Genomic DNA, 57,671 nt, shown 5'->3' on the forward strand with positions numbered 1-57,671 from the left:
TTCCTGCCTTCGCAGGAGCACCGTGCGCCTGACATCCGCTGCCGCCCGTTGCCGGATTGCATCCGCCTTCCCGCAAAAGAAGCGCTTGCCTGAACGAAACGGCGGCGTAACCGTTAGCCGGTCATGAAGATGCTCGCTCCGCCCCGGCCCGCCGTCGCCAGCCCAGTCCATCCGGCGCGGCGGATGCGGATGGTGGCGACGGGCATGTTGCTGGCGATGGCGGCGCTGTTTCTGGCGGCGCGGGCGACTGCTCATCTTCATCCTGCGATCGGATTCGTCCAGGCCTTTGCCGAGGCGGCGATGGTTGGCGGCCTGGCGGACTGGTTCGCCGTCACGGCGCTTTTCCGCCATCCGCTGGGCCTGCCGATCCCGCATACCGCGATCATCCCGCGCAACAAGGATCGGATCGGTGATACGCTCGCCCTGTTCCTGCGCGACAATTTCCTGACCCCCGCCGTGGTGGCGCGACGAATGCAGCGGCTGGACATGGCGGGGGCAGCCGGGCGCTTCCTGTCGAGCCCCGCCAGCGGCGACGGGCGCCTGCGGGAGGGCGCGTCCCGGCTCGCCGCGGACATATTGGAGGCGCTGGACCAGGAACGGCTGGGCGGCATGGTGAAGGGCGCCATCGCCCAGCGGCTGCGCGCCATGAACCTGGCCCCGCTGATCGGCCAGGCGCTGGAAGCGGCGATGCGCGACGGGCGCCATGCCCCGGTGATGGACGGCATCATCCTGTGGGCGGACCGGACGCTGGCGGCGAACGACCATCTGGTCCGGCAGATGGTGCATGACCGGTCGGGCAAGATCCTGCGCTGGACCGGCCTGGACGAAAATCTGTCCAATGCGATCATTGACGGGCTGCGCAAGCTGCTGACCGACATGGCGCAGGATCCCGGCCACAGCCTTCGCCTGAAGGCGGAGGAAGGACTGACGAAGCTGGCCGCCGACCTGCAGTTCGACCCGGAGATGCAGGCCCGCGTCGCCCGTATCCGCGACGAGATCGTCGACAATCCGGCGATGCAGCGCTGGATCGACGGCCTGTGGGAACAGGCGCGGGGCGGGCTGCTGCGGGCGGTGCGCGATCCCGGCAAGGCGATGGCGGGACGGTTGGGCGAGGCGCTCCACCAGCTTGGCGCGACCCTGCAGCAGGACGACCGGCTGCGCTTCCTCATCAATCGTTTCGTGCGCCGCGCGGCGGTGGGAGCGACGGCGACCTATGGCGATGCCATCGTCAAGCTGGTCAGCGAAACGGTGCGCGGTTGGGACGCGGGGACCGTCACCAGCCGGCTGGAACATGCGGTCGGGCGCGACCTGCAATATATCCGGGTCAACGGCACGCTGATGGGCGGGCTGGTGGGGCTGGCCATACACAGCGTCGACACACTGCTTTAGGACAGCAAAGAATCCAGAGCAGCGATCTGATTCAATCAGATCGAAACCCGCTCTAGGATCGGGGAGACCATTCCGGGAGGATAATATACGCGCTGCGCCTTCAAAATTAATGTTGCAACATATCATAGAAGTATGTTGTAACGTCACATATCGATTCCCGAAGAGGAAGCGACGACAGGAGGGTAATATGCAGCGTATCAGCATGGGTGCGGCAGGCAGCGAAACCATTTCCGGCTATAGCGGCGGCAAGCGCTCTCCCATCGGCATAGGAGGCGCGGTCGCCGTCCATGCGCTGGTGGTGGGTGCCTATCTGCTGATGCCCAAGGAGATGATCGATGTCTTCCGCGATCCGCCGCCCCTGATCACCTATCCGGTGGCCGACACGCCGCCCCCTCCGGAACAGGCGCAGCCGGAGACCGACTCCAAACCCTTGCCCCAGCCCAAATCGCATCCGACGATAGTGGAAAAGCCGATCATACCGCCGCCGCCCACGGGCTTCACCATGAAGGGCGAAGATCGCACCGTTACAGGTGGAACTGGCACGGGTACGGGCACGGGCACGCCGCCCGACATACTGCCGCCCCAGCCCGTGCTGACGGAGGCCAGCATCGATCCCCGCGCGCTGGCCATGTTCCAGCCCGATTATCCCGGTGCGATGATCCGGCAGGGGATGGAGGGCAAGGTGGTGGTCCGCGTCACCATCGGCACCGACGGACGCGTCATCGACATAGAGCGGCTGTCGGCGGCGGACGAGGCGTTCTGGATCGCCACCCAGCGTCAGGCGCTGCGCAAATGGCGCTTCCGCCCGGCGACTCGGGATGGGGTGCCGGTCAGTTCGACCAAGGTGCTGACAGTCCATTTCCGGCTGGCAGACGCCTGAAATCCAACAATAAGGGGCCGGAAATCATGGCAGCCGACAACAGCGCTTTTGCATCCGGCCCCGCCTTACCCTATATCGGCGCCATGGCGATCTTCCCCCGTCCGGTGTCTCCCAAGAGCGCGATGAGCGACATGTGGAGCTATTTTCGCGAGAACCGGCCTCATAAATGGCCGCTGCTCGGCGTGTCCGTCGCAATAACCTGGGTCATCATCTGGGCCTTCATCGTCGACGCGAACACCAACACCATGCCGACGCGCAACCAGATCTTCTATGTGCAGAGCTGGGACGCCAATCGGTCGGACGCCGCCATCATCCTCCAGCAGAAGATCGATCTCGCCAAGCGGGAGGCGGCGATCGAGAAGAAGCAGAAGGAGATGCAGGGCGTCGCGGATATTTTCGGCATCGACTGGAAGGCGGACGAAGCCCGCAACACGGCGCGTCGCAAGGAGGCGTTGAAGCAGATCAACGCCCAGCTCGACCAGCGTCTGGCCAAGGCCGAGGGAGCCGAGAAATCCGCACCCGCGCAGGGCGGGGCGGCCCGGCCCTGAGCGCCCGATCCAAAACCGGCCTGCCGCCGGCCGATCCCGCGCAGGACCGGCGCTTCATGGCCGCCGCCATTGCGCTTTCCGAACGCGGGCGCGGCCTGTCCACCCCCAATCCCAATGTCGGTTGCCTGATCGTGCGCGACGGCCATGTCGTGGGCCGGGGCTGGACGCAGAAAGGCGGCCGTCCCCATGCCGAGGCGCAGGCGCTGGAGGAGGCGATGGACCGCGCGCGCGGCGCCACCGCCTATGTGACGCTGGAGCCCTGCTTTCACCTTTCGCCGCGCGGTCCGCGCTGCGCCGACCTGATGGCGCGTGCCGAGGTGCGGCGCGTCGTCATCGCCCTGCGGGATCCCGATCCGCGCACCGACGGGCAGGGTGCCGCCTGGCTGCGCAAGCGCGGCATTGCCGTTGAAATGGGCCTGATGGCGCGGGAAGCCGCCGCCGCGATGCGCGGTTTCGTGCTGCGCCAGACGCTGGGCCGGCCTGCGGTGACGCTGAAGCTGGGCCTCTCTCTCGACGGTCGGATCGCGCTGCCCGACGGGTCCAGCCGCTGGATCACCGGGCCGGAAGCCCGCGCCCATGCCCATATGGAACGGGCGCGGCATGACGCGATATTGGTGGGGGGCGGCACGCTGCGCGCCGATGCGCCGCGGCTGGACGTGCGTCTGCCGGGGCTGGAGGATCGCTCGCCCCGGCGCATATTGCTGAGCCATGGGCGCGCGCCCGATGGCTGGGAAAGCATCACCGAGCCGGAGGAGATCGCCGCCCTGCCGCAGGTCGACCATCTGCTGGTCGAGGGCGGGGCGCAGGCTGCCGCTGCCTTCCTGCGTGCCGATCTGGTCGACCGGCTGCTGCTCTATCGCGCGCCGATCCTGATCGGTGCGGGGCTGGCGGGAATAGGCGATCTGGGGCTTGCCGAGCTGGCGGATGCGCATGGCCGCTGGCGGATCGACGACGAACGGCGGCTGGGCGATGACCGGCTGGAGGTTTACGTGCGGACGCGGAACGCCTAGATCACCGCAAACGCCCTCCCCCGGTCCGGGCGCGGGCGAATGGACAACAAGGCAACGGACTTTTCTCATGTTCACCGGCATCATCACCGACATCGGCACCATCCGCACTCATGAGCAACGCGGCGACCTGCGGTTGGTGATCGGTTGCGCCTATGACATGGACTCGGTCGCCATCGGTGCGTCCATTGCTTGTTCGGGCGCCTGCCTGACCGTCGTGGAAAAGGGCGCCGACTGGTTCGCGGTCGACCTGTCGGCCGAAACCGTCGCTCGCACCGCGCCCGGCCTGTGGGTGCAGGGCGGCCGCCTCAACCTGGAACGCGCGCTCAAGGTCGGGGACGAGCTGGGCGGCCATATCGTCACCGGCCATGTCGACGGCATCGGCACGCTGCTGTCGGCGACGCATGAGGGCGATTCGACCCGACTGGTCATCGCCGCGCCCGCCGCGCTGGCGCCTGCACTGGCGGCGAAGGGTTCGATCACGGTGGACGGCATCTCCCTGACCGTCAACACGGTCGAGGATCAGGCCGATGGATCGGTTCATTTCGGCCTGAACATCATTCCGCATACCGCCGCCGCGACGACGCTCGACAGCCTGCTGCCCGGCCGCGCCTTCAACCTGGAGATCGACGTGCTGGCGCGCTATCTGGACCGGATGCAGAGTCTTCATTCTCGCCCAGTGTGATTATCGCTTGCCATCATCACATCTTGGTGTGATATGACGCCTCATCCCACGGGGAAGGAGTCGTCTGCATGTCATCAGCCCTTATCGATACCGTCCGTTCGCTGGTCACTGATGGCGGCATGTCGCGCTCCGGCCTTGCCCGGGCCGCGGGCCTTCACGCCAATTCCCTGCGCAGGCTGGGCGAGGCCGACTGGAACCCGACGGCCGAGACCCTGGGCAAGCTGGAAAGCTATCTTGCCAAGCGCGAGGGCGGCACCGCGCTCGCTTCGCCCGAAGAGATCATCAATGAGGCCCGCAATGGCCGCATGTTCATCCTGGTCGATGACGAGGATCGGGAAAATGAGGGCGACCTGGTCATCCCCGCGCAGATGGCGACGCCCGACGCGATCAATTTCATGGCGACCCATGGCCGTGGCCTCGTCTGCCTGGCGCTGAGCAAGGACCGGGTCGATCATCTGGGCCTGGGCCTGATGAGCCGCAACAACGGCACCCGCCACGAAACTGCCTTCACCGTTTCGATCGAAGCGCGTGAGGGCGTCACCACCGGCATCAGCGCCGCCGACCGCGCCCGCACCATCTCCGTCGCGATCGACGGGTCGAAGGGGCCTGACGACATCGTGACGCCCGGCCACGTCTTCCCGCTGGTGGCCAAGGATGGCGGCGTGCTGGTGCGCACCGGCCATACCGAGGCGGCAGTGGATGTCGCCCGCCTGGCCGGGCTCAATCCATCCGGCGTCATCTGCGAGGTGATGAAGGATGACGGCACCATGGCGCGCCTGGACGACCTGATCCCCTTTGCCCAGAAGCACAAGATGAAGATCGGCACGATCCGCGACCTCATCGCCTATCGCCGCCGGCACGATCATATGGTGGAACGCCGCGCCGAAACCGTCTTCACCAGCCAGTGGGGCGGCGACTGGAAGGCGATCAGCTTCTACAACAAGGCGACGCAGACCGAGCAGCTCGTGCTGCAAAAGGGCCATGTCGTGCCCGACGAGCCGACGCTCGTCCGCATGCATCAGCTTTCCCTGCTGGACGACGTCTATGGTTCGGCCGGGCCGCGCAACGGTCTGCTCGCCAGGTCGATGGAGATCATCGCCCGACAAGGGGCGGGGATCATCGTCGTGCTCACCGCGACGGTGGCGGGCGATTTCCTGAGCCGCAGCCTGCGCCATCATGCCGGGCAGCCGGGATCGGGCATGGACGAATTGCGCGACTATGGCGTTGGCGCGCAGATCCTGGCCGAACTGGGCGTGCATGACATGATCCTGCTCAGCAACACGCATCATAGCCTGATCGCGCTTGACGGTTATGACCTGGCCGTGGTTGGGCAACATCCGATCGAGCTTTGAGGACCACTGTCATGGCAAAATTCCTGATCGTCGAAGCGCGCTTCTACGAACATCTCAATGACCTGCTGATCGAGGGCGCGGTCGCCGCGCTGGAGGATGAGGGCCATAAATATGAGGTGGTGACGGTGCCCGGCGCGCTGGAAATTCCCGGTGCCGTGGCGCTGGCGGCGGAAACCGGCCGATATGACGGCTTCATCGCCATCGGCGTGGTGATCCGGGGTGAAACCTATCATTTCGAAGTCGTGTCGAACGAAAGCGCGCGCGGCCTGATGGCGCTCAGCATGGATGGCATTCCGATCGGCAACGGCATTTTGACGGTCGAGAATGAAGCGCAGGCGCTGACCCGCGCCAAACGGGACGAGAAGGACAAGGGTGGCGAGGCGGCGAAGGCGGCCATGGCCATGCTCTCCCTTCGGGAAAGATTCGGCGCCTGACGGCTGCGAACAGGGGCGGATGGGAAAGGGGCGGCCCTTGACGAGCGGCCGCTTTTTCCCGGAGGCCTCCGGTTTGCGACCCCTGTGCCCGGGCGCGCTTGTACGCATGGCCGGTCGGGCGTAGTAACGGGCCATGACCCCGACGCATCAAGACATGACGCTCGATGAAGTGCGCGCCGCGCTGGCGCCGATCCTGCCGCGCCATGCCGCCTTTGACGGCTGGCGCAGGGAAGCGGTGACGATGGCGGCGGCGCAGTGCGGCATCGATGCCGGCATAGCGGCCCTGGCCTTTCCGGGCGGTGCGATGGAGATGATCGACGCCTGGTTCGAGAGCATCGATTCGCGGATGCGGGAAGCGTTGCCGCAGGAGAATCTGGCGACCCTTTCCATCCGGATGCGCATAACGACCCTGGTCGAAACGCGCCTGACGCTGCTGGCGCGGGATCGCGAAGCGCTGCGCCGGGCGCAGGCGGTCATGGCCATGCCGCGCAATGCGGCGGCGGCCGCCAGACTGGGTTGGCGGGCAGCGGACGTCATGTGGCGCGCGGCCGGGGACGAATCGACGGACCTCAATCATTATACGAAGCGGCTGACCCTGGCCGGGGTCTATGCCGCGACCCTGCTCGTGTTCGTCGATGATGAAAGCGAAGACTGGGCGGAGACTCGCGCCTTCCTGGCCCGGCGGATCGAGGGCGTGATGCGGTTCGAACGCGCCAAGGCCCAGTGGAAGGGCATAGGTGCCGGTGAAAGGTTGAGCTTTGCCCGCTTCATCGGGCGGTTGCGATACCCTGCCATATAACCCTCGCGTCGCGGCGCGGATTCACGCTGGTCTTTTCCAATCGGTATTGATAGTCACTCGCAGGAATATATGACGAGTGCCTTACCCTTGCGCCTGACCGACCTGCCGCTGCGCCAGCCTGCCTATGTGGACCTGATCGACTGGGACGCCCTTTCCGCGTCCGACGGGCAAAGGCTTCGCGAATTCGGCCTGTGCGAAGGCGCCAGCGTGGAGGCGCTGCATCATGGCGGCCTGATGGGCCGTGGCCCCATTGCCTGCAAGGTCGGCCGCATGACGATCGCCATGCGCCGCAACCATGCCGCGGCGATCACCGTCCGCACCGGGCCGCAGGACGCCGCCGCGGACGAAGAAGCGTGACCGGCCTGCCGCTGGTCGCGCTGGTCGGCAATCCCAATGCCGGCAAGAGCGCGCTGTTCAACGCCCTGACCGGAGCGCGGCAGAAGCTGGGCAATTATCCCGGCGTGACGGTGGAGCGCAAGGCGGGCCGCCTGTCGCTGTCCGACGGCCGGCCGGTCGAACTGGTCGACCTGCCCGGCACCTACAGCCTCAATCCGACCAGCCCCGACGAACAGGTGACGCGCGACGTCATATTGGGCAGGCAGGCGGGCGAACGCCTTCCCGACGCGCTGGTGGTGGTGGTCGATGCCTCCAACCTCGACAATCACCTGCGCTTCGCGCTGGAACTGATCGCGCTCGGTCGTCCGACCATCGTCGCGCTCAACATGGTCGACCTTGCGACCCGCGACGGGCTGGAACTGGACGCGCAGATTCTTTCGCGCGAACTGGGCGTGCCGGTGATCTCCACCGTGGCGGTGCGCAAACGTGGTCTGGATCATCTGCGCGGCGAACTGGAATCCATGCTCGACGGCGGGGTCGGTGACGTCGCTCCTGCGGGCGAACGGCGCGATTTCGAGGTGTTGCGCAGGGAAGCGCGCCGGATCGCCCGCACCGCCATCGTGCGCGAAACCCCCTCCCGCCGCCTGACCGCCGCGGTCGACCGGGTGGCGCTGCATCCCGTGGCGGGGCTGTTCCTGCTGCTCGCCTTGCTCTTCATCATGTTCCAGGCGGTCTATGCCTGGTCAGAGGCGCCGATCGCGATGATCGAGGGCTTTGTCGCCAGTGCCGGGGATGCCGTGACGGCGGCGCTGCCCGATGGGCTGCTGCGGTCCTTCCTGGTCGATGGCGTGCTGAACGGCGTGGGTTCCGTCATCGTGTTCCTGCCGCAGATCCTCATCCTCTTCTTCTTCATCCTGATGCTGGAGGCGACCGGCTACATGGTTCGCGCCGCCTTTCTGATGGACGGGCTGATGGCGCGGGTGGGCCTGTCGGGGCGCGCCTTCATCCCGCTGCTTTCCTCCTTCGCCTGCGCGGTGCCGGGGATCATGGCGACCCGCACCATCGCTGATCCGAAAGACAGGCTGACCACCATATTGATCGCGCCGCTGATGACCTGTTCGGCGCGACTGCCGGTCTATGCCGTGATCATCGGCGCCTTCATTCCGGCCCGGACCGTGGCGCTGGGCATCGGTCTTCAAGGGCTGGTGCTGTTCTGCCTCTACATTTCGGGCATTGTCGGCGCGATGCTGGCCGCTCTGGTTCTGCGCCGCACCGTCACCAAGGGGGCAAGCGGCGGTTTCCTGATGGAGATGCCCAAATATCAATGGCCGCGCCCGCAGGACATCGTGCTTGGCCTGTGGCAGCGCGCGGTGATCTTCCTCAAGCGGGCGGGCACGATCATCTTCACCTCGACCGTGATCCTCTGGATATTGCTGAGCTTTCCCAAGGCGCCGGAGAATGGCGGGGTCAGCCAGGTCAACTATTCCATCGCAGGACGGGTCGCCAACGGGCTTAACGTCGTGCTGCAGCCGATCGGCTTCAACCGCGACATATCGCTGGCGCTGATCCCGGCCATGGCCGCGCGCGAAGTGGCGGTATCCGCGCTCGCCACCGTCTATTCGCTCGACGCCGACGAGGATGAGGCGAAGCTGGAACGCAGCCTGGGCGACCGGCTGAAGGACAGTTGGCCGCTGCCGACCGCGCTCGCCTTCCTTGCCTGGTTCGTCTTCGCGCCCCAGTGCATCTCTACCATCGCGGTGACCAGGCGGGAGACCAATGGCTGGAAATGGCCGCTGTTCATGATCGGCTATCTGTTCGCGCTCGCCTATGTCGCGGCCGGACTTACTTACTGGACCGCCACCGCAGCAGGGCTATAAGGACCAGCTAAACTATCGGAGGAAACATGGCGGGTTCGGTCAACAAGGTCATTCTGGTGGGCAATCTGGGCGCCGACCCGGAGGTGAAGAGCTTTCAGAATGGCGGGAAGGTGTGCAACCTGCGGATCGCGACCTCCGAAAGCTGGAAGGATCGCATGTCGGGCGAGCGCAAGGAGCGCACCGAATGGCACAGCGTCTCCATCTTCTCCGAAGGGCTGGCGGGCGTAGCGGAACGCTTTCTGCGCAAGGGGTCGAAGGTCTATCTGGAGGGCCAGCTGCGCACCCGCAAATGGCAGGACCAGTCCGGCAATGACCGCTACACCACCGAAGTGGTGCTGCAGGGGCCGGGCGCGGTGTTGACCATGCTGGATGGCGCGCCCGGAGGCGGTGGTCAGGGCGGCGGCGGACGCTCGCAGGGCGGCGGTGACTGGGGCGCCAGTTCGGGCAGCTTTGGCGGCGGCAATGATTATGATGATTTCGGCGGCGGCGGCGGTGGCTTTGCTGGCGGTTCGGGCCGATCTTCAGGCGGCGGACGCGGCAGTGCGGGCGGGCCGAATTTCGACAATGACCTGGACGATGAAGTGCCGTTCTGAGGGATATTCAGCGGTAAATGACAGGAAGCGTTTTGCGATCCCTCACTCAACGGGATCGCAGACGCCTTACATCAGGATGCAGTGAAGCGGACGCATCGGCATCCTGCCAATGCTCAGGCTGCCAGGCGCAGGCAGTTCCTTCCACTATGCTTGGCGTTGTACAGCGCCTTGTCGGCGGCTTCGAGCACGGCCTGACTGTCGCTCTGTCCACTCAGGGCGACCAGTCCCGCGCTGAACGTCACCGGGATCAGGTCGCCCGAATCGATCTGAACGGGATGGGCCGTGACCATTTCACGCAGCCGTTCGCAGATCATGCTCGCCCGGACGACATCCGTGCCGCCGAGCAGGATGGCGAATTCCTCGCCGCCAAGGCGACCGATACTGTCGCCGCCGCGCAACCCCGGGCGCAGCCGATCGACAAAGCCCGCCAGCACGCGGTCGCCCGCGCCATGACCGTGGCAGTCGTTGACCGCCTTGAAATGGTCGATGTCGATCAGCAGCAGGCAGGCCCGTCCGCCATGACGGGCACGCAGCATTTCCTCTTCCAGCTTTTCCAGGAAAGCCCGCCGGCTGTCCGCGCCGGTCAGTGAATCGAGCGCCGCCACCTGCTGCAGCGCGCGTTGCCGCGCCTTGTGCCGGGACATGTCGCGAATCGTGCAGACAAGGCCGGTGGGCATGCCGCGCTCGTCAACGACGGCGCGCGCCACCATCTCGCACCATTCGCTGCCCTGCGCCGATATGAAGGGGCGGAATTCGACCGTCTGCACTTCGCCGGGCTGGTGGAGCGCCCGGTCCAGCGTCGCGGTCACCTGTTCGCGGTCCACCGGGTCGACCAGATTGGCGGCGTCCTGCCCGATCAGCAGTTCGGGCGCGCAGCCGATCTGTTCTGCCGCCGAGGGGGAGGCATATTCGATCACGCCATCAACGCGGATGTTGAGCACGACATCGCCGCTGTTTTCCGCGATCGCGCGATAGCGCGCCTCGCTTTCCTGCAACATCTGGAACAGGCGCCGGCGGCTGTTGAGTTCCGCCGCGATCGGCATGGAAAGCAGGAAGCTGAAGGCCAGGAAGAGCTGGAAATACTGCATCCTTTCGCCCAGCGTGCCGGGGATCATGTGCAGCGGTCCATGGCCCGTCATGGTCGCCATGCCGCCGATCATCGCCAGGATGATGACCGACGCCGCAGCGCCCAGATTGCCCAGGCGGAAGACGATGGCGACCATCGGCAGCAGCAGCGCGAAGAGCATGGGAAAGCGGGCCACGTAGAAGACGAAGCCGGTCGCCAGGGCGAAGAGCAGGAGCAATCCGAGCGCTTCACACTTCGCCCAGCGCCTGGTCTGGCCGAACCAGCGCCGCAATTCGCCCTTCATCAGCATGATCAGGATCGGCGTGCAGGTCAGCCCGCCCAGCACATGCCCGGTATACCATTGCAGCAGCGACGCACCGAACGGCACTGTCGTCAGTGCCGATGCCACGGAGGCGGCGGCCAGGCCCGCGACCAGATTGGCCGGGCCGCAGAGCGCGAGAATGAAGACGAACAGCGGCTGCATCGATCCCGCGAATTTCCCGCCTGGCGCAAAGCGGCGGCAGATCAGCGCGACGATAAGCGCTTCCAGCAGGTTGATGCCGGCCATCGGTATGGCGGCGGCGGTCCCCATGCCCCACAGGGCGGTCGACAGCGCACTTGCCATGCCGCAGGCGATCAGGGCCCGCGGCCAGACGCTGGCCCGCGATGTCAGCAGATAGGCCATCAGCAGCGCGTTGGCGCCCCAGATGAAGGCGAGGCCCCCTTCAAAGCGCGAACTGGCAAGCGCGATCGACGCCATGAAGAAATAAGCGCCTGCCAGGACGACAGGCTCAATGCGGGACGAAGTATGGCGAAGTGACGTCTGCATGTTCGGTCCCGCATTAGACGCTTATCGTTAAAATATACTCACGATCATGATTTTACAGTGGAGAAAAATCATGTGGACGCCAGCAAGGCGTGCCAGCGGCGTAGCCTTTCGTCCCTGGTATCGTCCGGCAGGGCAGGGGTGAACCGTCGCCGCGCCGCCCCCATCCCGCCGGCCGCGGCGGCAAGGGAAGGAAACAGGCCCGCGCCTACCGCCGCGAGCATCGCCGCGCCCCGGGCCGTCGTCTCCACATCGGCCGGGCGATCCACGGGCACGCCCAGAATGTCGGCCAGGTCCTGCGCGATCCAGTCATTGGCGCTCATTCCCCCGTCGATGCATAGGCCTTGCCAGGGCATGCCGTCGGAGCCGAACGCTCCGGCCAGGTCGTGAAGCTGGTGCGAGAGGGATTCGAGCGCCGCGCGCACGATATGCCCCCGCCGGGTCCCCAGCGTCAGCCCGCGGATCATGCCCGTGGCGTCCGGGCGCCAATGGGGGGCGCCCAGCCCCGCCAGCGCGGGCAGCATCGCGATGCCGCCGCTGTCCGGCACGGAACGGGCCAGGGTTTCGCTTTCCTCCGCCGTCGCGATCAGGCGCAGTTCGTCGCGCAGCCACTGGATCAGGCTGCCGGCGACGAACACCGACCCTTCCAGCGCATAATTCGTCTCTCCCGGCAGACGGCAGAGCAGCGTGCCGAGCAGACGATGCCGCGATACGGGCACGGTGCTGCCCATGGGAGCGAGGACGAAGGCGCCCGTGCCCAATGTCGCCTTGGCGCTGCCCGGCGTCAGGCAGCCCTGGCCAATGGTCGCCGCCTGCTGATCCCCCATCAATCCCCGGATCGCGATCGGCTGGCCGAACCATTCGGCCCGGGTTTCGGCAAAGGCGCCCACATTGTCGACGATCTGTGGCAGGGCGTGCGGCGGCACGCCGAACAGGTCGCATAGCCCCTGGTCCCAATCCGTACCGTCCAGCGCCATCAACTGGGTGCGGCTGGCATTGCTGGCGTCGCTGACATGCAGCCCGCCGGTCAGCTTCCACATCAGCCAGCTTTCTATGGTGCCGAAGGCGAGGGCGCTTCCCGCTTCCGCGACGGCGGGGGCATGGTCCAGCAGCCAGCGCATCTTCGTTGCGGAGAAATAGGGATCGAGCACCAGCCCTGTCCGCCGCTGGATCGCTTCCTCCTCGCCCGCGTCGCGCAGGGCGGCGCAATGTCCGGCCGTGCGCCGGTCCTGCCAGACGATTGCGGGAGCCAGAGGCTGGCCGGTCCGCCGGTCCCACGCGACGACGGTCTCGCGCTGGTTGGTGATGCCGATGGCGGCGATGCGATCCGCGCCGCCCGCCCGCATCACCATGTCGCGCGCGCAGGCGAGCGTCTTGTCCCAGATTTCCGCCGCATCATGTTCGACCCAGCCGGGTTGCGGATAATATTGGCTGAGGTCCGCCTGCGCCATGCCCAGCCGTCGTCCGTCGGGCGCGAAGAGCATCGCGCGCGTCGATGTCGTGCCCTCGTCCAGCACCAGTATCAGACGCTCGTTCATCCCCTCTCCCCCAGCCAGTCCCGCACATGCGCCTTCTGTCCCGCATCGAGGCGCAGTCCCAACTTCGTGCGGCGCCACAATATGTCGTCGGCCGTGACCGCCCATTCCCGCGCGACCAGATAGCGCAGCTCCGCCTCGGTCAGGCCATGGCCGAAATGCGTGCCCAGAGCCTCCATGTCCCGCGCACCGTCCAGCCACTCCCATGCACGGGTGCCATAGGCGCAGGCGATCCGCTGCGTCGAGGCATAGTCGAGAAAGGGATAGTCGCAGCCCAGATCGGCGATCAGCCGGTCGCGCTCCTGCATCGGGAAGTCGCCGCCCGGCAGCGCCGCCTTCGCCGTCCAGTCGCCCGCGGGCAGGCTGGGGAAAAAGGGTCTGAGCATCGCCACCGCCTCGGCCGCGAGGTGGCGATAGGTGGTGATCTTGCCGCCGAACAGGCTGAGCAGCGGCGCTTCCCCCCGTGGCGCGTCAAGCTCCAGCCGATAGCCGCGCGTCGCGGCTTCCGGTTTTCCCGAACCATCGTCGACCAGCGGCCGGACGCCGGCATAGGACCACAGCACGTCCTGCGGCGTGATGATCCTTCGGAAATAGCGGTTCGCGCCGTCGCAGAGATAGGCGATCTCGTCGGGCGCAGGTTGGACATCGTCGATCGGCCCCTGATGATCGCGGTCGGTCGTGCCGATCAGGGTGAAGTCGCGCTCATAGGGCAACGCAAAGAAGATGCGTCCATCGGGCAGCTGGAAGAAATAGGCAAAGCCATGGTCGAACAGGCGCGGCACGACGATATGCGATCCGCGCACCAGCCGCATGTGGCGCGCCGTTTCACCATGGGCGCGATGGAGAAGGTCGAGCACGAGCGGCCCGGCGGCATTGACCACGGCGCGGGCGCGGAAGCGCGGCATCGATCCGTCGTTCGCCTGCGCATGGATCGTCCAGCCGCCTTTTTCCCGTTCCAGCCGCTGCACGTCCGTCCGGGTGCGCACCTCCGCACCCCTTTCCGCCGCATCGCGGGCGTTGAGGATGACGAGGCGGGCATCGTCGACCCAGCCGTCGGAATAGAGGAAGGCCTTGCCGAAGCCGGGTTGCAGCGGCCGTCCGGCCGGATGGCGGCGCAGGTCGATGCCCTGCGTCGGCGGCAGGGCGTGCCGGCCGCCGATATGGTCGTACAGGAAGAGGCCCAGTCGCAGCATCCAGCGCGGCCGCAGCCCCGGTACCCAGGGCAGCACGAAGCGCAGCGGATGGATGATGTGCGGGGCGATCGCCCAGAGCCGCTCGCGTTCCGCCAGCGATTCGCGCACCAGGCCGAATTCCCGATGCTCCAGATAGCGCAGCCCGCCATGGATCAGCTTGGTGGAGGCGGACGATGTGCCCTGCGCCAGGTCGCCGCGCTCCAGCAGCAGCACCCGCGCACCGCGCCCGGCCGCGTCACGAGCCACGCCGCAGCCGTTGATGCCGCCCCCGATCACGGCAATGTCATAGGGGGTCGGGTCTGTCTCCCTCGTCACCCCGTCATCCTAGAGCATCGGGCGGAAAAGTGGGAACCGGTTTTCCGCTGGCGATGATGCGACGAGAAAACCGTGTTGGCGGCTGGCATCAGATTTGACGCAGCGCGCTCCAGCGCTTGCGGAACGGAACTGCTAGTCGGCATCGGGGTCGCGGAAGTTGAGGCGGCGGGTCACGGTGTAGTCGAGCACGCCGACCAGGAAATAGCTGATCCACTGTTTGACCAGCGTGGGCAGGCTGCGCTGGGAGCGGTAGGTTTCGAGCGTGACCTGGCGGCTTTCTCCCGCCCTACGGTCGATCAGCGCCCGCATCGCCTTGGCAAAGCCGGCATGCTCGATCCGCAGCATGATTTCCAGGTTGAGGAACAGGCTGCGCATGTCGAAATTGGCCGAGCCGATATAGACCGCATCGTCCACCACGATCAGCTTCATGTGCAGCTTGCACGGTTGATATTCCCAGATCTCCACGCCGCGCCGGAGGAGGGGGCCATAGAGCAGCCGCGCCGCCGCGACGGTCGCGCCATTGTCGGACCTGGAGGGCAGGATGAGGCGAGATCCCTTGCGCCGCGCGGCCCTGGCAATGCGCTTGAGCATGCCGCGGCCCGGCGAGAAATAGGCCTCCACCATGTCGAGCCGCCCTGCCTGCTCCAGATCATGCTTCACAAGCTGCGCCCAGGGGCTGAGCCGCCGTGTGGGGCCGCCGATCACCCAGCGCATCGGCTCGTCCGCTACGGGATGGATGGGGCTGTGCCAGTTGCGCACCATGCGGCGCAGCGTGCGGAACCGCTGCCTTCGCGTCGAGACCCAGCGCCAGAGCTGGCCGTACCAGCTGGTCATCGCCTGCACCTGCGGTCCTTCCACCAACAGGCCCAGATCGTGCCAGCAATCCTCCGCCGGAATCCCGAAATAGCCGTCCTCGACGTTGAAGCCGCCCATCAGCAGCCGCCGGTCGTCGGCAATCGCCAGCTTCTGGTGATTGCGGATCAGGTAGCGCATCGATCGGCGCGCGCCGAAGCGGCCGAAATGCGCTCCCGCCGCCACCAGCGGATCGAAGAAGGCGAGCGGCGTCGATCCCGATCCGAAAGCGTCGATCATCAGCGTGACCGCCACCCCGCGTCGCTGTGCCGCGATCAGCCGGTCCAGGATCAGCCGTCCGCTGTCGTCGGCCGCGAAGATGTAATAATAGAGCTTCACGCTTTCCCGCGCGCCGTCGATCAGGTCGACCAGCGCCTGCCGCAGTGCCGGCCCCGTCTCGATCACGCGCAGGTGGTTGGCGTGCAGCGACAGGTCGATCTGTTCCCCGCCCTGTTCCCCGCCATGACCCGGCTCTGCCTGCCCGATGCTCGCCATGCTCCGTTCATGCCCGCATTCGGGGCGGCTGGCCATGACTTTATGGGCTTTTCATTGACTCTTGGAACAGGCGCTGTTAGGCGCGCATTTCACTATTTTACCTTTGGTTCAGGAGCGCCCGTTTGGCCCGCGTTACCGTCGAAGATTGCGTCGACAAGGTTACCAACCGTTTTGACCTCGTCCTGCTTGCCGCGCAGCGCGCCCGCGAGATTTCCGGCGGCGCGGAGCTGACGCTGGACCGCGATCGCGATAAAAATCCTGTCGTGGCGCTGCGTGAAATCGCGGAAGAGACGGTCCTTCCGGTCGATCTGCACGATTCGCTCGTCGCGTCGCTGCAGAAGGTGCAGATTGACGATGACGACACGCCCGATGAAATCGGCTCGATCGCCCAGTCGGCGGAGGCGCTGCGCCTGACCGCCGCTGCCCCGCCGCGCAACCAGAATATCGGCGGCGATTACGACGGCTGATCCGGTCACCAGCTTGGAGAGGGAATGAGGCCCGGCCTGCGCAAGCAGGACCGGGCCTCACCGTTTCAGGGAGTGGGTCGGCCTGGCTCAGGTCGCAGGAACGGCATCGCGCCTTCCCGGCGCTGCATGTAGGCGAATGCCTGTCTTCTTCCCATTCTCGTCCAGATTGAATCTCCGCACTCGCAAGCGTCTTGGGAAAGCCGCGAAAAATCTTGGCCGTTACGGCATGGCGTGGTTATAGCCTGCCAGGCAGGCGGAAGAGCGCGCCGAAGATGCGCCGCGAGTGAGGAGATGCCGTTTTGAGCGCGAAGGAGCGTTTTCCCAATCTGGTGACCCTGTTCTTCGCCCGCGCGAAGGCGATGGGTGACGCGCCTTTCCTCTGGCGCAAGACAGCCGGGCAATGGCAGTCGCTGAGCTGGACCGAGGTCGCCCTTGAAGTCGCCTCGTTGGCCAGCGCCTTGCAGGCGCAGGGGCTGAAGCCCGGCGATCCGGTGATGCTGGTCAGCGAGAACCGGCCGGAATTCTGCATCGCCGACCTTGCCATCATGGCGGCCGGCTGCGTCACCGTGCCGACCTACACCACGAACACCACGCGCGATCACCAGCATATCCTGACCGACAGCGGCGCCCGCGCGGTCATCGTCTCCACTGCGAAGCTGGCGCAGACCCTGATGCCCGCCGTGCTTCGGTCGCAGGCGAACATCGTCATCGGCATGGAGCCGTTGCGCGGCATGCAGGGGCAGGTCACCTGCCATTTGTGGAGCGACCTGATCGCCCATTATCCCACCGACATCGAAGCCTGCGCCGCCAGCCAGACGGCGAAGCGCGAGGATCTGGCCTGCATCATCTATACCAGCGGCACCGGCGGCGCGCCGCGCGGGGTGATGCAGCATCATGGCGCGATCCTCTGCAACATCGAGGGCGCGGACAGCTTGCTGGAGGAGGATTTCGGGCGGGGCGAAGAGGTGTTCCTGTCCTTCCTCCCCCTTTCCCACGCCTATGAGCATAGCGGGGGCCAGTTCCTGCCGATCATGGCGGCCGGGCAGATCTATTATGCGGAAGGGCTGGAAAAGCTGGCCAGCAATATCGAGGAGGCAAGGCCGACGATCATGGTCGTCGTCCCCCGCCTGTTCGAGGTGCTGCGCACCCGCATCATCAAGTCGATCGAGAAGCAGGGCAAATTTCCCACCTATCTGCTGGGACAGGCGCTGCGCATCGCGGCGAAGGAACAGCAGGGGAGGACATCCCTGCTAGACCTGCCGATGAAGGCGCTGCTGGCGCGGACGCTGAAGCCCAAGGTGGCGGCGCGCTTCGGCGGGCGGATGAAGGCGCTGGTGTCAGGCGGCGCTCCTCTCAATCCCGATGTCGGCCTGTTCTTCGATGCCATGGGACTGACGCTGCTCCAGGGCTATGGCCAGACCGAGGCCGGGCCGGTGATCAGTTGCAACCGGCCGCGCGCGGGGATCGCCATGGATACGGTGGGGCCGCCGCTCGACGGCGTGGAGGTGCGGATTGCGGAGGATGGCGAAATCCTCGTCCGCGGCGAGCTGGTGATGCACGGCTATTGGCGCAATCCGGCGGAAACGGAAAAGGCGCTGCAGGATGGGTGGCTGCACACCGGCGATATCGGGGAGATCGATGCCAGGGGGCGCATACGCATCACCGACCGCAAGAAGGACCTGATCGTCAACGACAAGGGCGACAATGTCTCGCCCCAGAAAGTCGAAGGCATGCTGACGCTCCAGCCGGAGATCGGGCAGGCGATGGTCCATGGCGACCGTCGTCCGCATCTGGTGGGGCTGCTGGTGCCGGACGCCGAATGGACGCGCGAATGGGCGCAGGCGCGGGGGCGCAAGGTCGAGGGGATCGAGGCGGATGGCGATTATCTGGCTGCGCTGCGCGCCGCCGTTGATCGGGTGAACGACGATCTGTCCGTGATCGAGCGGGTGCGGCGCTTCATCCTGGCCGACGAGCCCTTCACCATCGACAATAGCGAGATGACCCCGTCGATGAAGATCCGTCGGCATGTCATCCGCGCCCGCTATCAGGATCGGCTGGACGCGCTGTACAAGGGGTAGGTTGTTCCTGCCCGTGCGGGAAGGCCGCGCCGGGAGGCGATCCTATTTGCCCGGCGAGCGATAGGGCGTGAAGTCGCCAAGCGCGCAGCTTCCCGTCACCATTCCCGTGGTCAGGTCGGCGCTGGTGACCATGTCGCCCCGGCAATATTGCGATCCCCAGGTCTTGATGATCATCGTATCGCCACGCGTCAGCCCGGTACAACTGCCGATCAGGTCGTTGCGATAGACCAGTCGCCCGCTGACCCGATAGAGCAGCACATTGCCGCTGATGGCGGTCAGGTTGGTCTGGGGTTCGTGATTGACGCAACTCGTCTTTTCGCCGGCCACCTTGCCGGCGAGGGCTTGTTCCAGCTCACTCGTCTGTTTTTCGGTCAGCTTGGGCGGCTGATAGCTGCCCGAGCATCCCGCCAGCAACAGCGGGACAAGCCACGGGACGGACCGCGATATCCATGGACGCACGACACCTCTCCTCATTCGTCCCCGCTTCCAAGACGCTCAACCGGCGTGGAAACCGTCACGCCGCATCCTTCGCCGCCCGTCGCTCCGCCAGTTGCGCGACATCGCGGGCGCGCATGAAGATGTTGGTCGCGCGCTCCTGCCCGATGCTGGTCGGCACGGTAGCCTCCCCCCGCAAACGCGCTGCGTCGACCTGCGCCATGCGGGTGTGCAAGGCGGCGTTGTCAGGCTCGACCGTCAACGCGAAGCGGCCGTTCGACTGCGTATATTCATGCGCGCAATAGACGATGGTATCGTCGGGCAACTCGGCCAGGCGCTGCATATTGGCGAACATCTGCGCCGCCGTCCCCTCGAACAGTCGGCCACACCCCATGGCGAACAGCGTGTCGCCCACGAAGATCATATGGTCGTCCGCCAGATGATAGGCGACATGGCCCGCGGTATGGGCGGGCACGGCCAGCACGGCCGCCCGGTGGGCGCCGATGCACACGCTGTCGCCCTCCCTGACCATGCGGTCCAGCGTGCCGATCTTCTCGGCCTCCGCCGCGGGGCCGGTGATGGTGCAGCCGGTCGCCGCCCTGATCGCCGCATTGCCGCCGACATGGTCGCCATGCCAGTGGGTGTTCCAGATCTGGCTGATCGTCCAGCCCCTTTGCTGCGCTGCCTCCAGCACTGGCCCGGCGACGGCAGGATCGACGACGACGGTTTCCTTGCTGGCATCATCGTGCAGCAGCCAGACATAATTGTCGTTCAGGACGGGGATGCGGACGACTTCCAGCATGGTTTTACCAGACTCCGACATTGGGCATGGAAACCCAGGGCTCGGCCGGTTCCAGACGCCCGTCCTGCAGCAGTTCGACGGAAATATCGTCCGGCGTCCGCACAAAGGCCATATATCCGTCACGGGGCGGGCGGTTGATCGTCACGCCCGCATCCAACAGCCGCTGGCAGGTCTCATAGATATTCTCGACCCGATAGGCGAGGTGCCCGAAATTGCGGCCGCCGCCATAGACCTCCGGCGGGGTGCCGTCCTCGGCAGGCCAGTTGTAGGTAAGCTCGACCTGCGCCTCCTCATCCCCCGGCGCGGCGAGGAAGACCAGGGTGAACCGACCCTCCGCGCTGTCGAAGCGTTTCTGTTCTTCCAGGCCGAGCAGGCGGAAGAAGTCCACGGTGCGGTCAATGTCGGTCACGCGGATCATCGTGTGCAGATATTTGGGCAAGTCTTCACTCCATTAGTCGCCATAAAGCAACGGTTCATCTCTGACGCCTTAGATGACCAGAAGATAAGCCCTGGCGGGCCTGGACGGAAGAGGGGAGGCGGCATGGCTTTAACCTATCATGACAAGCTTTTCGTGGTATGCGCGGGGGTGCTGGCCTTTGGCATGGTCGGCGGCGGTTACCTCCTGGGCGACGGGCTCAAGCGGGCCAAGGCGGCGGATCGTTCCGTGACGGTCCGCGGGCTGGCGGAAAAGGATGTTACCGCCGATCTTGCCACCTGGTCGATCAGCTACTCGGCCACCGGCTTCGACTTGCCCTCCGTCCGGGCGGAGATCGACAATAATACGCGGGAACTGCGCGCCTATTTCGCCAGCCTCGGCTTCAGGCCGGATGCGCTGACGGCAACCGGCGCGGGCGTCAATCAATATATCAATAATGGCGTGAACACGATCACCATCACCCAGCGGATGTTGCTGCGCACGACCGACATCACCCGTGCCCAGCGCGCCGTGGCGCAGCAATTCGACCTGGTCCGGCGCGGCGTCACGCTGCAGGAGGGATCGGGCATGCGCTACAGCTTCACCAAACTCAACGACGTGAAGCCGCAGATGGTCGCCGCCGCCACCCGGGATGCCCGCGCCGCCGCCGAACAGTTCGCCCGGGACAGCGGCGCCAATGTGGGCGGCATCAAGAGCGCGACCCAGGGCTATTTTTCGATCGAGGCGCGCGATGGCGAGGCCGACGGGTCCAGCGATACGCCGTACAAGAAGGTCCGGGTCGTCACGACGGTCGACTTCTACCTCGATTAGGACCGGTCGGCATCCAGAAGAGGATCCGCCCGGAGCATCTTCAGTTGGCGGGCTTCGGCGCCAGGCGGGAAAGATTGTCGGCGGCGGCCTTTCCTGCGGGAGCATCCGCGGCCAGCTTCACGGCGCGTTGCCAGGCGGAGCGGGCAACATCCTCATGACCGGTGAGGATGGCGATATTGCCCTCCTCCAGCGCGACAGAGGCATCGTCCGGGGAAAGCTGCACCGCGCGCGCAATCTGTGCCTGGGCCAGTTTCATCTCTCCCGATCGTCGCGCCAGGGTGGCCGAAAGCAGCCAGGCCAGCGGATCCTGCGGCACCTGCTCCAGCGCGATGTCCAGGGAGTCTCGCGCGGCCTGGGCATCGTTCAGCGCCACCAGTGCGCGGGCGCGGTCGAGATGCACCTCTCCCTTCTCCACCCCATCGGGCAGGCCGCGCGCCAATGCCGCGTCGAAATCGTCGCGCGCCTTGGCAGCATCGCTGGCGGCCAGCGCGGCATTGCCCGCCTGTGCCCATAAACGGCCGCTCTGCACCATTTCGCCGTTGCGTTCGGCTTCATCCGCCCCCTGTTCGAAGGCGACGATGGCCGGCGCCCAGCGTTCGGCGCGGGCATAGGCAAAGCCCATGCAGTTGCGCGCATAGAAGCTGCCGCCTTCGATACGCCATTGTTGCGCGAAGTCGACGCCCTTGTCGGGCGCCTCCACCGCCTGATCCAGACAGGCCTGGAATTTCGCGGCATATTTGTCCGGCACGGGAATGCGGCCGTCGCTTGCCGTCGTCGCTGCCCGTGCAGGCGCAGCGGGGACGGAAGCCGCGGCCTCCGCCTTTTCCTTCCTCTTGCGGTTCATCACCGCCTCGATCTCCGGATCATAGGCCTGCGGCGCGAGCAGAAGCAGCGGGAGGAGAAAGGGCATCAGAGGCTGTCCAACAGGCTGGCGACGGTCCGGATCAGCAGGGCGATGTCGGCGTCGCGGGAAAGGCGATGGTCGCCATCCTTAATCAGCAGCATCTGCACATCGGATGAACGCAGCCGTTCGGCGATGCGCAGCGCCGTCTGCCACGGTACATCTGGATCGGCCTGGCCCTGCAACAGGCGAATCGGGCAATCGATCGCGATTTCCTCCTCCAGCAGGCGGAGCGACTGGCCGGATTCCCAGAAGGCCAGGGTGGTGACATAGGGATCATCGCCATAGGGGGTCGGTTCCAGGAGTCGGCCCTCCGTTGCCAGCAAGGCCTTGTCCGCCTGGGTAAAGCCCCATTCGGTGAAATCCGGCGCCGCCGCGATGCCGACCAGCCCCGCCACTCGCCCCGGTCGCGCCAGCGCGATCAACAGCGCCAGCCAGCCGCCCATGGACGACCCGACCAGCACCAGCGGCCCGTCTGTCAGCGAATCGATCAGCAGCAGCGCATCGTCGCGCCAACTCGCCAGCGTCCCATCCTCGAACCGCCCGTCGCTCACCCCATTGCCGGCATAGTCGAGACGGAGCATCGCCCGGCCCTGATCCCGCGCCCAATGGTCCAGCGCGACCGCTTTGCCGCCTTCCATGTCGGACATGTAGCCGGGCAGGAAGATGATCGTCGGCCCCGCGCCCGGCCGATGGCGATAGGCGAGCCGCAATCCGTCGCCGCGCGCGAAAAAGGCGGGTGGAGCGGTTTCGGGGCGTTCCATGCTATTTCTCCAGTTCAGCGGCAGGGGCCTGAAAAAGGCTCGTAAAAGGTCTTGGCGGGGAAACCAGAAAAAATAAGAATAATCCACCCGGCGTGATTGACAGCCCTCCGACCAGAGGCTAGTTGCGCGCTCCTACCCCGTGCCCAGATGGCGGAATTGGTAGACGCACCAGCTTCAGGTGCTGGCGATCGCAAGGTCGTGGAGGTTCGAGTCCTCTTCTGGGCACCATTTGTTCTTCCGGCGACGTCCGGGAACGTCCGGAAAATGGCTGATTTCAGCCGTTTTTTGTGCTAAGACCGTCCGGTCAAATCCGGGCTGATCCGGCACCAATCGGGAACAAATATGGTATCCTGCATGGTATCGAAGGCCCCTTATGGACGGGCCGATACCATGGGAAAACTCTTCGCGACGACCGTCACGAGCGCCAGGCCGAGGGAGCGCGAATACAAGCTCACCGACGGTGCCGGCCTCTATCTCCTCGTCAAGCCGAACGGCCGCAAGCTCTGGCGGCTGAACTATGCCTATCTCGGCAAGCAGCGCACGCTTTCCTTCGGCGCCTGGCCCGACGTCGGCCTCGCCGACGCACGCGAGCGGCGCGACCAAGCGCGTAAGCTGATCGCCGCCGGCCTCGATCCCTCGCACGAGGCCAAGCTCGCCGAGGCGCGCGCGATGCTGTCCGAGGAAAACAGCTTCAAGCTGGTCGCCGAGGAATGGGTCGCCAAGCAGGAGCGCGAGGGCATGTCGGAGGTCACGCTCAGCAAGATCCGCTGGCTGCTCGCCAAGGCCTATCCCAGGATCGGCAGCCGTCCGGTAGCCAAGATCACCGCCCAGGAAGTGCTGGCCGTGCTCCGCTCGATCGAGGCCACCGGCCGATATGAAAGCGCGCGCCGGATGCGCAGCGTCCTCGGTCGCGTGTTCCGCTACGCCATCGCCACCACGCGCGCCGAAATGGATCCATCCCGCGATTTGCGCGGCGCGCTGACCGTTCCCAAGGCCAAGCATCTCGCCGCCATCACCACGCCCAAGGGCGCGGGCGAACTGATGCGCGCCATCGAGGGGTACACCGGCCACGCCATCACCCTGTTCGGGCTCAGACTGTCGGCCCATCTGTTCGTGCGACCGGGCGAACTGCGCCAGGCCGAGTGGAGCGAATTCGACTTCGACCGCTCGGTCTGGAACATCCCCGAGCAGAAGATGAAGATGCGTCGACCGCACCGCGTGCCGCTGTCCACGCAGGTCATCGCGCTCTTCGAACAGCTCTGGGAACTGACGGGCACGGGACGATACTGCTTCCCCTCTTTCCGCTCGCCGCTTCGCCCGATGTCCGAGAACACGGTCAACGCGGCCCTTCGAGCGCTCGGTTTCAGCCAGGAGGAGATGACGGCGCATGGCTTTCGGGCGATGGCGGCGACACTGCTCAACGAAACGGGCAAGTTCAATCCCGACGCCATCGAGCGCCAGCTCGCCCATATGGAGACCAACGCCATAAGGCGCGCCTACACGCGCGGCGAATATTGGGACGAGCGCGTGCGCATGATGCAGTACTGGTCGGATCAGCTCGACGAGATGCGCGACGGCGCGAGGGTCTTGAAGCCCAACTTCCGACGCGCTTGAGGCTCCCGGCCTAATGGTCACGATAGGTCCTCTCCGTCACTTCGGCGATCGACCGGAAGACAGCGCACGAGCCCTGTGTGAGCGGATCATGGGCCTGCACATGCGCTTGCGCCCATTCCAGCCACTCGGCGGCAGGCCTGCCGCCAATTTCCAATGAAGAATCCGGGATCGCGGTGCGCAGCGCCATGAGGAAATCCCGCGCCAGTTCAGCTTCGCGCCATCTGCCGGCCTGTTCGAGAAAGCATCGGAAGCGGTCGCGGTCGAGCTTGAGCTCCTGCGCCAGGATCTGGCGACGCCGTTCCTCGGTCTCCCTTAGCCGCTGCCGCTCCTCTGCCTCTTCGCGCGCTGCCGCCATCATCGGGAATGCCGCAAGCAGGGTAGCGAGTATGTCGCCCACCCTGTCCTCGATCATGCCCTTGCGGCCGTCCTGCCAGACGCGCGGCAACTCGCCGGGCAGCCAGCGCTTGACCTCGAAGACCAGCACATCCGTCTCGACCAACTCTCGCCGGTATTGCTTGCCGGAGCCATGCCATCGTCCCTCTTCGAGAGTGAGGAGCTGGCGCACTTCCTTGAGCCGGGGCCTCAGTTGAAACGCGATCTCGTCCTTTCCGCTCCGCGCAACGGGACCATGCCGGTCTGTCTCGGCAATGACGATCTTCTCTGCCTCCAAGGCTTTGAACAGGGTGTCCAATATCCTGAGACGACGCCGTTCGATCGGCGTGAAGGGCGCGGCCCGGACCGGCCGGTTGGGCCAGATATCATAGACCAGCCGGCCCCTGGCGATTGCCTCCCTTCGATTTGCAAGCCAGCCGGCAATGATGGGGTGGGGATCCGAGAGCCGATCTGCCACGCGCACCGCTTTGCCATTCTGGCGGGCCGCGGCAAGGGCGGCGTGCGCAGTTGACGACGCACCACCATCCGGGTGCCGGGTAATTTCTATCTTCTCGTCCATGCCGGCTTTTGCGGGCGGCAAGGCCGGCACGGCGATCTCCTTTCCGGCCGCGACCTTGTTCCAGTGCCCAGGCCGAGGACGCGGGATATTGAAACCGTCGCATAGTTTCGCGAGACTTTGATCCGAGATGCCGAAGCGTCCTGCGAGGTGGCGGAGAGGTTCGGCCCAGACCAGGGCGTGAAGTTCGGTACGGGACAGCAATGCGGGGGCCAACAGGGTGGTGGGCATATCCATCGGACAGTCTTTCACTCCAAAGCCACATGCATGAGGATGCCGGAAGCTGCCGATCCGCAGCCCAAAACCGTTTCGCCATCATTCCATGACGCTCGGATTCAGAAATACCCGACAAGAAAAATTCATCGGCAATGACGCCGCTCGATTTGAAGGATATTATGCATGTTCAGAGCCTTAAATCGCTTTGTCGCGCAGCACCGGGCTTGCGTCTTGGAAGACCTGCGATAAGCTGAAGGCGCGCCATCGATGCATGGCGCCGAGGCGTGAGAACCTCGTGCGAGATGAAATGGATCCGCCATCGTGCGGCCGGGTGGCCGACGCGCATGTCCAAGCCGTTCGCGGCCAAAGGCGTTGGCGCATGTGCTCGTGCATGTTCTCAACACCCGGCTTTCGCCGGCATCGCCTCGCCAAAGCGAGGAGATGCGATCGATGCGATCCACAGCCAGGATCGGCGCGCCGCGCCGCATGCCATGCGGCCGGCGCTAGGAGCGGCCCGTTTGCCGATCGACGAAGGCGAGCCGCTGCCGCCGGCGCATGATCGCGTGACATCGATGGCGCCGACCATCGATGAATTGTACCGGGCCGAACGGCCACGGCTCCTGCGCTTTCTCGATCGTCGCGCCCCTGACGACCGCGCCGAGGAGATCGTCCAGCAGGTCTTCACCAAGCTTGTCGCGCGCGCGCAGACCGATGCCGTCGCGATCCATTCGCCCGGAGCCTATCTGCGCGAGGCCGCGCACAATCTCCTGCGCGATCACGCCCGCGCCGCTGCCCGCAATCACCAGTCCCAGCATGTGCCGATTGACGATGTCGAAATTGGAAGCGGGGATTCTGTCGCCGCGTTGGAGGCACGCGACCGCCTTGCCCGTATCGAACAGGCCGTCCTGCGCCTCAAGCCGCTGACCCGGCAAATATTTCTCGCTTGCCGCCTTGATGGCTATAGTTACGCCGAAATCGCGGGACAGACGGGATTGAGCGTGCGAGGCGTGGAAAAGCAGATGAGCCGGGCGATCAAGCAACTGGGGCGACACCTCAGCGATCATGACTGACGCAGTCCGTGCCATTCCGCGCTCTATCCGGGATGCCGCTGGGGACTGGCTGGCGCGTCGCCGGGAACCCGCCCGGCCCGATGTCGAGCGGGCCTTCGCCGTTTGGATGGATGCCGATCCGCGCCACCGAATCGCCTATCAGCAGGCAGAGCGCGATTGGCAGCATAGCCGATTGCTGGCCGACAGAGACGTCGGGCGCACGCGAAAGCTGGTTCGTGCGCCATTCTTGATGCGGCACAGCACCCATGTTGCGGCTGCCAGTCTCGGTGTCGTCGTCCTGCTCGGAATCGGCGGTGTCGGCTTGCTGCGATATGGATCGCCTCTCGAGCTGGTTTCCCCGGCGCAGGCTGCGACCTACGAAACCGCGCTGGGCGAAATCAGGACCATATCGCTGGCCGACGGTTCGCAGCTCACGCTCGACACCGCCACGCGCGTGCGTGTCACCCTTTCCGCGAGCGAGCGGAAGGTCTCATTGGAACGGGGCCGCGCGCGCTTTCGCGTTGCGCCGGACGGCAAGCGCCCGTTCACCGTTACGGTTCCCGGCGGCAATGTCGTTTCACGAAGCAGGCTGTTCGACGTCAGCGTGGAAAGGGGAAGTCCCGTGGTAGCGGTGATCGAGGGGCGGGTCGATCTCACCAGCACAAGTGACGCAGCCTCCCATCCAGCCCGAACGCTTGCCGCAGGGCAGACCGCAGACTTGGGCAATGCTGACGCGCCCCGTCCTACGTCGCCGGCCGAAACCCAATGGGTGTCCGGCATGCTGGCGCTCGATGGCGGCCCGCTTGGCGAGGCCGTCGCCGCCATCAACCGCTACAACCGCATCCAAATACGCCTTGCCGAGCCTGAGCTGGCTCGTCTGTCGGTTACCGGCGCCTTCCAGGTGCGCAATCCGGACGCCTTCGCCCGGGCCGTGGCGGCGACATTCGGGCTCGGTATCGACCGAACCGATCCGGGCGTGATCCTTCTTCGCCGCGCTTCGTAGGACGTTTCGACCCTTCACTGAAAAATCTGTCGTGGGTTTTCAGAACCCGGCGTCTCCCCGCCAACCAGCCACAACGTGGCCAGGGGGAGACACAGGGTAATGGTTCGATTTGACGCAAGATATCTGTTCAACAGCATCGCTGCCGTGGCGCTGGTGGCGGGCCCTTCGGTCGCGCGAGGCCAGGACGTAAAGCGCCATTCCTTTGAAGTGCCGGCGCAAGACTTGGGCGCGTCGCTCAAGGCGCTGGCACTTCAATCCGGGGTCACCGTGCTGGTCGACAGCAAGATCGTGGCGGGCAAGCAGGCCCCGGCGCTTCACGGTTCCTACACGGTCGAGGAAGCGCTGCGCATCCTGCTCGACCGATCCGGGCTGGCCTACACGCCTGTCGATGGCGGCTTTGCCGTGCGGCAGGCCCGCACAAGCCGTGACGACAGTTCGACAAATGACCGGCAGGATATCGTCGTCACGGGAAGTCGACTGCGCGGTGCCGCGATTGCTTCGCCGGTCGTCCGGATCGGTCAGGAAGAAATCCGCGATTCCGGCCAGGCTGGGTTGGGCGACGTTGTCCGCCGTATCCCGCAAAGCTTCGGAGGCGGACAGAACCCCGGCATCGGCATGAATGTCCCCGACGCCAGCGGCGTCGACGTTGGCGGCGGATCATCCATCAATCTGCGCGGCCTTGGGAGCGATGCGACGCTCACGCTGCTCAATGGTCGCCGTCTCGCCTATACGGCAGTTCGGCAGAGCGTCGATGTATCGGGAATTCCGGTGTCGGCGGTCGATCGCATCGAGGTCGTCCCAGATGGAGCCTCGGCGATCTACGGCTCGGACGCGGTGGCCGGCGTCGCCAACGTCATCCTGCGCCGTGACTATGATGGCCTCGAAACCAGCGCGCGTCTGGCCGGAACCACGGACGGAGGTGACTTCCAGCAGCAATATGGCGCGCTGGCCGGGCGCAAATGGGCATCGGGCGGGCTGTTCGCCGCCTATGAATATGGCAGCAACACTGCGATCCGCGCGAGCCAGCGGTCCTATGCCGCGACACGCTCGCCGGGGCTCGATCTGTACCCGGCGCTGCGCCATCACAGCGTCCTTGCCAGCGGACATCAGGACCTGGGCGGCGGCCTGACCTTCTCGATCGACGGACTCTACAATATCCGTTGGAGCGACCTGACATTTCCGACGGTTGCAGGTGGCGATCTCGACGAAGGCAAGGCGACCTTCTCCTCGGTCGACAAGTCCTTCGGCGTCGCGCCGACCCTTACGCTCGATCTGTCCGGCGGCTGGCAGATTGCGCTTGGCGGCACCTACGGCAAGGAACGGGTCGACTATCATCAGGTCGAATGCGCTCTCGCGGCCTGCAACGACTCCGGCCCCAGCTTCTATCGCAACACGGCCAAATCAGTCGAGATCAATGCCAATGGCGATCTCTTCCGCCTGCCCGGTGGCATCGCCAAGATCGCCGTTGGCGGCGGCTATCGTGACATTGGCTTCCAGCGGTTCGTCGGGGCCGGAAGTGCGGTCAACACCGTCGCCTCCCAGGACAATCTGTTCGCTTTCGGGGAATTGAGCCTCCCCTTGATCGGCCCGGACCAGAATCTGCCGCTCATGACCAAGGTCGATGCCAGTGCCGCCTTGCGCTATGAGCGCTACCCCGGCATCGGCGAAGTCGCCACGCCCAAGCTCGGTCTGTCATGGGCGATGACGTCCGATATCAGCTTGAAGGGAAGCTGGGGCAAATCCTTCCGGGCGCCAACGCTCTATCAGCAATATCAGCCGCGCGCGGTCTACCTGTTTCCTCCCGCAGCGCTGGGTGCCACGGGGACGTCGGCAAGCGCGGGGGCCATTCTCATCCTCGGTGGCAATCCCGATCTCAAGCCGGAAAAGGCGACGACCTGGTCGACCACGCTTGCGCTGCATCCGCGCGCACTGCCGGGCGCGAGCCTCGAGGTCAGCTATTTCAGCGTACGCTATCGCGACCGGATCGTATCGCCGATCACCCTGCTGGCCCAGGCCTTGAGCAATCCCATCTACCGCGACCAGATCATCTTCAACCCGAGCGCTACTCAACAGGCCGCCGCCATCGTCAATGCGGGCACCTTCCTCAACATTACCGGCGCGCCCTATGATCCGGCGAACGTCGTCGCGATTGTCGACAATGCCAATCTCAATGCCGGCCGCCAGCGCGCGAGGGGCGTCGATGTGCTGGCCAGCTACAATGCGGAGATCGCGTCGGACCAGCGACTGCACCTGTCGCTCGACATCGCCTATCTCGAAAGCGACCAGCAACTCAGCGCTGGTCAGCCCACCTATGATCTTGCCGGTACTATCTTCAATCCGCCCCATTGGCGAGGACAGGCCGCGGTCGCCTGGACAGGCGGGAACCTGACGCTGGCGGCCAACGCCAATTACACCGGCGGTGTCAGCGACACGCGCTCGACACCGGTCGTGCGCATCAAGGCGATGACCACGCTCGATCTCACCGCGCGCTACCGGGTCGAGCCCGGTGCACCGCTCGGCGGCCTCGAGTTCAGCCTGTCGGTCCAGAACCTGTTCAACGACAAGCCCGATCCGATCGCCACCTCGATACCCTACGACACGCCTTACGATTCGACCAATTATTCACCTGTCGGCCGGATGATCGCCTTCGGGATCACCCGGCAATGGTGAGCGTAGACGTCCGGGGCCGCCTCGGCATAGCGGCCTTGTGCCTGCTGTTTCCCGCCGCGGCGTGGGCGGACTGCGAAAATGTGCTGCCGGCGCATGAAGCATCGAGTACCGCGAACCGCAACCTGACGGCAGCGGACCTCATCCAGCTGCGCGAGATCGGCGATCCCGATTCCGCGGTCTTCAATGGCCCGAGCCCGTTCGCGGTGTCGCCGGACGGCAGTCGTATCGCTTATATCATCAACCGCGCCGATCTCGCGACAAACAGCTATTGCCGCGCACTGGTCGTCAGTGGACTGACGGGCGTCGGCCCACCCGATATTGTCGATCGGGGCGGCGAACTCATCAAGATCATGGACGTGCAGCGCGGCTTCTACCTGCCGAGCGGCGCCACGCGTACCATCGTTCCGTCCTGGTCCCCTGATGGGGGAAGGCTAGCCTATCTGCGGCGCGACAATGGCGTGACGCAGGCGTGGGTGGCACAGGCGGACGGCGGCGGGGCGCGCGCGGTCACGCGCTCGGACGTCGATGTCGAAGCCGTGGCTTGGAGCAAGGACGGATCACGGTTGCTCTACGGCGCGCGAAAAGGCGCGGCGGCCGTGCAGGAGGAGCTTGATCGCGAGGGCCAGTCAGGGTGGCTGTACGACCGCAGGGTCTCGCCAGAGATTTCCGCGCGGCCACTCACCCCAGCTACCGAAGCGCTGGACGTCAGCACCGTCGATTTGCGTACCGGCGCGGTCGTGCCAGCAGATGCTGCGGAGCAAGCGGCAGTCGAACGCGCCGCACCTGCCGACATGCCGGTGGATCCGCAAGCCATCAGTGCTGACGGTCGCAAAGCGCACCTCAAGCGTCCGGACACTTCGCCGCTGACGCCCGCGAGGCTTTTTGTCACGAACGGCGACAGCAGTCGGCACTGCGATGCCGAGGCCTGTGCCGGCGGTATCGTCTCCCTTTGGTGGCAAGGCGCATCAGTGCTTATTCTGCGCCGGGAAGGCTGGGCCAAGGAAGCGATGGCGCTCTATCGCTGGCGACCCGGCGCTGCCCGTCCGACCGCCCTATTGCGCACAACCGACGTGCTGCACGGCTGCGTAATGGCTGCTACCGAACTGGTCTGTACCCGCGAAGACAGCAGGGCCCCGCGCAGGATCATCGCCATCGACATCGCGAACGGCAGGATGCGCACCATTTTCGATCCCAATCCCGAATTTTCCGGCATTCGCCTGGGTTCCGTCACTCGGCTCAGATGGCGCAACGATCTTGGTCTGGAAGCATGGGGCGACCTGGTTCTGCCGCCGGGGCACAAGCCCGGACAGAAACTGCCGATGGTCGTCGTGCAATATCATAGCGACGGCTTCCTGCGCGGTGGCACCGGCGACGATTATCCGATCTTCCTGCTCGCCCAGCGCGGGATCGCCGTGCTCAGTACCGAGCGGCCCAATTTCTTCGCCGCGGCCTTTCCCCAGCTCAAGACCTGGTACGAGATCAATGCCGCCAACCAGAAGGATTGGGGTGAACGCCGCAGCCTGCTGTCATCGGTCCTTACCGGCGTGCACATGGCCGTGGATCAGGGCGACATCGATCCCGCGCGCGTGGGCATCACGGGCCTGAGTGACGGCGCGTCGACCGTTGCCTTCGCCTTGATCAATTCGAAGGCATTTGCAGCCGCGGCGCTCAGTACCTGCTGCATGGAGCCCAATACCACGGCCACCTATGGTGGCATCGCCTGGGCAGAGTGGCTGCGCGGCATGGGCTATCCGCCCGCAACCCGGGACAATCCTGGCTTCTGGAGCGACATGTCGCTGGCGCGAAACGCTACCTGGATCGATACGCCGCTGCTCATGCAACTCGCCGACAATGAGTTCCGGCTGGCGCTCGAAGCCTTTGGCGCCCTGCACGAGCAGAACAAGCCAGTGGAGATGTATGTCTATCCCGACGAATTCCACGTGAAATGGCAGCCGATCCACCGGCGCGCCGTCTATGACCGCAATCTGGACTGGTTCTCCTTCTGGTTACAGGGCCGGGAGGATTCGGATGCCGCCAAGATTGAGCAATATCGTCGTTGGAACGGGATGCGACAGGGAACTCCCCCTGCCTCATTGACGGTTCCAGTCCGCTGATGGGCTGCTCCCGACTAGCAGATTTCGGTTGCAAAAGTCGAATAGCGACGGCCTCTCGGGGGGATGAGAATGCCAACTGTCGATCCCAACCGGTCAATCCGCGAACGATCGCGAGCGACCTTGGGGCAAAAAGGCGCTGCTTGGTCGAGTTGAAGCTCCCGATTACACGATCAAGAGGTAGGCAGAACCCAAGACAGCAGAAGCGAGGAGAACCGGAATCATACCAATTTTTAACCTGAAAACAGCCAGCGCGGCGGCCATTGCCAGGAGAAGCGCGGGCACATTCAGCGATGACAGTACAGGCACGTCGAAGCCGCCGCCAACGCCGCCCACAGTCCGGACCTGCGTGAAGAGCGTGTGGATGGCAAACCAGATGGCGAGGTTCATGATCACGCCGACCACTGCCGCCGTTATCGCCGTCAACGCCGATGAGAGGGCCCGGTTGCCGCGCAGGCGCTCGACAAAAGGTGCGCCGGCAAAAATCCACAGGAAGCAGGGCACGAACGTTACCCAGGTGGTGAGGATCGCGCCCAGCGTTGCAGCGAGCAGCGGAGGGAGTCCTGATGCTTCGCGAAAGGCAGCCAGAAAACCAACAAATTGCGTGACCATGATGAGTGGCCCCGGCGTTGTTTCGGCAAGACCCAGGCCATTGAGCATTTCACCAGGCTTCAGCCAGCCATAGGTGCCGACCGCTTCCTGTGCGACATAAGCGAGCACCGCATAAGCGCCGCCGAAGGTCACGACCGCCATTTGGCTGAAGAATGTGGCAATTTGAGTGAAAACATTGTCTGGCCCGGCAAGGACGAGCAACGCTATCACCGGAGCGAGCCAAAGAACGAGAAAAGCGCCCGAGATTTTGAGTGACCAGGAGAGATTGGGACGGGCATGGTCCGGAAGACCTTCGCCCAGCGCAGTTTCGGCGTCGTGAACGATCTTGCCGCCAGCAGGGCCATGACCGCCGCCGCCCTTGAACGCAGAAAGGCCGGCGCGCCCGCCAACATACCCACCGATGCCCGCAAGAAGGACGATCAGCGGAAACGGCGCGTCGAGGAAAAAGATGGCGACGAACGCCGCTGCCGCTATTCCTCGCATCACGTTGTTCCGGAGCGCTCGCGATCCCACGCGCACGACAGCCTGGATGACGACGGCGAGAACAGCAGCCTTGAGGCCGAAGAACAAACCCTCTATCAGCGGGGTCTGCCCGAGCAGCACATAGATGCAGCTGAGGCCAAGAATGGCGAGAAAGCCGGGCAGGACGAACAGGCATCCGGCTACCAGCCCGCCCTTGGTCTTGTGCAGCAGCCACCCGAGATAGGCGGCAAGCTGCTGCGCTTCGGGCCCAGGCAGCAACATGCAGTAGTTCAGTGCATGCAGAAATCGTTCCTCCCCGATCCACTTCTTCTCTTCAACCAGGATGCGGTGCATGACCGCGATCTGGCCGGCAGGCCCGCCAAAGCTCAGGGCGGCAATGCGCGCCCACACGCCTGCCGCTTCGGCGAACGGAATGCCGTGATCGCCTGTGCCCTGGACCGGCGCGTCAGCAGGAGCAAAGGGAGCAGCAGTCATTGTTCGGTTCCCCTCGCGCTGAAGAATGCATGGAACTGGTTGAGCGTTTCGCCCGCCTGGGCGATGCGCTGAAGGTCGTCGTCGGTGGAAGCGCACACCCCGGAAAGGATCGCTCCCAGTCCCGCTGTTTCCGGTCGATTGAACTTGCCGTCCGCGATATCGAGGTCATGGATGATTTCGCCGATGGCTGCGAGGGCAGGATCATCGGAAAGACCCGCTCGCAGCATGATCGTCTCGAAGCTGCATCGATCTTCCTCATGGGTGAACTCCGCTTCAGCCATGTCGAAGCGCAGTTCGTCCGGGCCGGGCAGATAGGTGCGGGCATCAACGAATTTGAAGGTGGCCACCGGGTCGACGAACCGGCGAATAAGCCAGGCACAAGCAATCCGATCGACATGAACCCCGCTGCGCGTCACCCAGACCTTCGATTTCAGGTCCGGCGGGTGTTCGGCCGGAGGCTCGGTGCGGCTGATATCAGGATGCTCGTAGCGTTGGCGGACAAGCTCAGCGAGCGCAACCTCGGCATCCTGGCGGCGTTGGGCCCTGAAATAGTCGAGTGCCAAGACCTCGTTCATTCGTTTCTGAAGCCGCGCAATTTCGCTTCCGCTGGCGGGGCCGGTTTCCAGAAGGCGTCGGGCGCTTTGCGTAATTTCGTCATAATCCGCGTCCCGTGCGCCATCGAAAAGCGCCTGAATGTCCGCATCGTTCATGCCGGCGAGCAGTCTGGCTTCGATCAGGATCGCTTCGCCCCCACCGGCGACGATCTCATTCAGCAGTTCCTGAAGAGTTGCTTCGTGCTCCAGTGTCTTCGGCAGCACGTGGACGGCGTTCTTGATTGCCACCGCGCCGATTGCCTGCAGACGACGCCAGATTTTCACGCGCAGATAGGGCGGCTTCGTCGGAAGCTGGTGGAGTAGAGCAATCCACTCGACAGGGGCTGTTGCGCGTTTCATGATATTACTATATCTCATTTTCTATATATATAGAATAGGTATATCATATGTGGCGTGAAAAGCTTGTCATGCGGACGCGATGGGTTTTGGCCGCAGGCGGGGCGTTTGCAGCCAACGCCAGCTTTGCCCAGGCTCAAGAGGCGATAGAGGGGTTTTCGATTTCGGGAGCGATGCGCCTGCGTTATGAGGCGATCGACGGCCAAGCCCGTGCAGGCTTCAACAAGAGCGACGATATGGTGAACCTCCGCACCAATGTGCTGGCTCGGTTTCGCAAGTCCGACATCGAGGTGGCTGTCGAGCTTTATGACAGCCGGGTTTGGGGTGATCGCGTCGGGACGCCTGTATCGACGAATGAGGTCAATGCGTTCGAACCGGTACAGGCCTATATTGCAGGCACGTTGACAGACCCGCTTGGCGACCGGTCGAAGATCTCGATCACGGCGGGACGGATAATGCTCAATCTGGGTTCTCGCCGACTTGTGGCAGCCGACGATTATCGTAACACCACCAACGGCTATACGGGATTGAAAGTTGATCTTTCCGCGAAGGGTGGATGGAAAGGGACTTTCATCTACACATTGCCGCAAATTCGCTTGCCCGACGCTCTCCACGATGTGCGTTCGGCGAAGGTGAAGCTCGATAAAGAGAGCTTCGATCTTGTGCTATGGGGCGGTCAGCTAAGCCGCGCGAAAATGATCGGTCCGGCGACGATCGAACTTACCTACTTCCATCTAGGTGAGCGTGATGCTCCAGGCCGCCCCACTCGCGATCGTTCATTAAATACATTCGGTGGCCGAGTGATGCTCGATCCCAAGCCAGGACAGTTCGATTACGAGATAGAAGGTTTCTACCAGACAGGCTCGGCAAGTATCTCGGCGTCGCCTACGGCCGCGCATCAAAGCGTCGCTGCCAATTTCATTCACGTCGATGCGGGCTATACCTTCGCGGGTGCCTGGACGCCTCGTTTTTCAATTGAATATGACCGGGCAAGTGGTGACAAACCGGGTGGGAAGTTCGGCCGTTTCGACACGCTCTTTGGCATGCGGCGTGCCGATCTTGCTCCGGCGGGCCTCTATAACGCGCTTGCGCGCACCAACATCGAAACTGTCGGGGTAAGGTTCGAAGCCAAACCCAGTCGACGCCTCGACTGGTTCGCGGTCTACAGGCCCATGTGGCTTGCATCGCGCCAGGATAGTTTCTCATCCACCGGCGTTCGCGATGCTACAGGGAGGGCCGGTGATTTTTCTGGCCACCAGTTGGAGGGCCGCATCCGTTACTGGCTCGTACCGCAGCGCCTGCAGTTCGAATTTGATGGCCTGGTGCTGTCCAAGGGGCGGTTCTTGCGGGATGCACCGAATGCCACCGCAGGACGATGGACGCGGTACGCCTCATTCAATCTGAGCGCGATCTTTTGAGAGTTGCACCCGCAGTGCGACGAGTTTCCTGCTCCGGCAAATTCGGGGACCGCCCGCCCCCAAGGGGCCTTCAATATTGATATACGACCTTGAAGAAGATGGTCCGGGGCGCGTTTTGCGCGCCCTGAACAAGCTGCGTTCCCGCAAAGGGGCCGGCTCTGAGTGGCGTGCTGACCGGTGAAAGGGTCGAGAAGTAGAAGGCGTTCCCAATGTTGCGGGCCGTCAGCGTGAAATCCCAGCGCCGGTTCGCGGTGGTGAAGCCGATGAACCCGTTCACGAAATGCTTGTTGCCGATTCGATATTGCGGGCTGTTGAGCAGGTCGGAGAAATAGGATGTCTGCCAGTTCACGCTGCTGCCCAGCTTGATCGTGCCGACGCCGCCGATCGGGATGCCATAATCCGCCGAAGCGAAATATTGCCATTCCGGCTGGCCCGAAAACGCCTTTCCCGTGTAGTTGTAGGCCGGAACCGTTCCCAGGGTCGGCGCAGAATAGTCGTCAAACCGCGTCTTGAGGTACGTTACGTTGAGCGCCAGCGACAGATTGTCGACCGGCTGTAGGGATGTCTCCAGCTCGAAGCCCTGGGTATACGCCGCCGGCGCGTTGCCGCGGGTGCTCACATAGGTGCCAGAAATAGGGCTGAAGGCTGACACGGCCGTCTGGAGATTTTTGTAGTCGTTGTAGAAGCCCGTCAGGTTGACGCGCAGGTGGCGGTTGAACCACTCGCTTTTAACGCCGCCTTCATAGGTGCTGACCGTTTCCGGTGCGTATGGCAGAGCGGTGGCGAGGTTGAGGGCGCGATTGTTGAACCCTCCCGCGTCGAAGCCCTTGGCAAAGCTTGCGAACAGGAAGATGGCGGGCGTGACCTGATAGGAGAGGCCGAGCTTCGGAGTGAAGGCGTTCCACGTCTTGTGGTTGAGCACGTTGGCGTTGGTGAAGTTGATCTGGGATGCGGCGATGTTGACGCCGAGAGCCGGGATCGCACCCCCGGTCCGCACCTGCGGATAGAGCGTCGGATCGATCGGATTGCCGTCGAGGTCGTCATTCACGCCCTGAAAGTCGAAGGCCCGGCGAATGGTGATGTAGCGTCCGCCGGCTGTCAGCGTCAGCCGGTCGGTCAGACGATAATTGGCTTGCAGATAGGCCGAATAGTTGCGGGTGATCGTCCTGCCGATTTGGTCGAATGGCGCGGCCGGTAGCGCGGTGTCCGACGCTGGAAGGCCGGTGACATAGCCGATGCGGTTACTCCGGAAATTTTCGAACAGATAATAGAGTCCGCCAGTAAAATCGAGGCGATTCCAGTCACCCTGCACCTGCAACTCTTGGGTGAAGCTTTTCTGCTTGTACACGATATAGTTGTCCGAGATGTCGACCCGGCGCGGCTGGGCGCTGTTGTAGGGAAGGCGGTTCTGGCCGTCATTATTGTAGTTGACCGGGTTCTGGTCGAACGCGCGCAACGCGGTGATCGAGTGGATCGAGAGATGCGGCGAGAGGTCGAAGTCGATCCGGCCCGTAAGCCCCCCGGAGTGCGACCGGTTGATGCCGTAGCGCCCGGCATAGCTCACATTGTCCCCGAACGCCGAAAACTGCGTCGGGCTGAACAGCGTCCCGCCGGTGATGGCGCCCAAGCCGGACAAGGCGGGATTTGTGGCGTTATAGGTGGTCGGGACATATTGCGCGGCCTGCGAATGATCGACCGTGCCGTCTGCGGTGAGGATGAACTTCAGCGTGCTGGACGGCGTGAAGACCAGCTTCACGCGGCCGCCATCTGTATTCTGGTTGTTCACGCGACGCTGGAGTGATGGGTTCCAAGTATAGCCTTCATGCTCGTCATGCGCGAATGCGATGCTTGCAGCCAGCAGGCCCGGCATCAGCGGGCCGGCGACATAGGCGTGGGCATTGAAGGCCTTGTAATTGCCGTAGCCGGCGTCAAACCGCAGATTGAGTCTGTCGCCCGGCGTACGCGTGACGTAACGAACAGCGCCGCCCGCCGAATTCGCTCCGAACAGAGTGCCTTGCGGCCCTCGCAGCACTTCTATCCGTTCGATGTCGGTCAGGTCCGACATGCCGTTGATCGCGCGCGGCAGATAGACATCGTCAATATAGATGCCGACCGTTGGGTCGAAGATCGGATCACTGTTGCCGATGCCGCGAATGAAGAAGGTATTGGTCAGCGGCGTGATTCCGGTTGGCGGCGTGTAGAGGCCCGGTATTTGCCCGGCGAGATCGCGGGTCGTCAGGACATTCTGGTTGCTGCGAAAGGTCTCGTCGATCACGCTGACCGCGACGGGCGTGGACTGGAGCCTGGTTTCCTTTCGGGTGGCTGTGACGACGATATCGCCAAGGCCGTTGCCGGCGTCCGGCGCTTTCACAGGGTTTGTCGGTTCCGTTGCCAACGCTGGCTCGATCGACAGGAGAGCGAACGAAACGACAGGCAGGGCGGCGGCTGCGCGCAGCCACTCCCGATTGATCGACGGCATATGATATCCTTCTTGGCTGAGGCTCGGGCGTCGCGGCGCTCAAAGCGCCTGACGCCGATCGACACATGGGCAAGAGCTGCCGGTTGAGGATTACGCCTCCATATCGCCTCATCGGAACAATGCCCCCCAGGGCTTACGCCCTTGGCGGTAAAACTACTAATTTAGTAGAGAATGTATAATGAACTTTGCTGAGCCTGAAAGAAAGCCGGCTCAACCAATGAGTGTTGCTGATCGGAGCGGATTGGCCGCTCATGGGTAGGGGAACGGGGTGGCAGGCGATGGGCGGGGTGCCATCAACCGGCGCTCGACCGGGGCGGTCAGGGGCAGGGGTCGGGAATCTCCCGATGCACCGCTTCGATGGCCGCGACGGCTTCGGGCGACAGGACGATGCTGGTGCTTGCGATATTCACTTCGAGCTGTTCCATGGATGTTGCGCCAATGATGTTGGCCGTCACGAAATCACGACTGTTCACATAGGCGAGCGCCATCTGCGCCGGATCTAGGCCGTGCGCATGAGCGATGGCGACATAGCGGGCGCTGGCCGTCCCCTGCCCCGGCAGGTCATAGCGGCCGAACTGCTTTGCGACACCCCGGCGTGAGCCAGGCGGAATGACGCCGCCTAGATATTTACCGGTGAGGTTGCCGCCGGCCAAGGGGGAATAGGCGAGAAGACCGACCCCTTCCCGCAATGCGAATTCGCTAAGCCCGCCCTCGAACGTGCGATTGAGGAGATTATAGGCGTTCTGGATCGAGGCGATGCGGGGCCGCCCCTGATCGCGCGCGAGCCGCAGATATTCGGACACGCCCCAAGGCGTCTCGTTGGAGACACCGACATGCCGCACTTTGCCGGCCCTGACCAGGCCGGCGAGCGCGTCGAGCGTCTCCTCGATCGGCACTATTTCCGGCATGTCGTCGATCTGCGCGAGGCCGCGCGCGCCGAAGGACGGCACAGGGCGGTCGGGCCAATGGACCTGATAGAGATCGACATAGTCGGTCCGCAGGCGCTTGAGGCTGTCGTCGATCGCCTGCTCGATATTGCGCCGGTCCAGCCGGTTGTTGCCGCCGCGAAATTCCCGTACGGGATCGCGCGAGGGGCCTGCGACCTTCGTCGCAACGATGATGTCGTCGCGCTTGCCGCGCCTAGCGAGCCAGCTCCCGATAAATTCCTCGGTTTTCCCCTGCGTCTCTCGGCTGACAGGCGTGACCGGGTAACCTTCGGCCGTGTCGATGAAATTGATTCCTTGTCCGATCGCATAGTCGAGCTGGGCGTGCGCCTCCGCCTCGCTATTCTGCGATCCCCAGGTCATGGTGCCGAGGCAGATGAGGCTGACCTTGATATCCGTCCGTCCCAATGTCCGATACTTCATGAAGATGTCTCCTGTCGCCGGCGCCGCCTTAGCCGAAAGAGGCCGCTGGCAAATGGTCCGAAACGCGGGTTGAGAATTTTTCACGTTTGTATGAGCGGCGTTAACCGAGGGCGGCCGGATCGAGGAAACGAGCGCAGACAGCGCGTTACCCAGCCGGATATATACGGCATGACGCATTCATCGTTGAGCAGCGCTCAATGCTTTCGCATTCGCAATAGGACGCCGCGCGATGCGCATTGGATGCATCGGGCTGTCCTTCCCTATGCGGTCCCCGATTCATCGAGGGGAAGAACATGCATCGTCGTCCAGCCCATATCATCCTGGCCCTGTTGGGCAGCGCTGCCGCGCTGTCGCTGCCCGCGACCAGTTTCGCCCAGAGCCCCGAGCCGGAGGGCGAAGCCGGCGAGGCGGCGGTGCAGGACATCGTCGTCACCGCCCGTTACCGGAAGGAAGACGCCCAGAAAGTGCCGATCGCCATCAGCGCGATCAGCGGAGATAGGATCGCGGCGCAGGGCGCGTTCAACCTCAAGCAGTCGATCCAGCAACTGCCAAGCCTAAACATCCAGGGCTTCAGCGGCCGCAACCAGACGATCACGATCCGCGGCATCGGCACCAATTCGGGCGGCACCAACGACGGGCTGGAACAGGGCGTCGGCCTCTATGTCGACGGCGTTTATCGGCCGCGCACCGGATCGGTCATCACCGACCTCATCGATGTAGAGAGCATCCAGTTGCTGCGCGGCCCGCAGGGCACGCTGTTGGGCAAGAACACCGTCGCCGGCGCGATCGACGTGAAGACTCGCGCGCCAAGCTTCACCAATGAAGCGAGGGCAGAAGCCAGTTACGGCAATTACGACTATGCTCGCGGATATCTTAGCCTCAACGCAGCGCTCAGCGACACGCTGGCGGTGCGCCTGTCCTATCTGCGGACCTCGCGCAGCGGCCTCATTCGCAACATCGTCTACAATGAAGATTGGGACAATCTGGACAATCATTCGGCGCGCTTCGACCTGCTCTACAAGCCGGCGGACAATGTCCGGCTGCGCTTCATCGCCGATTATTCGATCCAGAAGGGCGATGTGGGCTTCCAAAGCATCGCCCGCGTCCTGCCCACCACCCTGAACGACGGCATGCAGGTGCGCGGCTTCTACCGCCGCGCCGCCGATGTGGGCTATGCGCCGGGCAGCGTGAACGCTTTCGACAGGCAGGTCGATCTCGACAGCAGCCAATATGACAAGATGCCGAGCTACGGCTTCCAAGCGCAGCTCGACGTCGATCTGCCGGGCGTGACGCTCACGTCGATCAGCGCCTATCGCAACTGGAAGTGGATCCCCAATTATGACGGGGACCAGATCGGTGCGGAGATCTCGACGCTGGGCGTCGTAGATACCGACCAGCAGCAGGTGAGCCAGGAATTCCGCCTGGCATCCACCGGCGAACGCACGATCGATTTCAGCGCCGGCCTCTATTTCTTCTGGCAGGAGGCGGACGACAAGCAGCGGACGGTCTATGGCCGCGACGCAGTCGGCTGGCTCCGCACAGCCAACACCCCCACCGCGACTGTCTCTCCGCTGCCCTCGGTGATCCTCGACGGGCTGGAGGCGTTCGCCCATGTCGTGCCCGCGACCCATAGCTATGCCGCCTATGGGCAGGCGACATGGAACGTCTCGCCGCGCTTCCGCGTGACGGGCGGGCTGCGCTACACCTATGAGCACAAGACCGGCCTGTACGACGCCGAGGCAAGGGGTGATGTGACGCCGATCAGCGCGCTGCCCGCAGCGGTCCAAGCGACAGCCATCGCTTTGCGCGCCGCATACGCGGCTGTAGCGAGCTATTATGTCAAGAATAACAGCAACAATCTGTCGGGCACGCTGATCGCGGCCTATGATGTGTCGGACGATGTCCACGCCTATTACAGCTATTCGCGCGGCTATAAGTCGCCCGGCATCAACCTCGTCCGCCAGACTTTGGGCGTCGATGTCTTCGTGAAGCCCGAAAAGGTCGATGCTTTCGAACTGGGTGTCAAATCCCGGCTTGCGGAAGGCGCGGTCGAGCTGAACGGGGCGCTGTTCTGGACAAAAGACCAGAATTATCAGGCCAACTACGCCAATACGCAGGTCAGCCCGGCGGCCTATTATATCGCCAATGTCGGCACGCTGCGGTCGCGCGGTGTTGAGCTCGACGCCCGCTTCGCCCCGGTCGAGGGGCTGAGCGCGACCTTCGCCGCGACCTATAATGATGCCAAATATACGCGGTATACGAACGCGGTTCCCGACTATCTGAACAGCTACCGGACCTCGATCGACCTGTCGGGCCGGCAGGCGTCGGGCGCGCCCAAATGGTCGCTCGGCGGTACGGTTGAATATGTCCATCCGGCGGGCGGCGAGAAGGAGTTTTATGTCGGCGCAGACGGCAGCTACCGCTCCAGCTATTTCGCGTCGGTCAATCTCGATCCCTTCTCGCGCGTGCCGGGCTCCGCCCTGTTCGGCGCCCATGCGGGGCTGCGTCGCTCCGACGGCAGGTGGGACGTGTCGGTCTGGGTCCGCAACCTGTTCGACAAGGATTATTACAACACGATCAGCGTCAACGCGACCTATGGCGTGGCGATGGCGGCGATCGGCGAGCCGCGCCTCTATGGGCTGACGCTGCGCGGCAAGATCTGAGGCGGATCGAATATAGTAACGCGCGGCGGTTCGCCCTCGAACCGCCGCGCTTCGATCAGGCAGGTCTGGGCGACGCAGCCCTGTGACAGGCCGGAAGCGCCGCGATCGAGCGTCAGCACATTGGGATTGCCATGGCGTTCGAGGTTCGGGCCGGAATCGAACCAAGCCCCGGTCGCAAGTCGCGCCACCCCCGGCATGATCGCATCACTCAGGATCGCACCCGCCAGGCACCGGCCGCGATCATTGAACAGTTCGACCAGATCACCATCGGCGATGCCGCGCGCCGCCGCATCGCCGCGATTGAGATAGACCGGCTCGCGTCCTGCCACCTTGCCCGCACGGCTATAGGGGCTTGCGTCGAGCTGGCTGTGCAGCCGTCGTTCCGGCTGGTCGGAGAGGAGGTGGAGCGGATAGACTTTGGCCTTCTCATGGCCGAGCCACTCGAACGGCTCGCGCCAGACCGGATGACCGGGGCAGTCGGCAAGATCGAAACGCGCGATCCGCTCGGAAAAAATCTCTATCCTGCCTGATGGCGTCGGCAGCGGGTACGCTCGCAGATCGCGGCGGAAATCGGCGTGCATGACATACGGCGCATCATGTGCGGACAGGTCGATCAGGCCGTTTTCCCAAAACTGGTCGAACTCGGGAAGGTTGATCCCGGTGGTGGCGATCTTCTCCGCGCTTTCGCGATAGAGGCGCCGAAGCCAGCCCATTGTGTCGAGCCGTTCGGTAAAGGCTTGCTCCGTCCCGAGCCGGCGGCTTAGCGCAGCGAAGATGGCGTGATCGTCGCGCGCCTCGCCCTGTGGTGGGACGGCCTGGCGCATGGCGACGAACAGTCCTTCGCGCGTGGCGAAACCGATGTCGTCGCGCTCCAGCGAGAGGGTGGCGGGCAGGACGATGTCGGCCTGCCGCGCAACCGGGGTCCAATATTGTTCCTGCACGATGATCGTGTCGGGCCGCGCCCAGCCCTGTCTCAGCCGATTGAGGTCCTGATGGTGGTGGAACGGGTTACCCCCCGCCCAGTGGACAAGCCTTATGTCGGGATAGCGATGGACCCCGCCATTATAGGTGAAGCGCTCTCCGGCACGCAGCAGCATGTCGGCGATGCGCGCGCAGGGGATGAAGGCCGAAACGCCATTGCGCCCCTGCGGCAGGAATGGGCCGGGCAGGCGCGGATGCGGGCTGCCCATCACGTTCATCGCGCCATAGCCAAGGCCGTAGCCGCACCCCGGCAGACCGATCTGCCCGACCATCGCGGCGAGCGTCACCAGCGCCCAGAAGGGCTGCTCGCCATGCGCGGCGCGCTGCAACGCCCAGGCGCAGTTGAGCATCGTGCGGTGGCGCAGCAGGTCATGGCCAAGCGCGGCAATCCGGGCGGCGGGAACGCCGGTGATCGCGGCGGCCCATCCGGGCGTCTTGGGCGCCCCGTCCGCTTCCCCCAGCAGATAGGCGCGGAATATGTCGAAGCCGACCGTATGACTGTCGAGGAAGCCGCGGTCGAACAGCGGATCGTGCAGCACCACCCAGGCCAGCGCCAGCATCATCGCCGTGTCCGTATTGGGACGGATGGCGATCCATTCGCTCGCATCATTATCGCCCAGATTGTCGCCGACCGGGCCGATATTGACGATCTGCGCGCCGGCTTCGCGCAGACGTTTCAGACCGGAACGGGCGCGATGCCGGCCGGCGCCGCTGGAGGAGACGCGGGTGTTCTTGAGCGGAACGCCGCCGAAGCTGACGAACAGGGTACAATGCGCCTCCAGCACGTCCCAGCTCGTGTGCGAGGCGTTGCTCTCGTCCATGCAGGTCGCGATGTGCGGCATCAGCACCCGCCCGGCACCCAGGCTGTAACTGTCGACGCTGCGCACATAGCCGCCCAGCATATTGTAAAAGCGGTGGAGCTGGCTTTGCGCATGATGGAAGCGGCCGGCGCTCGACCAGCCATAGGAGCCGCCGAAGATCGCGTCGTTGCCATGGTTGCGGTGCACCCGCTCGATCTCGGAGGCGGCGATGTCGAGCGCCTCATCCCAAGGGAGGTCGATGAAAGGCTCCTCGCCTCGTCCTTCGCGGTTCCGTCCCACCAGCCAGCCCTTGCGGATCGCCGGACGGGCGACGCGCAACCCGGTGACGCTGTCGTCGAGCTGATCGAGACCGATCGGATTGGGATCGGGGTCCATTCCCAGCGGCGACAGGTGGGGGGCACCGCCGCCCGGATTGGCCTCGACCTCATAGACGCCCCAATGGGCGGCCGAGTAGCGGCTCATGAAAAGCTGGTGTTGAACAGTGGCCGCACGTCCAGCTTGCGATCGATCACCTTGGCGCGGAAATAGCGGTCGGCGGTCGCCTGCTGCTGGGCGATCAGCGCATCGTCGACCTTGGCGGGGAAGCGGTCCGCACGGCGCTGCATAATGCGCAGTATGTCGAGCGCAAGGCCCGTATCCTTGTGCATCAGCGCGACGTAGGCGTCGCGGTTGCGCGCCGCCCACCTCCAGCCGGCATAGAGCCGGTCATGATAATCCTGAAGCAAGGCGCGCTTGTCGGCGATCGCGCCTTCGCGCCCGAACATCAGACCATAGCCGGGCACAAGATGTTGCTTGCCGGGCAGGATGCGCGCGCCGTCCTGCTCAGCCATGGCGGCGTTGGGGTCCCAGATCGCCCAGGCGTCGACCGCACCGCTCTGCAACGCCGCGCGCCCGTCCGAGGGCGAGAGAAAGGCGAAGTTGACCGTGTCGTAGGGCTGGTCATAGGCTTCCAGCACGGCGAGCACATGATTGTGGCTGATCGACCCGCGCGGGGTCGCGACCTTGTGCCCGGCGAGATCCGCAAGCGACCGGATCGGCGAGTCCCGCCGCACCAGCACTACCGGCCCCATGCCGCGCGTCGCCTGCGCGCCGATCGCCTTGATCTTCGCGTCGGTGCCGGCGGCGAAGATGAACGCCGAATCCCCGCCGATGCCACTGTCGATCGCGCCGGCGTTCAGCGCCTCCAGCAGCGGCGCCGCATTGGGAAATTGCGACCAGATAATCTCATATGGCACATCGTCCAGCCGCTTCGCCCCCTGCAACACCACGCGCGATCCGCCGCGCTGGTCGCCGACGAACAGCTTGCCCTTGCGGGCCGCGCCATCGCCCGCGCAGGCGGTGAGAAGCGAGCCGGCCAGAAGGCCGAGAGTGTGGCGACGGGACAGCATCATGGGCATGGACCACCATTTTTCCGAAGATGCGACGTCTATCAGGCGCGGCGTCGCCTGAGGCATGACGATCCCCAATAAGGCTGGAAAACTATCTCAATCGGCGGTGTCCGTTCCGCCCGCGGCCAGGGTGCGGTAGCGTCGTGCGGCAGTCTCCCCACCCTCCTGCAACAGGGGGCCGAGCAGCCGGTATCGGTCCAGATGCCCGGCCTCGTCCGGCCGGTCCCAGCCATGGTCGCGGCGGATGCGGCCGAGGTGCCCCGATGCCCGGATCGCTTGCGGATCGACGCTTTCGGCGACGTGCGCGTCAGGCCCGACATAGAGGGCGTCGGCCTCGCAATAAAGTTCACACATATAGCAGGTCTGGCACTGGTCGAGACGAGCGATCACCGGCGTGCCGTCGCCCACATCCAGCACATGCGTGGGGCAGACGGCCACGCAGCGGTGGCAGCCGTTGCACAGATCCTCGAAAATATGGGCGATCATTCCGCCGCCTCCGCATAGGCGCGGCGTTCGGGGCGGGTCCACACCCGGTCGAGTCCACCGGTGAGCAGCCGCACGCCGCACGCCGGATCTAGCGCGGGGGCATCGACGCGGACGTGGATGCCACGGCTCTCGTTGCGGGCGAGCGCCGCCGCCGTGCACCAGCGCGCCGTGGCGGTCAGCGCCGCCGTCTCGCGCAGCGCGACGAGCCGCGACCCCTGCGCCCAGCCATGATCGCCGATCATGCGCCAGTGGGTATCGAGCAAAGCAAGCGTATCGCCGAGCTGCGTACGGCTCCGCCACAGGGAATGTTGGTAGCTGTTCATATGATGATCGACATCTGCTTCGATCGCCTTGCGGTCGATGCTTCGCTCGTCGGACGCAGGCGCTATCCCTGCCGATCCCACTGCCCGCGCCGCGCCTACCATTTTGTCGCGCAACGCCAGGCTCCGCCGTGCCGCCGCGGCGCCGGCGATCTGGCCCGATGTCAGCGCCCAGGCGCTGTTGACCGCCCCACCGCCGCTGACCGCCCCCGTCGCCAGTTCACGCGTCGCGGCGTCGCCGGCGGCATAAAGCCCAGCGACATTGGTCCCACAATTCTCATCCAGGATGCGCAGCCCGCCATTGCCCCGGATCGTGCCTTCGCCGAACAGCTTGATCGGCCAGCGATCGCGGAACAGGTCCACGCCCTTGCGAACGAAGGGCGGCGGGGTGAAGGGCTGGATATCCTTCAGGATCGGCGGCAATTCCGCAGGCGCGTCGATCAGGTCGGCATATACCGGCCCCTTCAGCAGCGCCGCGCCCAGCGCCTGATAATGTGCATGGCCGCGCGGCGGCGTGACGATCTCGGCGCCTTCCGCATCATAATAGCGGGCAGCACTATAGGGCAGCGTTCGCGTCGACGCCCAGGCGGGCGACACCGTATATTGGATGGAGAATTCCATGCCGGAAAGCTCCGCGCCCGCCTCCGCCGCCATCAGATAGCCGTCGCCGGTATTGCCATGGCTGCCGATGAGGCCGGAGCGGAAGGCGCAGCCGCCCGTCGCCATCACGACGGCGCCTGCGTGTATCTCCCAGTCCGTGCCTGCCAGTCGCGCATGCCCCCGCGCCCCAACTACGGCCCCTTCCGCGTCGGTCAGCAACTGCAGCGCGGGATGATGGTCCAGAATCCGCGCGCCCGCCGCCACCGCATAGGCACGCAGCGCGCGCATATACTCCGGTCCGCGCACGCCGCTATAATAGGTGCCGCCCCTCCCGTCCGACCCGAAGCGGTAATAGGGCGACAGGTCGGGCAGGATTCGCCAGGTGGTGTCGATCACCCGCTCCATCCACGCCGGATCGCCCAGCCCAAGTCCGGCGGCGAGTTTCTGCTCGATCGCCTCGCGTCGGCGCGCCGGATCGGGCGGTATCCACCAGTGGTTGGGCCCGGCCGTCGCGGTCACGCCGCTGGTGCCGACATAGCCCTTGTCGACCAGGATGGTGGCCGCGCCCGCCTTTGCGGCGGCGATGGCGGCCCAGGCTGCTGCCATCCCGCCGCCGATGATGAGCACGTCGCACCGCTGTGTCAGGATGTCGCTCACTCCGCGGCGATGGCGACCGGCACCTGGGCGTGCCGATGCTCAGGGACAGGCAGACCCAGATGGCCGCGCAACGTGTCATGGGCGTATTCGGTGCGGAACAGGCCCCGCGTCTGGAGGATAGGCACCACCTTCTCGCGGAACAGTGCGAAGTCGCCTGGCCTCGTCACCCGCAGGATGAAGCCGTCTGCCGCGCGCCCGGTGAACCAGCGCTCGATCTCGTTGGCGATCGTTTCGGGTGATCCCACGAAGTCTGACTTCCACTGGCCGAAGCGATAGGCCGCTTGGCGCAGCGTCAGCTTCTCCTCTGCCGCCACGCGGATGATCCGCTCGGCCTGCCCCTTGTAGCTGTTGAGCGTCACGCCGGTCAGGTCCGGGAACGGCGCATCGAGATCGTAGCCCGAGAAATCATGATAGTTGAACGCCCGTCCGACCTGCGTCAGCAGCTTGTCGATGCTGAGGCTGCCCTGCTGCGCCGTCGCAAGCGCCTGCGCTTCTTCATCCGTCTCGGCGATGGTGGGGACGAGACCCGGCATCACCTTGATGAGGTCCGGGTTTCGCCCGATCGCCGCCGCCCGCGCCTTGAGGTCGGCATAATAAGCGCGCCCGTTCTCGAAATCCTGGGACGCAGCGAAGGTGCCCTCAGCAATGGCCGCGCCCAGCGCGCGTCCTTCGCCGCTGTCGCCGGCCTGGAAGATCACCGGCTGCCCCTGCGGCGAACGGCTGAGCGCCAACGGCCCGGCGACCGAGAAATGCGCGCCCTTGTGGTCAAGGCGGTGCTGCTTGCTCTTGTCGAAAAAGACACCCGCCGCCCGGTCGCGCGGGAAGGCGTCATCCTCATAACTGTCCCACAGGCCCTGCACCACCTCGACGAACTCACGCGCGCGGGCATAACGCACGCCATGCTCGAAATGCACGTCGCGCCCGTAATTGTGCGCCGCGCCCTCGAGGCCGGTGGTGACGACGTTCCACCCCGCGCGGCCCCTGCTGATGTGGTCGAGCGAGCCGAACTGCCGCGCGACATTATAGGGCTCCCAATAGGATGTAGTGAGCGTCCCCACGAGGCCGATGCTCGACGTGCTCGCCGCCACCGCCGACAGCAAAGTCAGCGGCTCCAGCCGGTTCAGGAAATGCGGCGCGGTGTCCGGGGTGATGTAGGGCGAGTCGATGATGAAGACCAAATCGAACTTCGCCGCCTCCGCCAGCCGCGCATTCTCGATATACCAGCTAATGTCGATGCTGGCGTTGCCGGGTAGCTCCGGGTCGAGCCAGCTATGATGGTCGGCGCCCACGCCTTCCAATATTGCGCCCAGATGCAATTGCCGTTCGGTCCCGTGACCCATGCTTGTTCCTCCTGCCGATTTGGCGCGAAGGCTAGGCCGCTGACGCGAGGGAAGATAATGAGTGCTGCTCAATCACCGCTGAATTTGTTCAATGGAATTGCTGGCTTGGGCCCGTGATTCTCTGAAACTTCTTGATCGTCCGCGAGCGATGCCAATAGGTCGACGCAAAGGGACGTAAAAGCGTTGCTCGGCCCGTTGGTCATCAGGGCCCAAAATTATTCATGGGAAATGCCGGGCTTGGCTGACTTACCCATCGGTGCGTCGCTACCGTCAGGGGAGTCGCACTGGCAGGAAAGGAATGCACCATGGCAACAGCGCCAGCCGAAACCATCGCCGATCGGCACGCTCGCCGACCTCAAGGGCAAGCGGCTGGCGACGATAAAGGGGTCCGCCGGGCAGGATTTGGCCCTCAAACCGCTGGAAAAGGCGGGGCTCGAGCCGACAGACGTGCAATGGATCCATCTCGCCAATGGCGAAGCGAAGTCGGTTCTCGCCAGCGGAGCGATCGACGCCTAGTCGACCCGGGGCAGCTATATTGGCATAGCCGTACTGGAAAATGGCGATCATGTTCTGGCTGATGGCAGCGGCGTTCCGACCAGCCTCGCCTTCCTTGCAGCCAGCGACACCGCGATCGCGGAAACGGCGCTGGTGGCCGATTTCACCGCGCGCCTCGCCCGCGCCTGGGGGCATGCGCATCCTGACCACTACGCCTGGACCTTTTCGGCAAAGACCGGCACCCCGTTCAAGGCCGCCCGCTTCTCCGCCGGTTCTGTGCTCGGACGGTCGTGCCAATCGACGCTCGGCCGATCGATGGGCCGCGCGCCATTTTCCAACGCTATCGTGCGGCCGGTGTCCGGTCGCTGCCCAATATCAAAGGCCGCCATCTAACGGCCCTTTATCGGCCTGCCACCACTTCAACCCCGCTGCTACTGGCGTAACGCGCGAATTTCGCGGGCTTTAGGCAATTTTCTGCAATATCTCTTCCGCTTCGGGTCTTTGCAGCCAGTCGGGGCTGACCTGCAACGACCTCACGGCCCGGTTTGCACCCAGGTGCAGGACCGCTGGCTGGGGCAGTTCCCAAGTGCCCGTCCCCGTAACCTCGCCAATCCAGCCGGCGGGTGGCGGCGAAGGTCTGTCATCAGGCTCAAACGCGATACCGATATGTCGGGCGAGGCTATTATCCGCATCCGTGGCCACTAGGAAGGGCAGCTGATGCCGATCCTTGATTTCCCGCAGCCGGTCGGGCTGCTGCGGGCTGAGGGCGACCAGCAGGATATCACGCTGACGCAGTTCGGGGTAGAGCGCCTCGGCATAATAAGGGAGCGCGATGTTGCACGCCGGGCAACCGGCGAAGCGGAAGAAGATGAAGAGCGCCGATCCGCCTTTCGTCAGGCCGCTCAGCGTCAGTTCCCCGCCGTCCACTTCCGCGAAGACGAAGTCGGGCAGCAGGTCGCCGGGCTGGGCGATGGCGGCGGGATCGAAACGCTCGATCAACAGACGGCGCTGGCGAGCATTGGCTTCAAGCTGCGCGGCGGACCAGTTGCGTTCGCGCTCGGCCTGAAGGGCGGCATAGCGGGTCTTGAGGGGCTGAGTAAGGATAGTCGCCATCATCGTCTCCTTGCATTGACGTGATGATGGCCGCCGACGCGCTGCGCCGCCAATGAGAGTTGATGGCGCTGCGGCGATGATTTGTCATAGGTTCAGGCCGCGTCCCGCCGCGCGGGAGCGCGCTGGTGGCGGCTCGGCAGGATGGGGAGGCCGAGATTGGCGCGCAGCGTGTCGCCTTCATAGTCGGTGCGGAACAGGCCACGCGATTGGAGGATCGGCACCACCTCCTCGGTGAAACGGGTGAGCTGTTCAGGGTGGCCGAGATGGACGTTGAGTCCGTCGAGCGCGCGCTCCTCAAACCAGCGCTGGATTTCGTTCGCTACCGTTTCGGGTGAACCGACGAAGGGACTGCCGCGACTGGCGCGCGCTTTCTCTACCGCCTGCCGCAGCGTCCAGCCCTGCGCCATCGCTTCGTCGGTGATGCGCTTGGCCTGGGTGTAGAAGCTGCTCCTGGCATGATCGAGCGCTGCGACCGGGAAGGGCGCCTCGGGATCATAGCGGCGGAAATCATGCCAGCCGAACGGGCGACCGAATTCGGCCAGCGCCTGGTCGAAGCTCTGGTCTTGCTCGCGGTAGCGGCGCTGAATCTCCTGCGCCTCTGCGTCGGTATCGCCGACATAGATGAAGAAGCCCGGGAGGATCACAATCTCGTCCGGGTTACGGCCAAGGCGGGCGGCGCGGCCCTTGAGGTCGGCGTAGAAAGCCTGGCCCTGTTCGATCGTGGCGGCATGGGTGAAGATGGCGTCGGCTATGTTCGCGCCCAGATCGCGGCCCTGATCGCTGTCGCCTGCCTGGAAGATGACCGGTTCCCCTTGTGGCGAGCGCTGGATGTTGAGCGGCCCCGCGACCTGGAAGAACTCGCCGTGATGGTCAAGGCGGTGGAGCCGGGCGGGATCGAGGAACTGACCGGTCGTGCGGTCGCGGACCAGTGCGCCTTCCTCCCAGCTCGACCAGAGGCCGCGTGCGACATCCAGGAACTCGACCGCGCGGCGGTAACGGGTGTCATAGTCGAAATGTTCGGGCAGGCTGAAGTTGCTCGCCGTTCCCGCGTCCCCGCTGGTGACGACATTCCAGCCGGCCCGCCCCTTGCTGATGAGGTCGAGCGAGGCGAGGCGACGGGCGAGACCGAAGGGGTCGTTGTAGGAGGTGGTGAAGGTGCCGACGAGGCCAATCTGTTTCGTCGCCACCGCCAGCGCCGACAGGAGGGTGAGCGGTTCCAGCCGGTTGAGATAATGGGGTGGCGAGTGGGGCGTGATGAACTGACTGTCGACGATGAAGACGAGGTCGAACTTCGCTGCCTCGGCCTGGCGCACTATGTCGATGGTCCAGGCGATATTGACGCTGGCGTCCTCCGGAATGTCGGGATCGAGCCAGCGGTTGCTGTCGCCGGGACCGCCGACGCCGGTGGGGACAAGGCCGAGTTTGAGTTGTCTTTTGGTCATGGCGTGATCCCTCAGGCGTCGAAGCCGGGCGACCGGCGCTGCGCTTTGCGAAGCGCGGCTTCCCAGACGAGATCGTAATGGGACTTGGCGCCCTCCACGGGCAGGCGCTCCCGGCTCATCTGGCGGCGCACTTCCTCCTGCGCGGCTTCGGGGGCGATAAGGATGTTGTCGCGGCCGACAGCGAGGGTGCGGACCTGCGCCTTGCAGGCCTCCTCCAGATGATAGATGCCGCTGAACGCTTCGCCCGGCGATGATCCCAGTGCCAGCGTGCCATGGTTGCGGAGCAGCATGACCTTGGTATCGCCAAGGTCCGCGACCAGCCGTTCGCGCTCGTCAAGGTTGAGCGCGACGCCTTCATAGTCATGGTAAGACAGGCGGGGAATCAACGCGAGCGCGCGCTGGTTCAAGGGCAGCAATCCGTCGGCGTGGGCGGAGACCGCCATGCCATCGGCGCTATGGAAATGCGCGATATAATGGGCGTCCTCGCGCGCGCCATGGATCGCCGAGTGGATCACATAGCCGGCATAGTTGATGCCATAGTCGCTGTTCCCGATGACGTTGCCGTCGAGATCGACCTTGACCAGGCTGGATGCCGTGATCTCGTCGAACATCAGGCCGAAGGGGTTGATGAGGAAATGATGGTCGGGCCCCGGCACGCGGGCGGAGATGTGGGTGTAGATGAAATCGTCCCAGCCGTAGAGAGCCGAGAGACGATAGAAGGCGGCGAGATCGACGCGGACCTTCCATTCGGCTTCGCTGATGCCGCTGTGGCGGAATCGGTCGTCCTTCAACACTGTAGCCATGGCGATGCTCCTTTGGGCGCGATAGTAAGAGGACGGCAGGCGGCCGCCCAATGAGGATTTATGAAGGGTCGCGAAGCGCCGCTCATGCTGGGAAGATGCCTGGGTCGACGATCGCGGCGACATCGACATGGGCGGGCAGTTCGCCGTCGGCATGGAAGCGATCGACCACGCGCTGGAGCGGCGTGATGACGGCGTCGTCGGGGGCAACGAGTATCCCGCGCTGCCGGTTGGCCATGATGTCGGCGACCCTCGGGTCCACCTTCGTCTGCTCGACCAAGATAGCGGCATAAGCGGCCGGATGGTCCGCCGACCAGAGCGCAGCCTTCTGAAGACGGCCAAGAACGTCACGCAGCGCGGCGCGCTTGGCCGGATCGTCCAGCGCCGCCTGCGACGCGGCGATCAGGGCGAAGGGACTATTGATTCCCTCGCCGTCGCGTATCAGCCGCGCGCCGGCCAGTTCCGCCGCGATCTGATAGGTGCCGAAGGTCGCCCATATGTCGATCCTTCCCGCGTTGAAGGCAGCGGCTGCGTCATTGGGCAGCATGAAGCCGATATCCACCGCCTTGCGGTCGACATGTGCCTCCTTGAGCGCTTCGAGCAGGAGATAGTGGGAAATGCTGCCCCGCGCGCTGGAGACGATGACGCGGCGGCCGGCGAGATCGGTAACGCGACGGACGGGGGAACCTTGGGGCACGATGATGCCGATGTCGCGGGTCGAGAAACCTGTTCCGGCGACGATCTTGAGCGGCGCCTTGGCCGCTGCCGCCAGCACCACCGGCAGGTCGCCCGCCGGCGCGGTATCGACCGCCCCTGCGTTGAGCGCTTCGAGCAGGGGCGCGGCGCCGGCGAAATTGGCCCATTCTATGTCATAGGGCAGGTTGCCGAGCGCGTGCGCCGCTTCTGCCTTCGACTGGAGCAGATGGACCTGATCGCCCAGCACCAGCCTGGTACGGCCGCCCTTCGCGCCTTCACCGCAACCGGCGAGGGCGAGAGCGGCTGCACCGGCGAGGAAGGTGCGCCGATCAGAAGGCAAGAGCGATCCTTCCATAATAATAGCCGCCTGCGGGATTGAAGGGCGACGGGCCATAATAGCCCTGCCCTGTCTGGGGATTGCCCGGCCCGTTGGTTTCGGGCCGCACGTCGAAGAGATTGGTCGCGCCGACCGAGAGAGTCGCGAAGTCGGTGACTTTCGCACTGAGGCTGGCGTCGGTGATGATCTTCGCGCCAAAATAGCGATCGTCGCCCGCTGCCGTGCGCTGCGTATATTTGCCGTAGCGGGTGGCGGTGACGCTGAGACCGAAAATGCCCTTCTGCCAGTTGACGGTGCTGACCAGCTTGGTGCGGGGCTGAAGCACTTCCAGCTCGCCGATCTTGTCGCCGCCGAAGAAGACCGAGCCCGCGCCGAGCAGCGATGTGCCATTGGCCGCAAACAGCTGCGACGGGGTGGCGACGACATCCGTCACCTCGGTCTTGGAATAGTTGAAGGCCAGCGTCAGGCCGATCTTGCCGAGATCGCCCAGATTGCGGCTGTAATCGGCGACGAGGTCGAAGCCCTTGGTTTCCGTGTCGGCGGCGTTGATGAAATATTCTGCCTGCTCGATGTCGGACAGGCCGTTGGCGGCGAGGATCGCCGAGATGCCGGGTCCGAACAGGCGGCCGGTGCGCTCCACCCGATCGCGGATGCGGATATAGTAGCCGTCGAGCGTGATCGACAGCGACGGCGCGGGCGTGAAGACGAAGCCGAGGCCGGCGTTCCAGGTCTTTTCCGCCTTGAGCGGCTTTGCGCCCAGCAGCTGGCCCACGGTCGAGTCCGCCGTCACAAGCTTGGCGACGGTGGGGCGCAGTTCGGTCTGGCCGGTGGCGGGATTGAAGAAGGAGGAGGTGCGGCCATCCGTCTGCGCATAACCGATCTGCGTCAGCGACGGCGCGCGGAACCCGGTGCCGACCGTTCCGCGGATCGCCAGCGTCGGGGTGACTTCGTAGCGGCTGTTGAGCTTGAGGCCGATGGGGCTGCCCGAACCGTCGTCATAATGCTCGGCCCGGATCGCCGCGCCGATATACCAGGCGTCGGTCGGATAGATGCCGAGGTCGACATAGCCGGCATAGACCTTTCGGCTGATGTCGGCTTCGTCCGCCGGCGACAGGACGATCGCGCCCTGCACCACCGGGGAGGCGATGCGACCGACATTCCAGTCATATTGCTGGTCGCCCGGTTTGAACGTGTAGGTCGCGGGCTGATAGGCGAGCGGATCGCCGGCGAAGGTGCGGAAGCGGTCGAGCCGATATTCGCCGCCGACCGAGATTTCGAGCGGCCGGGCGAGGCCGATGTCGACGCTGCGGTGCAGATCGACATTGTGCGTCCACTGCCGGAACTCGAAATTGGCGAGGTTGGGCCATTGCGTCGGGCCGGTCGGCCCCAGCGAGGGACGGACCGACAGCTTGGAGAATTGATGGCTGTAGTTGCGGCCGAACGATGAGGAGATGTCGTAATCCCAGCCCGCCAGCGTGCCGCGCAGGCCGCCGACGAACTGGAAGTCGTTTTCCTCGATATTGTTGAGTGGATAATAGCCGTCGGGGAACTGCGCCGTGAAATTGGCGGTGCTGTTGGGGCGGCGGAAATTGTTGCCGATCTGCGCGTCACGCTCGCCATAGGTGCCGAAGCTATAAAGGGTGACATTTTCCGTCACCGGCAGCTCGGCATTGTAGCTGAGGTTGAACGCCTTGACCTGAGGATCGCCATTATGCGCCCCGTCGCGGTTCCACTGCGCGTTGCGGGCGTTGGCGGCGGCGACGTTCGCCTCCACCTGGGCGCGGGTGAGGCCGCTCGTCGCCACCACTTGATCGATGGTGCGACCGGCGGGCAGGCCGTAGAGGTTGGTGTCTGTCGCAGCCAGGTTCCACCACGCGCCGCCGCGCTTGCGGATGTCGCCGCTGATCGTCAGGAAACCGCCATTGTCGCCGATCTTCGTGCCGTAGCGGATCGTGCCCTTCCAACTGTCCGGGTCGCCGTTGGCGTCGTACAGCGTGCCATAGGTGAAATCGCCGCTCAGCCCTTCCTTCTTCGCGAGCTGAATGTTGATCACGCCGGCGATGGCGTCCGTGCCATATTGGGCGGCGGCCGAATCCTTCAGCACTTCGATCCGGTCGATGGCGCTGGTGGGAATGAGGTCGATGTCGACCGGGTTGGCGCCAGACGTGTCGGTCGGCGAATTGTTGAGGAAGGCGCCGTTGTGTCGCCGCTTTCCATTGACCAGCACCAGCGTATAGGCGGGCGAGAGCCCACGGTTGGTGACGGGGCGCCCGATCGAGAAGACGCCGGCATTGGTGGCACCGAAATTGAGCGAGGGAAGCAGTTTGGACAGCGCCTCCCCGAACTCGGCGGAGCCGGTCGCCTGCAGCTTTTCCGCTCCGACGACATCGATCGGCGCAGGGCTTTCCGCGACCGTGCGGGGCGCGCCGCGAACGCCGGTGACGATGATCGTGCCTGCGTCAGCAGCGGCGTCCTCGGCGGGCTGCTCCGGCGCGACGACGCCCTGCGCGCCGGCTGGCGAGACAGTGAAAGAAACAGCCGAAAGCGCTGTCGAGACAAGGAGAAGACGGCATTTGTTCATTGTAATGGGTCCCCCACGAGATGTTGAGGGCGGTCTATTCTCTACGAATTTAATTGATAAATGAGTTCGATCATCCACCGATGACTTCAGCTAAACTGAAGATTGTTTTGTTCGCGAAAAACTTATTCTTTGCGGCCGTCGAAGCTGCCGTCGAAAGCCAGCCGCACATCGCGCGGGCTATTGATAAGACCGGCTTTCTGAAAACGGGCGGTGATCGCCTGTTCATGCGCGACGATGCCGTCGTCGATCGGGCGCGCCACGCGGTTGCTCCGTTCGAAGCTGGCGCGCGCGATATCGAGCGGCAGCCCGGTTTCTTTCGAGAGCACCTGCGCGAACTGGTCAGGATGCAGCCGCGCCCAGGCAACGGCCTTGGCTTCCCTTTTCAGGAAATCCGCGAGCAGCGCGCGCTTGGGTTCGATCGAGTCTTCGTTGGCGATGTCGATATAGAGCGGCAGGCCATAATCTTTGGCGTCCACCACGGCGCGCGCGCCTTCCTTGATCGCGACATTGGTATAGGGCGTCCAGGTCGCCCAGGCGTCGATCGCGCCGCTGTCGAATGCGGCCTTTGCGTCGCCTGGAGGCAGGAAGGTGACGCGCACCTTGTCCGCCGGGATGTTGGCCCGCTCGAGCGCCTGAAGCAGAAGATGGTGGCCAATCGAGCCGCGCGTCGTGGCGACCGAT

The 57,671-nt window shown here is 64.6% G+C and carries 48 protein-coding genes and 1 tRNA gene (1 of these 49 only partly in view); 24 read left to right on the forward strand and 25 right to left on the reverse strand.

All coding sequences use genetic code 11. From position 1 onward, the window contains the following. The first annotated feature begins 123 nt into the window (after window positions 1-123). The 11 genes from MRBLMA1_RS14340 (at window position 124) to ssb (ending at window position 9,900) form a co-directional block, all read left to right on the forward strand. Entirely contained in the window at window positions 124-1,389 is a 1,266-nt protein-coding gene (locus MRBLMA1_RS14340; protein WP_363737503.1) for a DUF445 domain-containing protein, read from the forward strand. Between the two features lie 187 nt (window positions 1,390-1,576). Next, window positions 1,577-2,269, forward strand: coding sequence for an energy transducer TonB (locus MRBLMA1_RS14345; RefSeq protein ID WP_363737504.1), 693 nt, complete (start codon window positions 1,577-1,579; stop codon window positions 2,267-2,269). A 26-nt stretch (window positions 2,270-2,295) separates the two neighbouring features. Beyond that, the gene (locus tag MRBLMA1_RS14350) at window positions 2,296-2,817 is read left to right on the forward strand and encodes a hypothetical protein (RefSeq protein WP_363737506.1); all 522 of its coding nucleotides are present in this window, start codon (window positions 2,296-2,298) and stop codon (window positions 2,815-2,817) included. A 20-nt stretch (window positions 2,818-2,837) separates the two neighbouring features. After that, on the forward strand, window positions 2,838-3,827 hold the full coding sequence (gene ribD, locus MRBLMA1_RS14355; protein WP_363738206.1) for a bifunctional diaminohydroxyphosphoribosylaminopyrimidine deaminase/5-amino-6-(5-phosphoribosylamino)uracil reductase RibD: 990 nt from the start codon (window positions 2,838-2,840) through the stop codon (window positions 3,825-3,827). 67 nt (window positions 3,828-3,894) lie between these two features. Continuing rightward, the gene (locus tag MRBLMA1_RS14360; RefSeq protein ID WP_363737507.1) at window positions 3,895-4,509 is read left to right on the forward strand and encodes a riboflavin synthase; all 615 of its coding nucleotides are present in this window, start codon (window positions 3,895-3,897) and stop codon (window positions 4,507-4,509) included. A gap of 68 nt (window positions 4,510-4,577) precedes the next feature. Beyond that, window positions 4,578-5,861: a 3,4-dihydroxy-2-butanone-4-phosphate synthase gene (gene ribB, locus MRBLMA1_RS14365; RefSeq protein WP_363737509.1), complete on the forward strand. Its 1,284-nt coding sequence runs from the start codon at window positions 4,578-4,580 to the stop codon at window positions 5,859-5,861. A gap of 11 nt (window positions 5,862-5,872) precedes the next feature. Next, a complete protein-coding gene (ribH, locus tag MRBLMA1_RS14370) occupies window positions 5,873-6,295 on the forward strand; it encodes a 6,7-dimethyl-8-ribityllumazine synthase (protein ID WP_363737511.1) in 423 nt (140 codons plus the stop codon). 133 nt (window positions 6,296-6,428) lie between these two features. Further along, the gene (locus MRBLMA1_RS14375) at window positions 6,429-7,094 is read left to right on the forward strand and encodes a COQ9 family protein (protein WP_363737513.1); all 666 of its coding nucleotides are present in this window, start codon (window positions 6,429-6,431) and stop codon (window positions 7,092-7,094) included. Between the two features lie 87 nt (window positions 7,095-7,181). Beyond that, on the forward strand, window positions 7,182-7,451 hold the full coding sequence (locus MRBLMA1_RS14380; RefSeq protein ID WP_363738207.1) for a FeoA family protein: 270 nt from the start codon (window positions 7,182-7,184) through the stop codon (window positions 7,449-7,451). Further along, a complete protein-coding gene (feoB, locus tag MRBLMA1_RS14385) occupies window positions 7,448-9,307 on the forward strand; it encodes a ferrous iron transporter B (RefSeq protein WP_363737515.1) in 1,860 nt (619 codons plus the stop codon). Before MRBLMA1_RS14380 ends, feoB begins: the two co-directional genes overlap by 4 nt. Window positions 9,308-9,333: 26 nt before the next feature. Then, window positions 9,334-9,900, forward strand: a complete 567-nt coding sequence (gene ssb, locus MRBLMA1_RS14390; RefSeq protein WP_133652477.1) for a single-stranded DNA-binding protein — start codon at window positions 9,334-9,336, stop codon at window positions 9,898-9,900. 113 nt (window positions 9,901-10,013) lie between these two features. Here ssb and MRBLMA1_RS14395 read toward each other — a convergent pair whose 3' ends face one another. From MRBLMA1_RS14395 to MRBLMA1_RS14410, 4 genes are all read right to left on the reverse strand, one after another. Further along, complete coding sequence (locus MRBLMA1_RS14395; RefSeq protein WP_363737517.1) at window positions 10,014-11,795, reverse strand: sensor domain-containing diguanylate cyclase; 1,782 nt, start codon at window positions 11,793-11,795, stop codon at window positions 10,014-10,016. Between the two features lie 68 nt (window positions 11,796-11,863). Further along, window positions 11,864-13,330 (reverse strand): FGGY family carbohydrate kinase, encoded by a 1,467-nt coding sequence (locus MRBLMA1_RS14400; RefSeq protein ID WP_363737519.1) that lies wholly within the window; start codon window positions 13,328-13,330, stop codon window positions 11,864-11,866. Beyond that, the gene (locus MRBLMA1_RS14405) at window positions 13,327-14,835 is read right to left on the reverse strand and encodes a glycerol-3-phosphate dehydrogenase (protein ID WP_363737521.1); all 1,509 of its coding nucleotides are present in this window, start codon (window positions 14,833-14,835) and stop codon (window positions 13,327-13,329) included. The genes MRBLMA1_RS14400 and MRBLMA1_RS14405 overlap by 4 nt, the downstream gene beginning before the upstream one ends. 132 nt (window positions 14,836-14,967) lie before the next feature. Then, the gene (locus tag MRBLMA1_RS14410) at window positions 14,968-16,218 is read right to left on the reverse strand and encodes a phospholipase D-like domain-containing protein (protein WP_363737522.1); all 1,251 of its coding nucleotides are present in this window, start codon (window positions 16,216-16,218) and stop codon (window positions 14,968-14,970) included. A gap of 86 nt (window positions 16,219-16,304) precedes the next feature. Between MRBLMA1_RS14410 and rpoZ the strand changes: the two genes are divergently transcribed. Next, window positions 16,305-16,649, forward strand: a complete 345-nt coding sequence (gene rpoZ / locus MRBLMA1_RS14415; protein WP_007688625.1) for a DNA-directed RNA polymerase subunit omega — start codon at window positions 16,305-16,307, stop codon at window positions 16,647-16,649. Window positions 16,650-16,948: 299 nt separating this feature from the next. After that, window positions 16,949-18,727 (forward strand): AMP-dependent synthetase/ligase, encoded by a 1,779-nt coding sequence (locus MRBLMA1_RS14420; protein WP_363737524.1) that lies wholly within the window; start codon window positions 16,949-16,951, stop codon window positions 18,725-18,727. A 42-nt stretch (window positions 18,728-18,769) separates the two neighbouring features. Here the strand turns inward: MRBLMA1_RS14420 and MRBLMA1_RS14425 are convergent, their stop codons facing one another. Genes MRBLMA1_RS14425 through MRBLMA1_RS14435 form a run of 3 tightly spaced genes read right to left on the reverse strand, consistent with a single transcriptional unit; the run spans window position 18,770 to window position 20,403 of the window. Continuing rightward, entirely contained in the window at window positions 18,770-19,186 is a 417-nt protein-coding gene (locus tag MRBLMA1_RS14425; RefSeq protein ID WP_363737526.1) for a hypothetical protein, read from the reverse strand. A gap of 55 nt (window positions 19,187-19,241) precedes the next feature. Then, a complete protein-coding gene (gene gloB, locus MRBLMA1_RS14430) occupies window positions 19,242-19,964 on the reverse strand; it encodes a hydroxyacylglutathione hydrolase (RefSeq protein WP_363737527.1) in 723 nt (240 codons plus the stop codon). Window positions 19,965-19,968: 4 nt separating this feature from the next. Further along, complete coding sequence (locus tag MRBLMA1_RS14435; protein WP_363737529.1) at window positions 19,969-20,403, reverse strand: VOC family protein; 435 nt, start codon at window positions 20,401-20,403, stop codon at window positions 19,969-19,971. Window positions 20,404-20,505: 102 nt separating this feature from the next. Here MRBLMA1_RS14435 and MRBLMA1_RS14440 point away from each other — a divergent pair, with 102 nt between their 5' ends. Next, window positions 20,506-21,210 (forward strand): SIMPL domain-containing protein, encoded by a 705-nt coding sequence (locus MRBLMA1_RS14440; protein ID WP_363737531.1) that lies wholly within the window; start codon window positions 20,506-20,508, stop codon window positions 21,208-21,210. A 40-nt stretch (window positions 21,211-21,250) separates the two neighbouring features. Here MRBLMA1_RS14440 and MRBLMA1_RS14445 read toward each other — a convergent pair whose 3' ends face one another. Both MRBLMA1_RS14445 and MRBLMA1_RS14450 read right to left on the reverse strand, forming a co-directional pair. Then, the gene (locus MRBLMA1_RS14445) at window positions 21,251-22,120 is read right to left on the reverse strand and encodes a tetratricopeptide repeat protein (RefSeq protein WP_363737533.1); all 870 of its coding nucleotides are present in this window, start codon (window positions 22,118-22,120) and stop codon (window positions 21,251-21,253) included. Further along, window positions 22,120-22,875, reverse strand: coding sequence for an alpha/beta fold hydrolase (locus MRBLMA1_RS14450; RefSeq protein WP_363737535.1), 756 nt, complete (start codon window positions 22,873-22,875; stop codon window positions 22,120-22,122). Before MRBLMA1_RS14450 ends, MRBLMA1_RS14445 begins: the two co-directional genes overlap by 1 nt. A gap of 141 nt (window positions 22,876-23,016) precedes the next feature. Between MRBLMA1_RS14450 and MRBLMA1_RS14455 the strand changes: the two genes are divergently transcribed. Further along, window positions 23,017-23,103 (forward strand) — tRNA-Leu (locus tag MRBLMA1_RS14455). Between the two features lie 162 nt (window positions 23,104-23,265). Further along, window positions 23,266-24,489 (forward strand): tyrosine-type recombinase/integrase, encoded by a 1,224-nt coding sequence (locus tag MRBLMA1_RS14460; RefSeq protein WP_363737537.1) that lies wholly within the window; start codon window positions 23,266-23,268, stop codon window positions 24,487-24,489. A 10-nt stretch (window positions 24,490-24,499) separates the two neighbouring features. Here MRBLMA1_RS14460 and MRBLMA1_RS14465 read toward each other — a convergent pair whose 3' ends face one another. Then, window positions 24,500-25,669, reverse strand: coding sequence for a hypothetical protein (locus MRBLMA1_RS14465; protein ID WP_363737539.1), 1,170 nt, complete (start codon window positions 25,667-25,669; stop codon window positions 24,500-24,502). A gap of 557 nt (window positions 25,670-26,226) precedes the next feature. On the opposite strand from MRBLMA1_RS14465, the gene MRBLMA1_RS14470 reads away from it, so the two are divergent. The 4 genes from MRBLMA1_RS14470 to MRBLMA1_RS14485 all read left to right on the forward strand — a co-directional run bounded on the left by MRBLMA1_RS14470 (window position 26,227) and on the right by MRBLMA1_RS14485 (window position 32,490). Then, a complete protein-coding gene (locus MRBLMA1_RS14470; RefSeq protein WP_363738209.1) occupies window positions 26,227-26,724 on the forward strand; it encodes an RNA polymerase sigma factor in 498 nt (165 codons plus the stop codon). Then, complete coding sequence (locus MRBLMA1_RS14475; RefSeq protein WP_363737540.1) at window positions 26,717-27,706, forward strand: FecR family protein; 990 nt, start codon at window positions 26,717-26,719, stop codon at window positions 27,704-27,706. Before MRBLMA1_RS14470 ends, MRBLMA1_RS14475 begins: the two co-directional genes overlap by 8 nt. A gap of 99 nt (window positions 27,707-27,805) precedes the next feature. Next, complete coding sequence (locus tag MRBLMA1_RS14480; protein WP_363737542.1) at window positions 27,806-30,376, forward strand: TonB-dependent receptor; 2,571 nt, start codon at window positions 27,806-27,808, stop codon at window positions 30,374-30,376. Beyond that, entirely contained in the window at window positions 30,370-32,490 is a 2,121-nt protein-coding gene (locus MRBLMA1_RS14485; protein ID WP_363737544.1) for an Atxe2 family lasso peptide isopeptidase, read from the forward strand. The genes MRBLMA1_RS14480 and MRBLMA1_RS14485 overlap by 7 nt, the downstream gene beginning before the upstream one ends. Before the next feature lie 162 nt (window positions 32,491-32,652). On the opposite strand, the gene chrA is transcribed toward MRBLMA1_RS14485, so the two are convergent. Continuing rightward, the gene (gene chrA / locus MRBLMA1_RS14490) at window positions 32,653-34,056 is read right to left on the reverse strand and encodes a chromate efflux transporter (RefSeq protein WP_363737545.1); all 1,404 of its coding nucleotides are present in this window, start codon (window positions 34,054-34,056) and stop codon (window positions 32,653-32,655) included. Beyond that, window positions 34,053-35,009 (reverse strand): chromate resistance protein ChrB domain-containing protein, encoded by a 957-nt coding sequence (locus MRBLMA1_RS14495; RefSeq protein ID WP_363737547.1) that lies wholly within the window; start codon window positions 35,007-35,009, stop codon window positions 34,053-34,055. Before MRBLMA1_RS14495 ends, chrA begins: the two co-directional genes overlap by 4 nt. Window positions 35,010-35,056: 47 nt before the next feature. Here MRBLMA1_RS14495 and MRBLMA1_RS14500 point away from each other — a divergent pair, with 47 nt between their 5' ends. After that, entirely contained in the window at window positions 35,057-36,424 is a 1,368-nt protein-coding gene (locus MRBLMA1_RS14500; RefSeq protein WP_363737549.1) for an alginate export family protein, read from the forward strand. A 70-nt stretch (window positions 36,425-36,494) separates the two neighbouring features. On the opposite strand, the gene MRBLMA1_RS14505 is transcribed toward MRBLMA1_RS14500, so the two are convergent. Both MRBLMA1_RS14505 and MRBLMA1_RS14510 read right to left on the reverse strand, forming a co-directional pair. Next, complete coding sequence (locus MRBLMA1_RS14505) at window positions 36,495-38,903, reverse strand: TonB-dependent receptor (RefSeq protein WP_363737550.1); 2,409 nt, start codon at window positions 38,901-38,903, stop codon at window positions 36,495-36,497. Between the two features lie 317 nt (window positions 38,904-39,220). Further along, entirely contained in the window at window positions 39,221-40,270 is a 1,050-nt protein-coding gene (locus MRBLMA1_RS14510) for an NADP(H)-dependent aldo-keto reductase (protein ID WP_363737552.1), read from the reverse strand. Between the two features lie 293 nt (window positions 40,271-40,563). Between MRBLMA1_RS14510 and MRBLMA1_RS14515 the strand changes: the two genes are divergently transcribed. After that, window positions 40,564-42,933 (forward strand): TonB-dependent receptor, encoded by a 2,370-nt coding sequence (locus MRBLMA1_RS14515; protein ID WP_363737554.1) that lies wholly within the window; start codon window positions 40,564-40,566, stop codon window positions 42,931-42,933. Here MRBLMA1_RS14515 and MRBLMA1_RS14520 read toward each other — a convergent pair. From MRBLMA1_RS14520 to MRBLMA1_RS14540, 5 genes are read right to left on the reverse strand one after another with little or no spacing between them, the layout of a single operon-like run. Beyond that, window positions 42,903-45,197, reverse strand: coding sequence for a molybdopterin-dependent oxidoreductase (locus MRBLMA1_RS14520; protein WP_363737555.1), 2,295 nt, complete (start codon window positions 45,195-45,197; stop codon window positions 42,903-42,905). The two genes, MRBLMA1_RS14515 and MRBLMA1_RS14520, sit on opposite strands and share 31 nt — an antisense overlap. Continuing rightward, window positions 45,194-46,189, reverse strand: coding sequence for an ABC transporter substrate-binding protein (locus tag MRBLMA1_RS14525; RefSeq protein ID WP_363737557.1), 996 nt, complete (start codon window positions 46,187-46,189; stop codon window positions 45,194-45,196). Before MRBLMA1_RS14525 ends, MRBLMA1_RS14520 begins: the two co-directional genes overlap by 4 nt. 30 nt (window positions 46,190-46,219) lie before the next feature. Further along, window positions 46,220-46,609, reverse strand: coding sequence for a ferredoxin family protein (locus tag MRBLMA1_RS14530; protein ID WP_363737559.1), 390 nt, complete (start codon window positions 46,607-46,609; stop codon window positions 46,220-46,222). Beyond that, complete coding sequence (locus tag MRBLMA1_RS14535; protein ID WP_363737561.1) at window positions 46,606-48,186, reverse strand: FAD-binding protein; 1,581 nt, start codon at window positions 48,184-48,186, stop codon at window positions 46,606-46,608. Before MRBLMA1_RS14535 ends, MRBLMA1_RS14530 begins: the two co-directional genes overlap by 4 nt. Continuing rightward, window positions 48,183-49,526, reverse strand: coding sequence for an LLM class flavin-dependent oxidoreductase (locus MRBLMA1_RS14540; protein WP_133652501.1), 1,344 nt, complete (start codon window positions 49,524-49,526; stop codon window positions 48,183-48,185). The genes MRBLMA1_RS14535 and MRBLMA1_RS14540 overlap by 4 nt, the downstream gene beginning before the upstream one ends. A gap of 237 nt (window positions 49,527-49,763) precedes the next feature. Between MRBLMA1_RS14540 and MRBLMA1_RS14545 the strand changes: the two genes are divergently transcribed. Together MRBLMA1_RS14545 and MRBLMA1_RS14550 are read left to right on the forward strand one after the other, a co-directional pair. After that, window positions 49,764-50,042, forward strand: coding sequence for an ABC transporter substrate-binding protein (locus tag MRBLMA1_RS14545; protein WP_363737563.1), 279 nt, complete (start codon window positions 49,764-49,766; stop codon window positions 50,040-50,042). Window positions 50,043-50,174: 132 nt separating this feature from the next. Next, window positions 50,175-50,414, forward strand: coding sequence for a hypothetical protein (locus MRBLMA1_RS14550; protein WP_363737565.1), 240 nt, complete (start codon window positions 50,175-50,177; stop codon window positions 50,412-50,414). Window positions 50,415-50,483: 69 nt separating this feature from the next. Here MRBLMA1_RS14550 and MRBLMA1_RS14555 read toward each other — a convergent pair whose 3' ends face one another. The 6 genes from MRBLMA1_RS14555 to MRBLMA1_RS14580 all read right to left on the reverse strand — a co-directional run. Then, a complete protein-coding gene (locus tag MRBLMA1_RS14555; protein ID WP_133652710.1) occupies window positions 50,484-51,134 on the reverse strand; it encodes a peroxiredoxin-like family protein in 651 nt (216 codons plus the stop codon). 92 nt (window positions 51,135-51,226) lie between these two features. Further along, on the reverse strand, window positions 51,227-52,576 hold the full coding sequence (locus MRBLMA1_RS14560; RefSeq protein WP_363737566.1) for an LLM class flavin-dependent oxidoreductase: 1,350 nt from the start codon (window positions 52,574-52,576) through the stop codon (window positions 51,227-51,229). Between the two features lie 11 nt (window positions 52,577-52,587). Continuing rightward, on the reverse strand, window positions 52,588-53,379 hold the full coding sequence (locus MRBLMA1_RS14565; RefSeq protein ID WP_133652505.1) for a class II aldolase/adducin family protein: 792 nt from the start codon (window positions 53,377-53,379) through the stop codon (window positions 52,588-52,590). An 82-nt stretch (window positions 53,380-53,461) separates the two neighbouring features. Then, window positions 53,462-54,412, reverse strand: coding sequence for an ABC transporter substrate-binding protein (locus MRBLMA1_RS14570; protein ID WP_363737568.1), 951 nt, complete (start codon window positions 54,410-54,412; stop codon window positions 53,462-53,464). After that, the gene (locus MRBLMA1_RS14575; protein ID WP_363737570.1) at window positions 54,402-56,990 is read right to left on the reverse strand and encodes a TonB-dependent receptor plug domain-containing protein; all 2,589 of its coding nucleotides are present in this window, start codon (window positions 56,988-56,990) and stop codon (window positions 54,402-54,404) included. The genes MRBLMA1_RS14570 and MRBLMA1_RS14575 overlap by 11 nt, the downstream gene beginning before the upstream one ends. Before the next feature lie 122 nt (window positions 56,991-57,112). After that, window positions 57,113-57,671, reverse strand: the 3' portion of a protein-coding gene (locus MRBLMA1_RS14580) for an ABC transporter substrate-binding protein (protein WP_363737572.1). The gene runs 407 nt beyond the window's last position; only the last 559 of its 966 coding nucleotides appear in the window; the start codon falls outside the window, past its right edge; its stop codon occupies window positions 57,113-57,115.

This window comes from Sphingobium sp. LMA1-1-1.1 (genome assembly GCF_040676365.1).
GTDB lineage: Bacteria > Pseudomonadota > Alphaproteobacteria > Sphingomonadales > Sphingomonadaceae > Sphingobium.

Coding starts and splice junctions, on each gene's coding strand:
- MRBLMA1_RS14340 (WP_363737503.1), top strand. CDS start 124: ATGAAGATGCTCGCTCCGCCCCGGCCCGCCGTCGCCAGCCCAGTCCAT.
- MRBLMA1_RS14345 (WP_363737504.1), top strand. CDS start 1,577: ATGCAGCGTATCAGCATGGGTGCGGCAGGCAGCGAAACCATTTCCGGC.
- MRBLMA1_RS14350 (WP_363737506.1), top strand. CDS start 2,296: ATGGCAGCCGACAACAGCGCTTTTGCATCCGGCCCCGCCTTACCCTAT.
- MRBLMA1_RS14360 (WP_363737507.1), top strand. CDS start 3,895: ATGTTCACCGGCATCATCACCGACATCGGCACCATCCGCACTCATGAG.
- ribB (WP_363737509.1), top strand. CDS start 4,578: ATGTCATCAGCCCTTATCGATACCGTCCGTTCGCTGGTCACTGATGGC.
- ribH (WP_363737511.1), top strand. CDS start 5,873: ATGGCAAAATTCCTGATCGTCGAAGCGCGCTTCTACGAACATCTCAAT.
- MRBLMA1_RS14375 (WP_363737513.1), top strand. CDS start 6,429: ATGACCCCGACGCATCAAGACATGACGCTCGATGAAGTGCGCGCCGCG.
- ssb (WP_133652477.1), top strand. CDS start 9,334: ATGGCGGGTTCGGTCAACAAGGTCATTCTGGTGGGCAATCTGGGCGCC.
- MRBLMA1_RS14395 (WP_363737517.1), bottom strand. CDS start 11,795: ATGCAGACGTCACTTCGCCATACTTCGTCCCGCATTGAGCCTGTCGTC.
- MRBLMA1_RS14400 (WP_363737519.1), bottom strand. CDS start 13,330: ATGAACGAGCGTCTGATACTGGTGCTGGACGAGGGCACGACATCGACG.
- MRBLMA1_RS14410 (WP_363737522.1), bottom strand. CDS start 16,218: ATGGCCAGCCGCCCCGAATGCGGGCATGAACGGAGCATGGCGAGCATC.
- gloB (WP_363737527.1), bottom strand. CDS start 19,964: ATGCTGGAAGTCGTCCGCATCCCCGTCCTGAACGACAATTATGTCTGG.
- MRBLMA1_RS14440 (WP_363737531.1), top strand. CDS start 20,506: ATGGCTTTAACCTATCATGACAAGCTTTTCGTGGTATGCGCGGGGGTG.
- MRBLMA1_RS14445 (WP_363737533.1), bottom strand. CDS start 22,120: ATGCCCTTTCTCCTCCCGCTGCTTCTGCTCGCGCCGCAGGCCTATGAT.
- MRBLMA1_RS14450 (WP_363737535.1), bottom strand. CDS start 22,875: ATGGAACGCCCCGAAACCGCTCCACCCGCCTTTTTCGCGCGCGGCGAC.
- MRBLMA1_RS14460 (WP_363737537.1), top strand. CDS start 23,266: ATGGGAAAACTCTTCGCGACGACCGTCACGAGCGCCAGGCCGAGGGAG.
- MRBLMA1_RS14465 (WP_363737539.1), bottom strand. CDS start 25,669: ATGCCCACCACCCTGTTGGCCCCCGCATTGCTGTCCCGTACCGAACTT.
- MRBLMA1_RS14470 (WP_363738209.1), top strand. CDS start 26,227: ATGGCGCCGACCATCGATGAATTGTACCGGGCCGAACGGCCACGGCTC.
- MRBLMA1_RS14475 (WP_363737540.1), top strand. CDS start 26,717: ATGACTGACGCAGTCCGTGCCATTCCGCGCTCTATCCGGGATGCCGCT.
- MRBLMA1_RS14480 (WP_363737542.1), top strand. CDS start 27,806: ATGGTTCGATTTGACGCAAGATATCTGTTCAACAGCATCGCTGCCGTG.
- MRBLMA1_RS14485 (WP_363737544.1), top strand. CDS start 30,370: ATGGTGAGCGTAGACGTCCGGGGCCGCCTCGGCATAGCGGCCTTGTGC.
- chrA (WP_363737545.1), bottom strand. CDS start 34,056: ATGACTGCTGCTCCCTTTGCTCCTGCTGACGCGCCGGTCCAGGGCACA.
- MRBLMA1_RS14495 (WP_363737547.1), bottom strand. CDS start 35,009: ATGAAACGCGCAACAGCCCCTGTCGAGTGGATTGCTCTACTCCACCAG.
- MRBLMA1_RS14500 (WP_363737549.1), top strand. CDS start 35,057: ATGTGGCGTGAAAAGCTTGTCATGCGGACGCGATGGGTTTTGGCCGCA.
- MRBLMA1_RS14505 (WP_363737550.1), bottom strand. CDS start 38,903: ATGCCGTCGATCAATCGGGAGTGGCTGCGCGCAGCCGCCGCCCTGCCT.
- MRBLMA1_RS14510 (WP_363737552.1), bottom strand. CDS start 40,270: ATGAAGTATCGGACATTGGGACGGACGGATATCAAGGTCAGCCTCATC.
- MRBLMA1_RS14515 (WP_363737554.1), top strand. CDS start 40,564: ATGCATCGTCGTCCAGCCCATATCATCCTGGCCCTGTTGGGCAGCGCT.
- MRBLMA1_RS14520 (WP_363737555.1), bottom strand. CDS start 45,197: ATGAGCCGCTACTCGGCCGCCCATTGGGGCGTCTATGAGGTCGAGGCC.
- MRBLMA1_RS14525 (WP_363737557.1), bottom strand. CDS start 46,189: ATGCCTCAGGCGACGCCGCGCCTGATAGACGTCGCATCTTCGGAAAAA.
- MRBLMA1_RS14530 (WP_363737559.1), bottom strand. CDS start 46,609: ATGATCGCCCATATTTTCGAGGATCTGTGCAACGGCTGCCACCGCTGC.
- MRBLMA1_RS14540 (WP_133652501.1), bottom strand. CDS start 49,526: ATGGGTCACGGGACCGAACGGCAATTGCATCTGGGCGCAATATTGGAA.
- MRBLMA1_RS14555 (WP_133652710.1), bottom strand. CDS start 51,134: ATGGCGACTATCCTTACTCAGCCCCTCAAGACCCGCTATGCCGCCCTT.
- MRBLMA1_RS14560 (WP_363737566.1), bottom strand. CDS start 52,576: ATGACCAAAAGACAACTCAAACTCGGCCTTGTCCCCACCGGCGTCGGC.
- MRBLMA1_RS14565 (WP_133652505.1), bottom strand. CDS start 53,379: ATGGCTACAGTGTTGAAGGACGACCGATTCCGCCACAGCGGCATCAGC.
- MRBLMA1_RS14575 (WP_363737570.1), bottom strand. CDS start 56,990: ATGAACAAATGCCGTCTTCTCCTTGTCTCGACAGCGCTTTCGGCTGTT.